The following is a 50,868-nucleotide window of genomic DNA, read 5'->3' as shown; positions in this document are numbered from 1 at the left end:
GCTAGCGGATATCACCTATGTGCGCACGTGGGAGGGCTGGGTGTATGTGGCGTTCGTCCTGGACGCCTACTCCCGCCGCATCGTGGGCTGGCAGCTGGCCGATCACTTGCGCACCGACCTGCCATTGGATGCGCTGGAGATGGCGATCTGGCAGCGCGACCGGGACCGGCCGCCCGGCCGGCAGCGGCCTGAGCCAGGCAGTCTGATCCACCATTCAGATCGCGGCTGCCAGTACGTCAGCTTCCGCTACGCCACCCACCTGGCCGATCTGGGCGTGATGGCCTCGGTCGGATCAGTCGCCGACTCCTATGACAACGCCATGGCCGAAGCTCTCAACGGCACGTTCAAAGCCGAGCTGATCCACCGGCAAACCTGGCGGACCCGTGACCAGGTCGAATACGCCATCGTCGAATGGATCGGCTGGTACAACAACCGGCGACTGCACTCCGCGATCGGCCACATGCCACCTGCCGAATACGAGGCAACCTACTACCGTTCAATCACCACACCAGCGCCAACCAGCGCCAGGTAGACCGGACGTCACGAAACCCGGGGCACCTCACGGGTGATCTGGGCGGACAGTGCCTCATGTCGCATCCCGTCGGGATAGCCGGCGAGCACGCGAGCCTTGCGGAACGCCGCCCGGTCAGTGGCGTTGAGTCCGGACTTGGCCAGGAGGGCGCGCTCTGGGGTGCGGGCCACGGCGCGTGGTGGGCTGTGATGCAACATCGCTTGGAATCGGGGATCGCGTTTGCCCTCGTCGTGCCAGAGCGCCGCGGCTTTGACGCTGGCTACGATGTCGGGCGCGAGCCCGAGGTTGGTCGCGAACTGGGCGGCCCGTCCGGCGACTGCCAGCTGGTGGGCGTACAGCTCGATGGGTTTCTGGACGTTAAGCGCAGAGGATCCGAGAGGGCCGACATCGCCGGTCCACCCGCCGCCTTTGCGGGTGAGCATGACTGTGGACTGTGCCACGGTGACCTCGCAGTTGGCCGCAAGCGCGGTCAGCGCCTGTATCAACGGCAGGTCGGCCTCGTTGGCGGGGCGCTGCTTCATCAGGTGCCGCAGCGAGCTCCGGTACTGGGTTGTCATAGGCCGGTCTTCGCTGGCGGCGTCACCGTGTGCTTGCCGCACGAGTTCAGCGAGGCTCTCGGTGAGCCAGTCGTGGCGCTTGTGCGCGATCTGTACCAGCTCGGGCCGTAGCCTCACCGCCGGCCGGCCACGGCGGAACGCCAGGTCACCCAGATCGGTGACCGGCCTTGTCGAGGTGGGGTTCCATCCGTAGTCGTCGCATCCGCCCCACGATGCGGGGACGACGATGAGGTCCCCAGGCCGGACATCTTTGGGATGGACCGGTTCGGCGCTTGCGTTGCTTCGATAGCGCAGAACCCGCCGCTCGAGGTAGGCCAGGTCCTCGTCGGTGTTTGAGCGGTCGGCCTGGCCCTCGATGTCGCCGACCACATCGGCGGACTCGAGACCTGCCAGCCACCGCCGCATCGCGGGCAACGGAACCTCGATACTCTCATCGGCTGCCGGAGGCAAGGGTTCGACAAGTTCCGCCCACTCTCCCGGTTGATCTGCGGGTAGCCCGGACCGCCACACGATGGACACGTCCGGGGCTCCGTGGTCCAGGCCATGCAGGTAAGGGGCGATGGGCGGGTCCGGGTGCGGGATCGGGGAGGTCCGTGTCCACGCGGCGAGAGTCTGGGGGAACAGCACTGGCACGTACGGCGCCGGCTCGCGCATCTGCTCTTTGCGTTCGGGTTCGAGCGAGCGGAGATGCCTGCTGAGCGCCGAGGGGGATACCAGCAGCCCGTCGCTGAGTGGTTCGGGAGCGGGGCTGCGGGCTACGCGGGGGGCAAGTGGATGGATCAGCTCGGTCAGCCACTGCCAGGTGGCCTCGCGTGCCGCCCCGTACACCGGATCGTCTTCACCGACGGTCGGGTCGTGGATCACAAGAACGGGCGCGCCGTCCAGTTGGGCGAAGCGGTTGAGGCGGCCGAAGCGCTGCACCAGCGCGGCCAGCGAGGCCGACTCGGTCACCAGGCCATCGGCGTCGATATTGGCCCCGACCTCGATCGTCTGAGTCGCGCAGACGATCAGTGGCTTCCCGGGCTGCCGGGTTCGACCGGCGCGGATCCGCGGATAGTACTCGTGCAGCAGGTATTCGCGGTCGATGGCCCTGCTCCGGCCGGTGAGCAACACCGTGTCAGCGCCACCGTCTTCGAGCAGGGTGTGGACCGCACGGGCCCGGCCCACCGTATTGCAGACAGCCAGGATGACCTTCCCCGAGTCCTCCTCGCCGGCCAGGGCGGTAGCCCAGTCCGCGAGCAGCCGCGGCATCACCGAGTGGACGTTTTTGCGGGTGGCGGTCGCTTTGAGCAGGTTCAGCGTGCGGGGTGCACGCAGTCGTGGCCCGGCGTGCTCGTCCAGCAGGTCGTCGGCGTCCGTCCTGAATACGGTCTCGTCTGCTCCCGGCGGCACCGTGGCCGACATGGTCAACACAATCGGTGTGCGCACCATCCCGCCCGGCTGGAGCGGGAGGGCGGCTTTGAGGGTGGTTCGCAGGGGTTCGGCCAGGTGTGCCTCATCGATCACGATCAGGCTGTCGGCGCCGGTGAGGGCGGCGTCGATCGGCCGCAGGAATTCGCCGACTCCGTAGCCGCGGAAAAGCAGGCGGCTGCCGATCTGGTCGACGGTGCCGACGACCACGGCGTGCCGGTCGGGTCGTTCCAGCCACCGCCACGACCAGGTGGTCCCGCCCCGCATCCGGGTGACCTCAAGGGGAGGCCCGTCGTCTCCGTTCTGTCGCAGCCGGTTCGCCAAGCTGGTGGTGACCGGACCAGGAGGCTCCCTGAGAGCCGTCGCCAGCGTCTCCGCATGTTCATGGGCTTCGTCGACGACCAGCCGCCGGTCGACGACGAAGAACACCCGCCGCCTGGCGATCTCCGGCCTCGCGGCCGCCACGAACACCGCGATATCGATGACCGTGGTCTTGCCCAGCCCGGTCGGTACGTCCAGCACATCGGGCCACGCACCCTTGTCCAGGATGTCCCTGACCAGCCTGGTCTGCCACGGATACGGGTCCCGGCCGTGGACCTCAGCCAAGAACGCCGCGAACTCCTGTACGCCAAGGCCGCTCATCGCGTTCTCCTCTCCGGTGCGAACAGGCCCAGGCCGAGGTACCGCATCGACCCGACGATCACCGGGCCGACCACGGGCTGCTCGAACTCCACCCGGGCGTGCATCAGCTTGCGCCGCGGCCGGCCCTCGGGGATGGTGCCGGGGCGTGGCCCTTTCACCGCGCCCTGCACTATCGGGGCTGGGGAAAATTCGACGTCCTTCGGGCGGGGGTATCCGGCGGTCTGCAGCGACTCGGCGATCAGCTCGAAGGGGGTGTCGCGCCGGGTCGGGTAGCGGTCCAGCATCAGTGGCGTCGCGGTGACCCACCGGCGGGCGCCTTCCGGTGCCGCGCTCCACCACTCTGGGTTCAGGCGTGCGGGATGGGTGCGGTACGGGTCATGTTCTAGCCTCAGGGGCCGCCCACGCTCGATGGTCAGTTCGGTCAGCGGGTCGTCCACGACGGCGCCCAGCAACCGGTCCACCTCCTCCGACTGCATGCCCCTGGGCACCGCCAGGGCGACACCCAGGACATGGCCGTCGGCGTTCGGGTGATCCACGTCGACCAGCGCCAGATAGCCGACGTGGTAGCGGCCGTCCGTGTCATGCCCGTGCACCTCCCCGGGCACGTCCGTTCCGAGCCGCTGGATGACCGCCTTGCGCAGCGTGGAGGTGAGTGTCAGCAGCGAGTCACCGGCTGGCCGCACCGTCCTGGACGCACACCCGAACACGATCAGATCCGAGAACGGGCCGACCGGAACCGGCACTTGCTCGGTTCGCTGACGCACGTACGGCAGTGTCCGCGCCACCTCCCACGCCCGGTCGCCGTCCTGGTAGGCGCGATCCAGCTGGTCGGTGTAGCCGGGGTAGGGGATACGTAGACTCGCCACGGCCCGTTCACCGCTCAACGTCGGGACGTACACCGTCCACCCTTCCCGCCGCTCGGGCAGTTCGGCGGACACCGTCAAGGTGACCGGCGACGTGGCACGACCCAGATATGGGACCCGGCGAGCGAGCCGCGCCAAACGCGCCAACGTGTCGCCATCGGGTGTGGCCTGATGCCACACCACCGCGAACTCCGACTCCTCCGGCACCGCCGTCGCACGGGCACGCACCCCGTTGGTGCGCCCAGGCCAGGTCTGGCTGCCGCCAGTTCGGCTGAGCGCGTTGGTGACCACGTAACCTTCCCGCGACTCGTGCACCACTCTTTCCGAGGCCCACACCTCAGGTGCGCCGGCCGCCTCCAGCCACCGCAGCACCCCTTGGTCGGCGCCATCGGACACCGACGCGACCAGAGCACAGAACAACCGGGCGGGGTGCGGCGGCCATTCGCCCTCCTGCGGCCGCATCCCGGCGGCCTCATACCGGCCATCGCTCAACGAGACCGTAATGATCACAGGCATCGCGCCTACTCCTCCGCCGCGGCCTTGGTGACCGAGAACTCAACGGCAGCAGAAAGCGCCGGCGTCGGCTCCAATGCCACGGTGTCGGCCGCCATCACAACGCCCGCTTTCGCGGCCCGATCCCGCAGCTCGTGGAAGACCTCGATCGCCTCGGCCGCCGTCAACGTGAACTCCTCGCGTTGCCCGCCGTCGCCATCGAACGCGAGGACCTCGGTCTCCCGGACCAGATCGCAGTCCGACCGCAACCACACCGACGGACGCCCGAACGCCAGCCGGTCGCCCGCCAACGCCAGCGCAGCCAGCGTCGCGCGCGCCAGACACGACGCCTCCGCCGAGGCGTCCCCGAACCTCACCCGCTCCAGCCCCGCCAGCGAGATCCAGGCACCGCGCATCGCCCACGCGATCGCCACACCGCCATGTGCGTCTCCGGGAGCGATGTTGCCGTGGCCGATCTCGCTCAGCTTCTGCCCCTTGGTCTTCTCCCCCGTGGCCACGTGCTGCCAGTCCCCCTTGGCTTTGGCCTTGTCATCGATACCGCCCTGCAGATTCAGCGGATCCATCCGGGTCGCCTTACGCACCCCGTCCTGCGGATCCACCCCCACCACCGAGGAGGAGTAGACCCGCGCGAACTTCGCCCCACGCCCCTCACGACGCGAATCCCACACCCCGAACAGCAACGACCCCGGATCACGCTCGAACAACGGCGTGGCATCCGCAGCGGTCACCCCCCGCAACCGCCGGCCGATCTCGCTGCGGTCGTAACGCTCCCCGCCGATCAGGCTGTCCCGCAGGTAGGCGTCCGCAGACCGATGAGGGAACTGCAGCGAGGTCAGCCGCAGCGGCCCACGGCTCGTGCCGACGTTGAGCTCGAACAGCGGAAGCTCGATCCGGCCCGCGTCACGAGCCGCCAGCAACGCCTCCTCGATGCGGTTGGCCTGCGACGGCACCTGATCGAGGACCACAACCTTGCACCACTGCCCGTCGACCCGCCGCTTCTCGTACAAGTACGGTCCCTCGGGAAACGACGGCGGCATTACCTTGCCGCCCCCGGCCGGGCGATACTCCGCGCAGACCGCGATCCCCGCGTCCACCCGATCCTCACCCACCGCGCCAACCAGGCGCTCGATGATCCGCTCACCATTCACTACGACCCTCCACCTTCCACGCATGGACCTTGGCGATCACGTTGTTGACCCGGCCGAACGCGACACCGGCCATCGGTCCGGCATGCCGAAACCGCAGTCAGACGCGCTGGCGCCACAGCGCGACGCTTTCTCCTCAAAGCGAGTGGTGCGTCGGCTGTTGGGCAAGACGAGACCGTACGCCCTCCCACCGACAATTCTTCTTAGAAGATCAGAATTGCGAAACGACAACGCCGCATTGGTGGAGAAAAGTGGGGATTGGGTCGAGGTAGCCGATTTAAGAAACCTTGTCCTAATTGTCAGATAAGAGTACTTATTTGGCCTGCGCCGGCCAAACGCAGAGGTAGTGCCCAGACGCACGCCTTCACGTGTGCACCTGCCGCTGGTGTCTCTCTGCTCACTGCACCAGCAGTCGTGACCGTAATGGAAGCGATATCGGTGTTGGTGTGAAGGGGACGCGGGACCGCGGTGCCGCCTGGGAGGGTAGCGAAACGCCTTTCCCCGGCTGTCCAGTCGGTGATGGCCGACCGGTCCGTTGCCGTCGGATCGACCTTCAAGGAGAGGCCTGATGGTCCCCGATCACCTTCAGCTCGGTACCAGCGACGTCCAGACCTGGCGGGCGGTGCCCGCCGAGGACAACCCCACTGGAGAGGAGCACGGAGCGTGGGCGGTCGTCGCGCGACGGCCAGGACGCTGACGTCTACCTGACCGTTACCGCCGAGTACCCCAAGGGGGTAGCCACCGCGACGGTCGGCTGGATGGAAGCCCTGCTCGTCCATGACCGCATCTACCAGGACAGAGCAGGAAAGCTGAGCGGGCCCGGGCACGCGTCGACCGGCAAAGAGCAGCAGCTGCAGGTTACCTGGCGCAGTTCAAGTGCTGGCCTCCGGGGAGTGCCCGGTCAGCCCGTTGACCACCATCGCCAGATGGTGGGACGTCCCGAACGCCCGCCAGAGGGTCCCGGTGCCGGGGCCGCCGATCCGCTACGTCCGCTGGGCGATCTGCTCATCACCCCACGAGTAGCTCTTCCCGGACCACCACAACGTGCCGACGAGGTCGGCGCACAGGTCGTAGAAGGTCGAGGCGTATGGATCCCGTCGATGAGGGACGGTCAGGTAAGCCATCGCTAGACGCTGCTTTGCGGAGGTCTCCGCTACAGCAGCCGCTCGCGGCAAATTCTTAGGCCAGGGCCCTAATCGGATATTCGAACGGGCAAGTTAACCTGGATGCCTATCTCGGCGGCATAGACTTCCCGGTCCCGTATTCGGTCTTTGTCCGGCTGATCGGCTGGCTCGTGCTCCAAGCGAGAGCGAGGCTTCTCCAGGGGCTAGCGGCCACGATTACGTTTTACGCGAGCGACCCGATCGATATTAGGAAGCTGCTGATCTTTGTCAAGGGCGACTTCCAGACTGGGCAGATTTTCCAAAGGAAGCATATCAGTCGAAGAGGGGATCCCACTGAGGTTTAGATGTCTCAACTGGGTCAGCCGAGCAAGCGGAGTCAAGCTCTTAACTTCCGGACATTCGGTCAGGTCTAGATGCTTCAGTTGGGTCAGAGCAGCCAGCGGGTCAAGCTCCGAGACACTAGTCTTGCTGAGATCAAGGCTATGAAGACCACGAAGTAGGGCAAGCGATGCAAAAGCAGGAGAGAGATCAGTGTGAAACAAAGAGAGGGTACGCAAATTCTCATTGATTGAGCGGTCAGCGCGGTCAGCGCGGTCGGCCTTTAGAAGACGACAGCGCTTCAAAGATAGCTTCTCAAGGTACTGATATCTCTGAAGTATCTCCTCAAGATTGGTATTTATTGAAGTATATTCAATATCCAGCTGTCGTAGCGACTGACTGGCTGCCAGGTGCAAGATCTCGCGTTTATGTATAGTCAACAGCGCCAAGTAGCGCAGATTTGACAATTTCTCGATACCGCTCAGGCTGTGTAGTCCGCAGTCGATCAGCGTCAGGACCTTAAGTTCCTTGAGGGAGGCGAAGGCCGTCAGATCCTGTCCCACATGACTGTCACGGATCGTGAGGTGCCGAAGACCAACGAGTCCATTCAAGAGCCTCGCGTGGAAAGATGCCGAGGGAGCACTTACTTCCAACTCCTTGACGGTCGCATCAAGCTTCTGCAACGCACTGACGTCGGGAGAAGACTCAAGGTCGACGCGGAGTCTCGCCGGTTGTCGAACCCGAGCGACGGCATCGAGTTGTGCCGGCGTCTTCACTAGAATTGGCTGTTCCGGAAAACGTTCGATGAGTGGGTCTAGCACGCGTTGGGCATATTCAAAGGGATCGAAGTAGTCCCAAGCGATGAAAAAGGATCCAAGATGTGTCTGATGGGTCTTCACTGCATATCGAGATAGCAAGTCGAGCGCCCCTGAGCCATTGATCATCCAGATGGTCCGGATAGTGGCCAGCGCCGTCGATTCACTCAGCCCCTTTAGTGAGGCAGGGAGTTTTCGCAACACGAGTTCGCCGACGGAAGCCAACGATTTTGCACCGACCTCGTTCCGCGGCGGAACCAACTCATCGAGATAACCGTTGATAACTTCAGTCAGGCCATCCGGGATCGATGGCACGGTTTCCAGACAGGAGATCACTACAAGCTTTAGGTGATTCACAGTGGCTGGGTTACGGGCCCGTTGGACCCTGCGGATCATGCCTGCCAGCAATTCTCGGCGCATAGGGGCATTGGCATGCCCTGCCGTCATAACGATTGTGTCGCGCCATTGATCAAGATGAGCTTTAGAGACCAAATGCTGCATGTCACCAAGCTCGGCAGCCTCCTGCGCCGCCAAGTATTCCTGGACACTACGGTGGACGAAATCGATCCTTCCAGGGACCGGTTCGCGGAGCACACCGCTGCGCTGGAGCAGAAAGTCTAGTACGTCCTCGGTTCTTCCCTCGAATTGGGGCATCGCAGCGAGCCTACTCGCGACTAGATTCTCAACCACACTTCGCTTCATCTCGATCTGATCGCGAACCGACAAATTCCATGCAAGATGCTGGAGAAGTCGAATCTTTTGTTCTCGGGACAAACCAACAAGCTGGGAGATACCACGTCTAGCGTCGCGGGTATCTACGAGCATACCAAGGGTGGCCTGATAGACGCCCATCCGGTCTCGGGGAAGTGTCTCTTGATCAAGGTTTAGCGCACACAGGACCGCAGCGATCAACGGATTCGTGGCGAGGGCACGCAGCGATGGAATGGCTTCAAGTCGAGCTAGCAGATTAGCTTGCAGCTTCGGTAGTTGTTCTGGTCGACAAGGCAGGTCATCTGTGGCACGTATCGCGGTGTGCCAATGCTCGATGAGGGCGCGAACGTCGGCTCGACTTAGCGGCTCGATGAAGCCATGTGAGAAATTCTCCCGATTCAACCAGCGAGCTTCCGCGGCTGCCGGGCGAGACGTCACAATGACATTTATATTCGGGAAGGCTCGGAGCAGGTTGCTGAGCCAATTCCGAACCGCAGGTCGATGCGATTCGGGCACCTCATCCACTCCGTCAACCAGAACGATCGCCTTGCCCGATTCCAAGACGCGGTGGGCCCAGCCGCGCGGCATCAGGCTCGCGAGGTTACGCCCCACATAGTCAAGGAACTCTTCAGGGGCCGGAAACCGGCCGTCTGTATAGCTGCGCAATTTAATTAGGAACGGCACCGTACCGTTCATAGCTCGCATTTCTGCGGAGAACTTTCCCCGTGCGGCAGTCACTGCGACCCAGCGCAGAATAGTACTCTTGCCAGCCCCTGCCTCGCCGCGTAGCAGGGTGCGCTGGCTCTGTGCCAACGCTGCTTCCACCCGGGCAGACTGGCTATACATACCAGAAGTCCCGTATTCAGGCCGTGGCCTGACGCTATGTGTGACCGTTAAGCTAACGTAGGCGACGCTCAACGAAGTGGTCGGACGATCAATGCGCTCAAATCGGACCCCAAAAAGTTCCAAGGTGTCCAGTTCAGTGCTTACGACATGTAGATATCGTCGCGTGAAATCCTCATCATTGTCAGTACCGTCCGGGGCTGTCACCGTACGCCTCGGGAGCCGGGCCAGCACGGCGCCGATTTCCATGGAAAGGGAGGAGACGCGACCGAGTATCTCCACGGAAGCGCGAGCCTGAAACTGGGGCAAGTTGATGAGGATATGCACAAGTGATTCGCAACACTCGGCTAGTACGGTCTCATAGTAAGGGATGAGCCTCCTATCAAATTGTTTTTCCAGATTCGGCATTAGAGCGCGAACCTGGCGGGTTAGTTTTACCGGATCCAGGTCCGAGTCGAACAATCCTCGGTCTGTGAGATCAGCGCGCTGAAGGGTGAGACCAGCCTCAGCGATCGCCGCCCGCCGATCACTGTCGGAGAGTCCAGAAAATTCGGCTACGCGCAGGGCTTCTAGCCGGGACTCGACCTGAAGAGCGATCGTCTGGAACTGGAGATCCACTTCACGGGCCTTCAGTTGGTCAGTGAAGCGGGTGCGAATCAGGGCGATCAAGGGCTGATCGCGAGTGGCCTGGTCAGAGCGGCTGGCCAGCCACAAACGGCAAGCCACTTGGGCAACCGCGCGGGCGGCGGCTGCGGCGGTGGGATCCAATCTGCTCCTCGATAGGGAGATCCTGAGAGGCCATCTTGCCGGTTGTGTCCGTAAGCCGCTGAGACTAGGGCCACAGTCAAATATTGGCACATATAACGGAACTTCGACAGCACTCTTCACCTTGTAGGGCTTGAGAACTCAGCTCCCGTCGTGAGCTGGGCTTTTGCTGCGGGATCTCGATCGGGGCTGCACCACGGCCCTGACGACAGACATGCACGAGGGCACCGATCTCCTGATCGCGAACCGAAGCCTTCATGCCACCTTGTCCGCTGTACCCTGATGATGCTTGCGCGGTCACGCCGGGGGACTGTAACCAATGGCTCTGTCACGTAATCGGTGGTGGCGTTGAGTGATCCTCACTGCAGCAGGATGCGGTGGCGCAGGAGGTCGAACCCGGCACGGCCGTGCATCTGTCGCATGGTCCTCTTCGTGTGGGTGTTGACGCCTTCGGTTTGGTCGTTGGGGTGGGACGTACCTGTATCGACATCATCACCCCCGCCCCTCGACCGGGACATCCGTGACCGTCCGGCCGCACAAGCCGTGCACCCGGCCGGCCAGCGCCCCGTACACCGGGCACGGCAACCGACTCGCCCCAAGTACTGGCCACGACCCGAACGAGGTCGTTCTCGTCCTCCACACCCTTGATGACCAGGGCAGACAGCCCCGAAAACACCCCACCCATAAGATCGTCGATCTCCAGCACGCCTCAGCCTGGCAGTGATCACTCACCGCCACCGCCGATTACGGGACAGAGCCGTTAAATGGGCTCTGGCACGAATCCGGTGGTGACGCTGAGTTCCTCTATGGTCTACGAGAGCAAGATTCTCTGCCGGAGCAGAGGGAAGCCGGCTCGGCCGTACATCTGTCGTTTCAGGAGTTTGACCTTGGTGTTTGTGCCTTCCGTGGAAGGTCAGCCCGGCGATGACGGCTTGTTCGTGTTGTGGAGGCCGTGAACGAAGGAATGCTCGTCCAGGTGACGGCGTCGGTGTACGGGGAGATCTTTTGGTCGGGTCATGAGCCAGGACACCATCTGGCGGGGTGAGGGGCTGAGTGTGCTCGGGGTCAGCGCGGCCTTGGCTGAGGTAGCGCACCAGCAGGTTCGCGCCGCAGGGATAGCCGAGTCGCGGATCTCGGCCAGCAGACGGGGCACCGGCGCGGCGGGCTCGTGGGTGAGGCGTCTGCGCGGGTGGTCGCGGTAGGGGTCGACCAACTCCTGGCGGTATTGCGGTGGGCGCAGCAGGTCGTCGGCCGATGCGGCGCGGGCGGAGCGTTTGACGGTGTTCATGCCCCAGCCCAGATGGTGAGCGCATGCGCCCAGCCCGAGCCCTCCGCCCAGTAGGGCATGGACAGTGGCGTGCCGCTGCCGGGTGCGTTCGGCGAGCGCACCAGTGCGGCGGACCGCACAGGCCGGGGCTGTCGGCATCTCCGCGGAGCGGCTGCGATTCTCCGGACTTCGGCGACAAGGACCAGGGCGTGAAGCTCTTGGCCTGGAACTCGCTGCCAGTGCCTCCCGGGCGAAGACGCACGGCTGATGCCAGGCCAGCTGATACCGCTCTGGCCAGAGTCCCGGGAGACGTGGAACTCAGAGGCCGCGCCCCGGTCGAGCATCTGCGGGAGCCGCTTCGCGCCGCGGCATCAGAGGAACCGGCGATGCCACTGATGCCCCGGTCCAACACGAAGATCTTGAATCCGCAGACAGCCGACATGCCCGCACTACATGCTTGAGCAGAGAGTAGCCATGAATGGGCTCTACGTGATCTGATGGAGCGTAGTTAACTTCAAACCAACTGAGAGGCGTGCACATGACTCCATAGAACTAGGCCGCACAGCCAGGTCCTTCGCAGCGAGAAGGCTCTGCGGCAGCCGAAAGAGGTAGAACATGATCTTGCAGAACGACCGAACCCCCAGCCCACGTGAAGCCGCAGAGTGGCATCACCGCAGTCAGGGCGGCCGAACCCACCAAGGCGAGCGGCGCCGATGACGGGACTTCGGCTGTACACCCCGGCCGAGGCCGCGCAGATGTTGCAGGTGCGCGAGTCCTGGCTGCGCAAGAAGGCCAGTGCCCGCGCGATCGCGTGCACCTTCATCGGCAAGCACTTGCGATTCAGCGACGAGGACATCGCCGCGATCATCGGAGCCGGTGCCAAACGACCGTCCGTGCGTCATCGACCGCGTGGACGGGTCTGAGCAGGGCCCGGGGTTCACGATCAACTCAGTTCAACTCACCAACACGTAGGAGGTACCCATGGCGAACGTGGAGAAGCGAGGCAAGGTGTGGCGGGCGCGATTCCAGCGGCCGGACGGCACCCGGGGATCGGAGTCGGGGTTCGAGACCAAGCAGGCTGCGCTGGACTGGGCCAACGACCAGGAGGCGCGGGTGCGGCGAAGAGAGTGGCACGACCCCCGTGACGGGGCGGCGTTACTCGCGGACTGGATCGAGCTGTGGTGGTCGGGACAGGACATCGAGCCGACCACCGAGCTCAAATACCGGTACCTGATCGATCATCACATCGTGCCGGTGTTCGGCGATCGGCCCGTGAACACCTTCACCAGCCCCGAGGAGATCATCGCCTGGGAGAAACGGACCCGGACGAAAGGGTTCTCCCATCGCACGGCCTCCGATGCCCGCTCCATGCTGGGCACCATCCTGGGCGATGCCAAGGACCGCGGGCTGGTCCCCGTCAACGCCGCCGAGAAACGCAAAGGCCGCGGCCGCAAACGCACCCGGCGAGCCCACGCCCACCGGGGCCCGGAGAAGGCCTGGGCGACGCCCCTGCAGGTGCTGCACCTCGCCGAACGATGCGGACTGCTGTCAGGTCAGGAGGACGACTTCATCCTGATCATCCTCACCGCCTACACCGGGATGCGCTGGGGCGAGGTCATGGGCCTGGAGCGGCCGTACTGCCGACTCGGGGCAGATCCAGATCGACTGGCAACTCCGCGAGTTCGCCGGCCGACTCGAAAAGTCGCCGCCCAAGGACGAGTCCTACCGGGCCGTCGACCTGCCACCCTTCCTCGCCGGACTCGTCTCACGACAGGTCAAGCGCGCCGGACGGTGCGCATGCGGCGACCTGGACCCCGCATGCGGGGGGATGGGCCAGTACCTGTTCCTCGGCCCCGACTCCGGCCACCACCGGCGCAGCAACTACTCGCGGCGGATCTTCCACCCCGCCACCCACGGCCGCTTCCCGCAGCAGAGCCAGCGACCGGACCGGCCCGTCCTGGTGGACATCACGCAATGGCCGGGAACGCCACTACCACCCTGGCCGGCCGCCGAACCCGGCAAACCCTTCCACCCACCCCACGGACGCGGACACAAGCCCGTCCCGGCCGAGACGCCACTGGCGTCATGGCTGCCGACCCTGCAGCGGCTGACCCCGCACGGGCTACGCCACGGCCACAAGACCTGGATGGCCGAAGATGGCATCCCCGAGGTCCTCCAGGCCGACCGCCTCGGACACATCGTCCCGGGCATCCGCGGCGTCTACACCCACGTCTCCGACACCATGCGCAACGAACTCAAGACCAAACTCCAGCACCGCTGGGAGGCCGCACTCGACGAACGAGCGAACCTGTCCCCCACCTCACCGCTCCCCCTGATGGCCGAGCTCCTCGCCGCGAGGCAGGACACCAGCAAAGAGGTGATCTCCATCAAGACCGCCTGACACCCAGCAACGAAGGGGCGCGGTGAACCGGCACGACCGGACCACCGCGCCCCTTCCGGCACCAGGCCACACCGAGTGACCAACGGAGGCCGGTTCTGCTGAACACATTTGGAGGTGGGGCAAGATCATGCCCCAAATCTGCCCCAACAACGAACGAAGGCCCTCCTCCGAAGATCGGAGAGGGCCCTCTTACAGGTCTGTGACCTGGCGAAACTCCCGGGTGGGCGATACTGGGATCGAACCAGTGACCTCTTCGGTGTGAACGAAGCGCTCTCCCCCTGAGCTAATCGCCCGGGACGACCCGCCGTGCGGCGTTCCGTTGCTCGCCAAGATTAGCGTATCCGGAGGGGTCCTCGCGCGCTCACCGCCACCGGACACCGGCCGACGGAGTGGCGATCATGCGTTCCAGGGCAGGTTGAAGCCGAGGACGGCCAGGTAGACGACGATCGCGATTCCGGCCAGCACTCCGAGGACCACGGCGATGATCGTGTTGCGGCGCCGGACGGCGGGGTCCAGGGTCTTGTCCTTGGCCCGCTGGGCCGCCTGCTTGGCCTTGTGGAGGGCGCTCTGGGCCCAGGCGAACTCGGTGGCCAGGATCGCGAACCCGAGGAAGATGGCGACCCAGCCCGGTCCGGGCAGCACGAGCATGGCGATGCCGGCGGCGAGCACGGTCACCCCGACGGCGAAGACGCCGATCTGCCAGGTCGTGTTGAGAACCGGGTGGCGGCGCACCCACTCCCGGAACCGGATCAGTTGACCGCGCAGGCCTGAAGCCTCGGCCTGTCTTTCGCCGCTCAACGACGTCCCCCCGCTCTAGACCAAAGAATGGCCAGTTTGCGCCTACCAGCATGGTTATGCAACTAAACGTCTACCTCATACGTCCCATACCCAAGGGCTGCGGCCGTAGCCACCGGCGCGGGCCAGGTGCCCGCCCAGGCACCCGGAACGCCCGTGTTTGACCAGGTCAACACCCATATCTCAGATGGTGAGATGGGTCACATCGAGGGGCGGCGAGGGAATGTTCCCACAAGTTTTCTCAGTTACGCGTCATATATCGCGGGGAGACCCGTGGGAGGGAGCGATGTTCCCATCGGAGCGCCCTGCGCGTAGCGGGACCCACGTCTGAAGGAATGGCGATGAACAGCAGCAGCATCACAGTCTCCGCGGAGCTTGGCCTTCGGCTCGTGGTTCCCGACCGCACGACGGTCCCCCTGCTGGCCACCTTGGAGTACGCGGCGGACGATCCCTACGCCATCAGCATGGCCTTCTACGTCGGCAACGACGAGCCCGTGGAGTGGATCTTTGCTCGGGAGTTGCTGACGGTCGGCATCGTGCGCAGGGTCGGCGAGGGCGACGTCCAGGTCTGGCCGGCCAGCCACGACTCGGATCGCACGCTCAACCTGTCGCTCTCCTCCCCCTTCGGCAACGCGCTGTTCGAGGCCCCGTTGGCGCCGCTGGCCGACTTCCTGCACCGGACGTACGACATCGTCCCCGCGGGGCACGAGTCGGAGTTCGTCGACCTCGTGACCGAGCTCGAGAACCTGCTCTGGCCCTCCTGAGCCCCCGTTCGGCCCATGGTGGCCTGGCACCAGCCGGAGCGAGCCGTACGGCGCCGGGTCACTCGCTGAGCCGGGCGATCTGCCGCATCTTGTTCATGGCGTCGAGCGCCGCGACCTTGTACGACTCCGCGAGCGTCGGGTAGTTGAAGACCGCGTCCACCAGGTAGTCGATCGTGCCACCGCAGCCCATCACCGTCTGCCCGATATGCACCAGCTCAGTGGCCCCTGTACCGAAAACGTGGACACCCAGTAGTGACCGGTCGTCCGGGGACACCAGCAGCTTGAGCATTCCGTACGAATCGCCGATGATCTGCCCCCTGGCGAGCTCGCGGTAGCGGGAGACCCCGACCTCGAAGGGCACCTTGGTGGCGGTGAGATCGTCCTCCGTCCTGCCGACGAAGCTGATCTCGGGGATCGTGTAGATCCCGATCGGCTGGAGCTGGTGGACGCTGCGGACCGGTTCGCCACAGGCGTGCTGGGCCGCCAGCCGGCCCTGCTCCATGGAGGTGGCGGCCAGCGAGGGGAAGCCGATGACGTCCCCCACCGCGTAGACGTGCGGCACCTCGGTGCGGAAGTACTCGTCGACCGTGATCCGGCCCCGGTTGTCGGCGGCCAGCCCCGCGGCGGTCAGATCGAGGTTGTCGGTCACCCCCTGGCGGCCTGCGGAGTACATCACCGTGTCCGCGGGGATCTTCTTGCCGCTCTCCAGCACCGTGATCGTGCCTCGCGGGCGCTTCTCGACCGCGGCCACGCTCTCGCCGAACCGGAAGGTGACCGCCAGGTCCCGCAGGTGGTATTTCAGGGCCTCCACGATCTCCAGATCGCAGAACTCCAGCATCCGCTCCCGCCGCTCGACGACGGTCACCTTGGTCCCGAGGGCCGCGAACATCGAGGCGTACTCGATCCCGATCACCCCGGCTCCGACGACCACCATGGTGTCCGGGACGTGATCCATGTGGAAGACGGCGTCCGAGTCGATGATCGTGGCGTCGTCGAACTCCACCGTGGAAGGCCGGGCCGGGCTGGTGCCGGTCGCGATGACGATCTTCTCGGCCGTGACCTTCTGCTCCCGGTCACCCGTGGCGTCCTCGATGCCGATCGTGTGCGGATCGAGAAAGCGCGCGGTGCCGTTGAAGAGCGTGACGCGGTTGCGGGCGAGCTGGCTGCGGATCACGTCGATCTCCCGACCGATGACATGCTGGGTGCGCATGCCGAGGTCGGCGACGGTGATCTCGTCCTTCACCCGGTAACTCTGCCCGTACAGCTCCCGCTGGTTGAGCCCGGTGAGGTAGAGCACGGCCTCGCGGAGGGTCTTGGAGGGGATCGTTCCGGTGTTGATGCAGACGCCTCCCATCATGTGGCGTCGTTCCACGATGGCGACCCGCCGCTCCAGTTTGGCGGCCGCGATCGCCGCCTTCTGGCCGCCGGGGCCCGATCCGATCACAAGGAGGTCGAAGTCGTACACGTGCTCAGTCTGGACACCCGCGCCCGATCATTGAAGACCTATTGCGTTACAAAGTTCCAACCTGCGGCGTGACGCAACCCGCGGACGGCGCCGCGCCCCTCCCCCGCGTCCCCGCGCCGGCCCCCTCCCCACGGGCCCGCCAGAGGGCGCCCAGGACTGTCACCACCCTTGGTTAATCTCTGTGACTCGACGTAGTCACGGGGAGGTCGATCATCATGGACCGCACGAGGCAAGGGACGGCGTACGCCTGCGCCACCGCGGCGGCACTGCTCCTGCTGCTGCTGACGGCGGGGACCGCCGTCGCCACCCCGGCGGGGCCGGCCCGCCACCAGGCGATCTGGCATCCCGCTCTGCGCAGCCGGTGGCAGTACCAGTTGTCGGGCGACCCGGCGTACCCCGCGACCGGCGGCGTCAACGTCGGCATCTGCCGGCGGCCCTACCAGGGTGGCGCCTGCGTCCGGCCCGAGGTGTTCGACATCGACCTGTACGCCGACGCGGCCGTCACCGGCGACAACGGCACGCTCAACACGGCCGCGGTGCGGGCGATCCACGCCGGCGGAGCCCGGGCGATCTGCTACGTCGACGCGGGCGGGATCGAGAAGGGGCGGCCCGACTACCGGAGGTTCGTCGAGTGGGACGACGCCCACGGGCACTCACTGATCGGGAAGCCCTATCCGGGTTTCCCGGACGAGAGGTATGCCAACATCAACAACGACCGGGGCCAGCGCGACTTCCTGCTGGCCGCCCAGGGTGCCCGCGTCCGCGCCTGCGCCCGGGCCGGCTTCGACGGAGTCGAGTTCGACGTCGTCAACGCCTACGAGGACGGCCGGGCCGTCACCGGCTGGGACATCAGCGCCGCCACCCAGCTCGAGTACAACCGGGCCCTCGCCGGCCTGGCGCACCGTCACGGCCTGTCCGTCGCGCTGAAGAACGATCTCAGCCAGATCCCCCAGCTGGTCTCCTCGTTCGACTACGCCGTCAACGAGCAGTGCTTCCAGTACGCCGAATGCGGCAACCTCGCGCTGTTCATCAGCGCGGGCAAGCCCGTCTTCCAGGTGGAGTACAGCCGGCCGCCCTCGCGCTTCTGCCCCCAGGCCACCGCCACCTGGCACTTCAACTCCATCAAGAAGGGCGGCGACGCCCGGCTGACGGACCAGCCGTACACCCCGTGCCGCTGACCGGCCCCAGCGATGATCGGCCGGCGTCGCCAGGCCCGCCGGCCCCCTCCGCCCAGGAGAGGATCAGGAGAGGATCAGGGGTCGACGAACTCGGCGCCACGCGCGGCGAAGACCTCCATGGCCTTGGTGGTGATCGGGCCCGGCGCCACGGGGAGCTCCGTGGAGTCGACCATCTTGATCGGCTGTACGTCCCGGGTGGTCGAGGTCAGGAACGCCTCCTCCGCGCTGTAGAACTCCTCCAGCGGCAGGTCGGCCTCCTCGCCGCCGAACCACTCCAGCACGAGCGCCCGGGTGACCCCGGCCAGGCAGCCGGACGCCAGCGTCGGTGTGATCAAGCGTCCGTCCCGTACGACGAAGACATTGGACCCGGTGCCCTCGCACAGGTCACCGGCCAGATTGCCGAAGATCGCCTCCTGGCCGCCGCGCTCCTTGGCGTAGGCCAGCGCTTTGGCGTTGTCGCCGTACGAGGTCGTCTTGAGACCGGTGAGGGCCCCTCGCTCGTTACGCGGCCAGGGCACGACCGTCACGTCCCCGGTGGCCGGGAACGGCTGCTGCTCCTGGGCGATGACGACCGCGGTGGGGCCGTCCGGCCCGCGGTCGGAGCCGAGCGGGCCCGGGCCGCTGGTGTAGGTGATGCGGATCCGGCCGAGCGGCCATTTGGGCGCCGAGGCGAGCACGTCCAGGGTGCCCTGCCGGATGGCGTCCAGGTCGGGCGCCACCAGCCCCAGGCCCTTGGCGGAGGCCGCCAGCCGGTCCAGGTGGCGGGTGAGCGCGAACGGCTCCCCGCGCACGGCCTTGATCGTTTCGAAGATTCCGTCGCCCACCAGCATCCCGTGGTCGAAGACGGACACCCGTGCCTGCTCAGGGTCGTACAGGACCCCGTTCAACCAGACCTTCACCTGCCACCTCCAGAAGCCGTGCCGCTTTGAGTTCGGTCTCGCGCCATTCCAGCCGCGGATCGGATCCCCAGGTGATGCCGGCGCCGGTACCGAACTTCAACAGGCCTTCCTCGGCCCAGAAGGTACGGATGCCGACCGCGAGGGCACCGCGCCTGGAGTCCGCATCGACCCATCCGATGGCCCCACAGTACGGGCCCCGGGGGACCGGCTCGAACTCATTCAGCAGCGTCAGAGCCGTGGATTTCGGTGTCCCGGTCACCGAACCGGGAGGAAACGTGGCGTGCAGCAACTCCGGCCACCCCTGTGACGGGGCCAGCCTGGCCCGTACCGTCGAGACGAGATGGACCAGCCCCGGGTGCTCCTCGATCCGGCAGAGCTCCGGCACGGTGACGGATCCGGTCTCCGCGACCCTGCCAAGGTCGTTGCGCACCAGGTCGACGATCATGACGTTCTCGGCCTGGTCCTTGGGGAGCAGGTCGGCGGCGGTGCGCCCGGTGCCCTTGATCGGCCGCGACTCGACCGTCCGCCCGTCCCGGGACAGGTAAAGCTCCGGGGACGCGCTCGCCAGCTGGATTCCGGGCAGCCGCATGGCCGCCGCGTAGGGCGCCGGGTTGCCGCGGGCGAGCCGTACCGCCAGGCCGGTCAGATCCGCGCCGCGCGGCAGCGGCGCACTCAGGATGCGGCACAGGTTGGCCTGGTAGACGATGCCGTCGGCGATCGCCTCCCGGATCTTCGCCACCCCGCTGACGTAGGCGTTCTCGTCCAGCGAGGTGGTCCAGCCGGTCACCCCGGCCCACGGCGCGGCCGGCAGCGGCGCGGACCGTACGGTGTCGAAACGGGCGCAAGTGATCTTGCCTTCGTAGGTGACGACCACGGCCCACCAGCCGCGCGAGTCCAGCGCGGCAGGATCACTGGTCAGGTCCGCGAGGCCGGTGGCCAGCACTCCCCCGACGTGGGCGAAGGCGTCTTCCATGATTCCAGTGTGACGGGTGCGCCGATGGAACAGCCGAAAACCTCCCGCAAACCGGCCTCGCCCTCGGCGGTCAGGGTGAGCGCGCGCGGCACAGCGGCCCGGCGGAACCAGCCCAGCTCGACCACCCGGCCGGTGATCGCGGCCCCGAGCGCGCCGTTCAGGTGGGGGCGGCGCTCGGTCCAGTCCAGGCAGGGCCCCGCGAGACGGCGCCTGGTGCCGCGCAGCACGGCCGCGTCCAGCCCGATCGCGGCCAGCCGCCGCTCCCCCTCGCCGGTCGGATGGCAGGTCTCCGGGTGGATGAGAGCGTTGCCCCGCAGGGCGGCGAACAGCTCGACGCCCGCCCGGCCGGCGAGATGGTCGTAGCACGTGCGCGCCGCCTGGAGCGCCTGGGCGGCCCTGGACTGCCGCAGGCTGCGCACCTGGATGGGCGGCCCGATCCGGCCGAGCGCCTCGATCGCCTCGGCCACGTCGGGTCCGGTGAGCTCGTAGTAGCGGTGCCTGCCCTGCTTCAGCACCGTCACCAGGCCGCCGTCGAGGAGGCGGGCAAGGTGCGAGCTGGCGGTCTGGGCCGTCACACCGGCGGTACGGGCCAGCTCCCCCGCCGCCAGGGGCCGGCCGCCGAGCAGCGCGGTGAGCATGGCGGCCCTGGTGCGATCGGCCATGAGCGCCGCCACGGGGGCGATGTCGGAGTCGTACGCAGGCATGTTTCGACACTAGGCGAAGCATTGTTCACCCACGATCGAAGCATGTCGTCACCGCTCACCGCCCCCGGCGCCCTGGTCTCCGCCGCCGTCACCCGCTCGCTGGACCTGGCCTCGGCCTGGCTCGCCTGGGACGGCCGGCCGCTGGTCACCGACGGCGGCAACGTCTGGACCCCGCACAAGGCCCTCCGCCGCATCACCGACCACCTCATCGATCACCTGGCCGAGGTGGAGGCGCTGCTGGCCGGTGCCCCCACGATCCCGGACGGCTGGCATGGGCGGATGGTCACGCTCGACGGTGACTGGGCCCGCTTCACCGAGCTCGACCTGGCCGAGGCCCGTCAGCGCCTGACCCGCCTCGGGCAGTGCTACGAGCTGCGTTACGCGTCCTGCCCGGACGAATGGGACACCCCTCGCGCGCCGAACTGGACCCTGCGGGAGATCGCCGTCCACGTGGCCGGGGTGGTCTGGTACGCCGAGCAGGTGGGACGGCCCTGATGGCCCCCTGCGCCCCTGCCGGGGGCCTTCTGCTGGAGGGCGCCCCGGACCGCCGGACGGCGGCATACGGGGAATCCGGTTTGGGGATCCGGCCAGGATTGGCTAAGGTTTTCCTCGTCGCCTCACGGGAGACCCCCGGGGGAGCGCACGCGGAAGTGGCTCAGTGGTAGAGCATCACCTTGCCAAGGTGAGGGTCGCGGGTTCGAATCCCGTCTTCCGCTCTGAGGGGCCACCCAGGTCGGCCTCACGGTGGAGTGGCCGAGAGGCGAGGCAACGGCCTGCAAAGCCGTGTACACGGGTTCAAATCCCGTCTCCACCTCGAGCAGGTTCCCGGGCGATTAGCTCAGCGGGAGAGCGCTTCCCTGACACGGAAGAGGTCACTGGTTCAATCCCAGTATCGCCCACCACATCACCCAGCTCAGACCACGTGTCCGAGCTGGGTTCTCTGGTTTCGCAGCCGTCGATGCCGTGCGGGCGGGTTCAGAACACTCCGTTGTCGTGCGGCAGTTCGGCGGGCAACTCGGTGACCACGTCCCAGTGCTCGACGATCTTTCCGTCGGCGACCCGGAACATGTCATAGAGCACATACGTGCTGCCGTCCTTGATCCCTTCGGAGAGGGTGAACACAAAGTTCCCCTCGGCGATGATCCGGTGCAGCATCACATAGGCCACCGGGTCGTCCGACAGGGCATCGCGCAACGCCGGTACCCCGTCAGGGAGGTGCGGGTTGTGCTGAATGAGCGCGTCACCGTCGAAGTGGTCCGCCAGCGCCGAACGGTCGCCGCCGATGTAGACGTTCTCGATCAGCCCGCGCACCAGCTCGCGGTTGTCCTCGGTACGGTCCAGATCGGTGATCTCGGTGGCCCCGTCGACCATCGTCCGGCCGCCCACCATCTCGGCGGGCTCCGACTGGATCGCCTCCCAGTGTTCGGCGACCTTGCCGTCCGCGACGCGGTAGATGTTGAACAGGACGAGCGCACTCTGCGTCAGGCCGGTCTTCCGCGCGTGGATCACGGCCCAGTCGCCGTCGCCGAGGACGCGCAGCGCGGTGTAGCTCCCCCCGATCGCCCGGGCGTACTGCACCGTCGCCCGTAGGCCGTCCAGCCCGACCGGGCAGATCGGGCTGTGCTGCACGAAGTCAGGCGCGAAGTGCCGCTCAATGGCACCGCCGATGTCGTTGCCGGCGGTCATGTCGGTGATCGCGTGAACGACGAATTCCTTGGTGGTCATGGCCTTGGTGCTCATTACATGGGTTCTCATTTCCTGGCATAGGCAGGCCGGAGACGACATGCCTGAAGAATGGTTTGATTCAGTCGGAGCGGAAGGCTGTCCCAGCTGCGCAAGGGATGACCCTTGACTTCCCGCGGCGTGACACTCCGCGGCACGATTTCAGTAACAGCTCGACTACGCTCCCGGCCACCCTCGGGGGCCAGATTTTAAATCAGCGGAATAATAAGATTCTAACCGGCCGGCCGATCAATTCCCAATGGCAGACTAATGGCATGCCTCAGCCTGACGGTGCGTGATCACGGAGGGGGTGAGGGGCAGGGCCTGGGACAATCGTCGGCATGAGAACGCCGCAGCCGCCGGTGGCTGTCGCGATCAGCTTCGTGGACCGCATCAACCGCGCGGACACCGCTGGCCTGTCGACCCTGATGAGCGCCGACCACGAGCTCAGGGTCTTCGATGAGGAGCCGGTGATCGGACGCGCGGCCAACGCCGAGGCGTGGGCCGCGTACTTCGCCGACTTTCCGGACTATGTCCTCTATCCGCGCACCCTCGCGGCCGACGGCCAGATGGTCGCCATCCTCGGGCACACGACGGGCTCGCACCTCGGTCTCGATGATGACGCCGAAGCCCGGCTGACCCTGATCTGGCTCGTGCGAGCCCGTGACGGCGAGGTGCTCAGCTGGACGCCGCTCGAAGACACCCCGGCTCACCGTTCGGCCTACGGGCTGGGTCGGTGACCGCCACGGCCCCCTCCAGAACAGATCACCAGTCCTCCGGGGGGCCGCACTCGAATCCCGGTCGGCCGCGCTGGAGAGGTCAGCCCAGCGCGGCCGCCTTGCGCAGCAGCACTGAGCGTTCGCGCTGGTTGGCGCACAGCCCAGCCGCCAGCTCCAGCTCGGCGCGCGCTTCCGCTCGCCGGCCGAGGCGGGCCAGCAGCTCACCGCGTACGGTCGGAACCAAATGCGACCCGGGGAGCCGGTCCAAGGCGATCAGCTCGTCCACCATGGCCAGGGCTTCCGCCGGACCCGAGGCCATGGACACGGCGACGGCCCGGTTGAGCTCGACCACCGGCGAGGGCGCGACCCGGCCGAGCGCCTCGTAGAGCACCACGATCCGGTCCCAGTCGGTCGCCTCCACCGACGGCGCCGACGCGTGGGCGGCGGCGATCGCAGCCTGCAGGCCGTAGGGGCCGAGCCCGCGAGCCGATGCCTTGGCCAGCGCGGCCAGCCCACGGCGGACCGCCGAGAAGTCCCACCGCCGCCGGTCCTGGTCCGCCAGCAGGATCGGCGAACCATCCGGGCCGGTCCGGGCCGGGAAGCGCGCGGCCGTCAGCTCGCACAGCGCGAGCAGACCGTGCACCTCCGGCTCGTCCGGCTGCAGCGCGGCCAGCGTACGGGCCAGCCGGATCGCCTCGTACGCGACGCCGGGGCGTAGCAGCCGGTCGCCCGACGTGGCCGTCGACCCCTCGGTGAAGATCACGTAGACGACACTGAGCACGCCGCCCAGCCGTTCCCGGCGCTCACCGGCCGGCGGCAGCTCGAACGGCACCCCGGCCGCCGCGATCGTCTTCTTCGCCCGGGTGATGCGAGCCTGCACGGTCGGCACGGGTACCAGGAACGCGCGGGCGATCTGTTCGGTGGACAGTCCGCCGACCACGCGCAAGGTCAGCGCCACCCGGGCCTCGGGAGAGAGCACCGGGTGGCAGCTGACGAACATCAGCGCCAGGAGGTCGTCGTCGATGCGGTCGGGGTCGATGTCCTCGTCGACCACCGGGCCGGTCGCCAGCAGGGCGTATCGGTCCTGCAGGGCGGTCCGGCGGCGGATCGCGTCGATCGCCCGCCGCCGGGCCGTGGCCATCAGCCAGCCGGCCGGATTGGCCGGAGAGGTGAGCGGCCACGACACCAGCGCCTCGGCCACCGCCTCCTGGGCGGCATCCTCGGCCAGCCCGAAATCGCCGGTGAACCGGGTCAGCGCGGCGACGATCCGCGCCGACTCGATCCGCCAGACGGCCTCGACGTCGACCGTCCCCATCAGATCCGGCCGGTGCTCTCGCTCCCGGCCCGTTCCTCGACGGACCCCTCGGCGTCCTGCGGCATCTCGTCGTCCCCGGCCACCCGCCGGACCTCGATCTTGGACCCGGTGACCGACGGGACCCGCTTGGCCCACTCGACCGCCTCCTGCTTCGAGGCGACATCGAGCAGGAAGTAGCCCCCGAACAGTTCCTTGGTCTCCCCGTACGGCCCGTCCGTGACCACCGGGGCCTCGCCGCTGAAGTCGACCACGACGCCCTTGCCCGCATCGTCCAGCCCTTCGGCTGCGACGAACACGCCGGCCTTGACCAGCTCCTCGATGTAGCGGTACGTCGTGGCCGCCAACTCTTCGAACCCGGCCCTCAGGGCCGCGTTCGACTCATCGGTGCCCCGCATGATCAGCATGTACTTCGGCATCGCGTTCTCCTCGTCCGATGGGGGGCCGCCTCTCGGCCCTCGCACTCGCACCCACACGTCGAACGAGCGGCCCGCGGATCGACACGGCCCCGGAGAAATCTCTCGCAGCGACGCAGCCGAATCCGTCCGACCCGCGTTGCTCCCGGCAGACCTGGCCCTGAGCGCTGACCTGTCGCTGATGTTGTCCGGGTCGGAGCTCATGGGCCGCTCGGCGTTGAGGGGGTCGTTCGGTGGGTCGTTCCGGGCTCGCGGGTGCGGGCCCCTATCATTCGGCCGGTGACCGCCTACGACGAAGATGACCTGTTCGAGCAGTTGGACACCTCCAGTCTGCCGGCGCGGCAGCAGCGTATCCTGCTCGTGATCCGGGACTGGGTTGTCCGGTACGGGTACTCGCCGAGCGTTCGGCAGATCGGTGACGCGGTGGGGCTGCGGTCGTCGTCCTCGGTGTCGAAGCACCTGGCAAGCCTGGAGGAGAAGGGCTTTCTGCGGCGCGGTGCGACCGTCTCCCGGCCGATCGACGTGCGGGCCTTCCTGCCGGGGTCCCGGCCGACGGAGCCGGGTGGCGACTCGGTGGCCGTACCGGTAATTGGCGAGATCGCCGCGGGGATCCCGATCCTGGCGGAGGAACACGTCGACGACCTGCTGCAACTGCCCCGCGGGCTCACCGGCCGGGGCACGGTGTTCGCGCTGCGGGTCCGCGGGGACTCGATGATCGAGGCCGCGATCTGTGATGGTGACATCGTCGTGCTGCGCCAGCAGCAGGAGGCCCACTCGGGACAGATCGTGGCCGCGATGATCGATGGGGAGGCCACGGTCAAGGTGTACCGGCGCCGCGCCGGCCACGTCCTGCTCGAGCCGCGCAACCCGGCCTATGAGGTCATCGACGGCGACCACGCCACCGTGCTGGGCGTCGTCGTCTCGGTGCTGCGCAGCGTCTGACGCTCGTTCGGCCGACGAGTCACGTACCGACGGACGACAGATCCCACACCAGGCCGCCGAGCAGGCCGGTGAGAGCGACTGAACATTCATCGGCCCATCAGTGCCCGGGTCACCGTTTCCTTTGCCGAACTGGCAACGCGGGTTGGCAGTGAGCGCGCGGCGCGGGCACGCTGTGCGAGGTATCCGGCCGCCGACGGTGGCGGCCACGAGCCGATCGGGGGACGAGGCATGACGGCGACCGACGAGGCGGAGCGGTTCTGGGAGGAACGGTACCGCCAGAGGAACCGAATCTGGAGCGGCAGGGTCAACCCGGTCATGGCCGAGATAGTCGAGCCGCTGAAGCCCGGCCGGGCGCTGGACCTCGGCTGCGGCGAGGGCGGTGACGCCGTCTGGCTGGCGCGGCAGGGCTGGCTGGTGCTCGGCGTGGACATCTCGGCCACCGCCCTGGAGCGCGCCGCCGCCCACGTGGCCGAGGCGGGCCTGGCAGACCGGGTGACCTTCGAGCGCCACGACCTGGCCCATGGGTTTCCCGAGGGCGAGTTCGACCTGGTCTCGGCCCAGTTCCTGCAGTCGCCGATCGACTTCCCGCGCGACCAGGTGCTGCGCCGGGCGGCCGGTGCGGTGACGCCCGGGGGCCTGCTGCTGATCGTCGAGCACGGAGCGGCCCCGCCCTGGAGTGAGCACGCGGACGCCGAGTTCCCCACAAGTCACGAGACCCTCGGGTCCCTGGGCCTGGACCTGGGAAAGTGGACCGTGGAGCGCGTCGACTCCCCGGAGCGTGAGGCCACCGGCCCCGACGGCACTGCGGGCATCCTGATCGACAACGTCATCGCCGCCCGCCGCTCGTAGCAGAGAGCCGCGGTGCCCGCCGGCTTACACGCCTGCGCCAGCTACCTTGGCGCCTCCGGCTGTTCCACGACCTCGGTCAGATGGAGGAAGTCGGTGACGGCGGCCAGCCCGAGGAACTGGCGTACGCCGAGCGGCATGTCGGCGCGGTCCGGATCGCGTACGACCTTGGGCTCCCGTGTCCGGATGGTCTTCCCCCTGAACTCCAGCTCACATCCTCCGCCCGCGATGACGTTCTTGACCCAGTCGCGCTCGGGACCATACGTAAGAGCCACGACGTACCCGCCAGGTCGCACGAAAAGACTGACGGGAGTCTCGTAGGGGCGGCCGGACCTGCGGCCCTTGTGGTGAACCACGGCGAGACCGGGAAGACGTTTCGCGAACGGCCTCGCGACACGGTTGGTGACCCTCCGGTTGAAACGCGCCAGGGCATCTGGGAATGGCATCGGTGGGAAAGCCCCCTTTCGGGTCTGGTCGAACTCCTGACGGCTCCGGTCTCCTCCGCCGTCAGAGACCCCGCCCGGTTCGTGCGTGAAGGTCACCTGGCGGCCCTGGTCGCACGGGCGTACGTCCTGGCTGAAAGAGCTGCCTTCGAGATCGACCGTACCGTCCGGCTGGATTTGCCGGGAGGCCGTCGGCTGCGGGATGCCCGAGGCCGGGGTGGTCCCCACCGCAATAGGTGGTGGTGGACAGCATTCGGTTCCAACCCTGCCGGGCCGGCCGTGCCTCAAGTGAACAAGTAGCCGATGAGAGTGCGTTCAGGTGGCTGTTTCTACATGGACCGCGGTTCCGGGACTGATCAGACCGAGAACGGACCGCGTACCGTAACGCCGCCGTCGACCACCAGACTCTGACCGGTCACGTAGGACGAGAACGGTGAAGCCAGGTAAACGGCGGCTGCGGCGGCATCGTTCGGTACGCCGAGGCGGCCCATCGGAATCTCGGGCACCTCGTCGTCGGGATGTGCGGAATTCGCCGTCGCCGTTGAGATGGCGCCGCACGCCACGATGTTCATGCGGATTCCGTCACCGGCGTACTCCGCGGCGACGGTCCTCGCGAGACTGGCGAGGCCGGCCTTGGCAGCGCCGTAACCGGCTTGCATGGGCGCGGCCATGATGCCGGTGACCGAACCGACGCTGACGATCGATCCGCCGCTCCCCTGGGCCAGAAACGCACGGATCGCGGCGCGGGCCGCCCGTGCCACATAGCGAAGGTTCATTTCGTACGCCAGATCCCAGTCGTCGTCGCTCATCTCGTGCAGCCGCACCGCGGGAACGAACGCGACCTGGCCTCCGACGACGGTGACGAGCGTATCGAGTCGGCCGAACTCGGCGATGGTATGTGCGACGAAGCCGTCCACAGCGGACCCGGACCGGACATCGCCGGTGAGCGCTACAGCCCGGGCGCCGAACTCCGTCAACTCCTGGACGGCATCGCGGGCTCGCTCCGGATCGATGTCCGCGACGGCGACGGCTGCGCCCGCCATGGTGAACGCCCGCGAGATCGCGCGTCCGATGCCTTCGCCCCCGCCTCCGATGACCAGCGCATTCATGCCGTTGAGTGGTTGCGCGAGGTCATGCATGGCCGAATCCTTGCATAGTGCCGGCGGTCCGGCGTCACCGCACTCAACCGCCGTGAGTCGCGCACCCGCGCGGCGCTCCACTCGGCAAAGCGCCGATGTATCGTCTGCCAGGACGCACCGGAGATCGGCGGGAGTTGTCGCCGGCGTTCGGGCCGGCGTCCGGGTCCTCGGCCGACGGGAAGTCGGGTCCGCGCCGGACGAGGACACCGATCACCGCGGGTACGAGCTCCCGCGGCAGCGACTCGTTCACTCGGTGACCGTGGGCGCCTCGGTGAGGAACGGCCGTACCTCGAGCCACTCGTGGTTCGGCTCGCCGCGGGGTCCGGGAGCGGCGGACAGCTCGCCGGCCAGCTCGACCGCGCGATCCCAGGAGGCCACGTCGATCACCATCCATCCCGCGATGAGGTCTTTTGTCTCGGCGAAAGGGCCGTCGGTCACCGGTGGGCGCCCCTCGCCGTCGTACCGCACGAACGTCCCCTCGGGCGTCAGGGCCTGGCTGTCGACGAACTCACCCCTCTCCTTCAGGTGGGCGGCGAAGTCGCGCATGAACCGCACGTGCGCGTCGACCTCCTCCGGCGTCCACTGGTCCATCGACCCGTAGTCCACGACGGGGGCCGGGCCACCTCGGTAGTGCTTCAGGAGGAGGTACTTCATCGTGGTTCTCCTTCTTCGTCGCGCGGCCCGTCGTGGCCGCTCGTGCCCCTGGGACGGAGCCGGCACCACATTCTCGACACCCGACCGCCACCCCGACCACATACCGGCCGCCTACGTGGCTCCGGCACCGCCGCCCCGCAGGGCGTGCCCACCGGCGAGGCGTCCGAACGGCAACGACTGCAGCTCTGGTCGACTGCGGTGTACGGCGCACAACACCTCACGGGCCTGCAGAGCTTTTATGAGGAGACGGCACAACGCGGTCTGGGACTGACGCACCGTCAGGGCGTGGTCCTCGGTTCCCATCGGGCATCCGCTCGTGCCGCCAGCCGGACGAGGACTCCATCCGGCGGTGGCCCGTCCTCTGTCAGGCGGGCACGCTGGCGTGGTCGACCGCATCGGCCTTGGGTCGGCCTGCTCGCTCTACCAACTGGCTGGAAGGTAGTAGCGGGGGATGTAGTCGGGTGAGCGTTCCAGTTGTTCGGAGATGGCTATGGGAAGGCGGTCGGACGGTCCGAGCACTCTGGTGCCGTCCGCCAGGAGGCGCTCGAACAGCTCTTTCGCATTCTCGTGGTCACCGGTCATTCCGGTCCACAAGGCCTCCTGGTAGCGGGCGTAGAGCGTCAGCTCGTGGTCGTCGCCGAGGACGCGGGCGATGTCCAGGCGCGCGATCGCCTCCAGGGCGTCGGTGGGGTGGCCGTCCGTGCCGATGTCGCCGGCCAGCTGCAGGTGTCCTTCCAGGGTACGAGGGTGTTCGGCACCGTAGATGGTGGCGCGGTCGGACACGACCGTCTCCAGCAGGCGGACGGCCTCCTCTGCGTTGCCGCACCGCCGCAGGCAGCCGGCCAGGTTCCAGCGCGTGTCGTTGGTGAGCGGATCGAGGGCGCCCAGCACGCGGGTGGTGTCGATGTCGAGTCTCCGCCACTCTTCGGCTCTGTCCGTCATGGCTGCGCGGTTCCAGCAGGCGGCCTCGAAGCGAGCACTGAGCGTGACCCTATGGTCGGGACCGAGAACTCTGGCGGCGTGATCCCGTAGTCCGGCCGCGGTCTGATGTCCCCCCTCGACGTCACCGTCCCAGCCGGTCCAGCGCGCCACCAACAATCCGGCCTCGATCGAGCTGGAATCGTCCTCGCCGAAGAGCGTGCGGCATTCGCGCCAGACGTCCCGGGCGGCGGCCAATGCCTCGGAGGAGTCGCCGGATGCGCCGGTCCACCAGGCCAGGGAGTAGCGCAGCGCCAGGAGATGCGCCGGATCGGTCTCCGCGGGCGCGGTGGCCAGCGTCGACTCGATGAGCTCGACCGCCGCGTGGGTGTCCTCCCGGGAGCCTCGGTCGCCGAGCAGCATGGCCAGGCCTCCCACGGCCAGCGGAACGCCGTGGTCCAGCGCTTTGCGGAACGCACGCTCGGCGACCTCGAGCTCGTGGCGCCGGCGGGCCACCCAGCCGATCTCCAGGCAGGCCGGACCATCCGCGGCGTCGATCAGCAGCGCCCAGGTACGGGACGGTATCTGTTCGGCGTTCGGGTCTGCGTCTCTGGCGTCGGCGAGGTAGTCGAACGCCGAGTAGTGCCCTTCGCGGGCCTCGTCGGGGACGAGCAGGCTGCTGGTCGCGAACAGCGGTGAGGTCGCCCAGCTCAGCGCCTCCTCCCACGGCTCCGGCCGGAGCCGGATGCCGCCATGGGATGTCAGGTAGTGCTCATGCAGGTCCCGCAGCAGCCCCGTGGGGACGGCCCCGGGCCATCCCGCGCACCAGGCGTCGACCGCGGCCGCGACCAGGGCCGCGGCCCGGGTGTGGCCCAGCTCGGGATCCCAGGCGTCTTTGGCCGCTTGCTGCAACCGGGGGGCGGCGGTCAGATATTCACCCACGCCGAACCGGTCGGCGTGTTCGAGGGCGTCGAGGATCTGCTCGTCGCCGGAGTGGCGGCCTCGCTCCCGCTCTGCGGTGCTCCATCGGCGGTCGAAGTGGATCTCGTGCGCGAGCTCCAGGACGCCGCGTCCCAGGCGATCGTCGTCACTGTCGTAGCGGGCCCGTGCCACGGTACGGATCGTCGCGACCACGACCGATCGGGGGCTCTCGATCGCCAGCTGGCGAAGGTCGTGCGCGGTCAGGCCCCCGGCCCCCAGATACCGCTCGAGGTCGTCCAGCCAGATCACGCACGCGCCGTACACCGAAGCCGCCCGGCGGGCCGACCGTACCGAGGACCGGTCACTGGGGTCCGGCAGCACGAACCGGTGATCGGGCAGGCAGGTCCGGATCGCCTCCAGGGCCGCTCGGGACTTCCCCGCGGTCGACTCGCCGGTCACCATCACGAACCGGTGCTCGCATAGCGCCGCCTCCAGGGCGTCGCTGCCGTCGCGGCGTACGAAGCTCGTGACGCCGGCGTCCCCGCTGGGGTGGACCCCGCCGATGCGCTCCAGGTCCGTGACCTCCCGCACCCGGGGCGGCGCGCCCCTCGTACGGCTGTGCAGCTTCTCCCGCATCTCCAGCCGGGCACGCCGGGCCTCGTCCAGCTCCTCGGTCCCGCGCTTGACCATGACGCCCGCGACCAGGGCCACCAGCGCCGCCACCACCGCGCCGGCCGCAGCGGGCAGGGAACGGGTGAGGACGGCGACCGACGCGGTGACGGCCGTACCAGCCGCGAGTAACCACCAACCGCGAACCCAGGGCCGCATTCAGGAATTCGACCACCCGGCGGCCAGAACTGTCCAGTGCCTTCGAATATGCGCGCCCGGTCGCAGTCGGCCGTCTTCGGCTGAGCCGCCGAGGTACTCCTTGCTCTCCGGATACGGGCCGTCGGTGACCGTCCCGTCGGTCGCCACGACGCTCGCCTTTCTGGCTTTTCACTTGGAACGATCCATATGCGAGTCTCGCCGAAGGGTGCGAACATCGCCGGGCGACCTGGAAGGTGAATGACTTGAGTGATGGCTTGAGTGAGCCCGCGGTTCTGCCGAACGAGACGACGGTGCCGTTGATGCCGTGCGCGTCAGTGGAGGAGAGCTCGGCGTTCTATGAGGCGCTGGGGTTCGAGGCGACCTACAAACAGAGCAAGCCCTATGTCTATCTGGCGCTGCAGTGGAGCGGATTCCAGCTGCATTTCGGCCCGGCGCCCAAGGGCCTGGATCCGGTCCGGGAGGAGTCCGGAGGCTGCCTGGTCATGGTCGACGCCGTGGCGCCGTATCACGCGGCGTTCGTCGCGGCGATGCGCCGGGTCTACGGGAAGGTGCTGAGTTCCGGCCTTCCGCGGATCACCCGCTACCGGCCCGGCGCGTCCCGGTTCACGCTGATCGATCCGTCCGGGAACTCGATCATATTCATCCAGCGCGACGAGCCCGCCGAACTGGAGTACGGCGGCTCCAAGAAGCTGACGGGCCTGGCCAAGGCGCTCGACAACGCCCGGATTCTGCGCGAGTTCAAAAACGATGACCTGCAGGCCTTCCGTGCGCTCAAGTCCGCGGTGCGCAGGCACGGCGCGGACGCCTCGCCGGCCGAGCGGGCCATCGCCCTGTGCCACGTCGTCGACCTGGCCATGGTCCTCGGTGAGCCCACCGATCCCTGGCTCGCCGACCTGCGTGGTCTGGAGCTCACCACAGACGACAGGCAGCGCATCGAGTCGGAACTCGGGTATCTCGCCGGACTTCAGGAGTGGCTCCCCTCAAGGTGAAGCGGTTCCTTCCTTCCGGCCTGACCTTCCGACCTGATCGAAATCGGCTCGGCAAACCGCCGGCTCCTCCATCACTAGCCTCGGAGTCGCTTGCAAAGCCTCCTCAGCAGAGGGCGTCATGCTCCGCTTGGCGTGAGTTGTGCGGCGCGGGATTCGAGGTAGCGCTGCTCGGGTCGGCTGAGCGTGCGGCGTGCGGCCAGGAGGTAGGTGACGCGTGCCGCGTCCCGTTCGCCTGCCATCTCGAGCAGGTGTGCGCGGACGGCGTCGACGCGGTGGTGCTCGGCGAGCGCGGGGTCGGCCTCCTCGTCGGCGAGCTGCTGCAGTCCGGTCTGCGGGCCGTGGACCATGGCGGTGGCGATGACGCGGTTGAGTGTGACCATCGGCCCGGGCGCGATGCGCTCCAGCAGTTCGTACAGCCCGAGGATCTGCGGCCAGTCGGTGTCTTGGTAGCGGGCCGCCTCGTCGTGCACGGCGCCGATCGCGGCCTGCAGTTGGTAGGGACCGATGGGTGCTGTGGCCAGCGTCTTGGTGATCAGGGCGACCCCTTCGGCGATGGCGCGGGTGTTCCACCGGCTGCGATCCTGATCGGCCAGGGGAACCAGCGTGCCGTCCTGGCCGGTGCGCGCTGGGCGGCGGGCGTCGGTGAGCAGCATCAGCGCGAGCAGCCCGGCGACCTCGCCATCGTCGGGCAGCTGATCGCGAAGCTGTCGCGTCAAGCGGATCGCCTCGGCGGTGAGCTCGACGCGATACAGCGCGGACCCTGAACTGGCCGTGTACCCCTCGTTGAAGATCAGATACAGCACGTGCAGAACTGCCGCCATCCGCTCGGCGCGTTCCGCCTCCGGGGGCATCCGGAATTCGGCGCCGCTGGCCTTGATCCGCTGTTTGGCTCGGCTGATGCGTTGGCCGATGGTGGTGTTCGGGACCAAGAACGCGCGGGCGATCTCCGCGGTGCTGAGCCCGCCGACCGCGCGCAGGGTGAGCGCGACCTGGGAAGAGGGGGTGAGCGAGGGGTGACAACAGAGCAGCAGCAAGCTGAGCGTGTCGTCCACCGCTGGTATCGACACGGGGTCAATGGGCGGCAGCGCGGCGACCGCCTCCTCCCGGCGCAGGCGAGCCGTGTCGTTGCGCAACAGCTCGATCCACCGCCGGGACGCGACCCTGATCAGCCAGGCCGGCGGGTTGGCGGGCACGCCGTCGGCCGGCCACTGGACCGCGGCTGCCAGCAGGGCCTCCTGCACCGCGTCCTCGCAGGTGTCGAAGCCGCCGTAGCGCCGGATCAGCACGGCGAGGACCTGTGGCGCTGCGTCCCGCAGTAGGTCCTCGACCTGCGTAGCGGTGCTCACATGTCCGGCCCGTTGGGAGTCAGCACCGGCCGCACCTCGACCATGCCCAGGGCGGCCTCCGGTATCCGCGCCGCGTGCTCGACAGCCCGGTCGATGCTCTCGCACTCCACTAGGTAGAAACCGGCCAGATGCTCCTTCATCTCGGGGAACGGCCCGTCGCTGGTCGTCGTCCGGCCCCCGCCCACCAGCACCCGTTTGGCCTGCGACGGATCGGCCAGCGCCTCCGACACGACCATCTCCCCCGATTCGGTGAGATCCTCGACGAGGTCGGCATGGGCCCCTATGCCCTCGGCGCGCTCGTCGTCGGACAGCCTCGCCCACACCTCCTGCGACTTGTGGTTGTGGTGGATCAGGATCAGGTACTTCACGGGTGCCTCCACACGGTCTCGAAATCCTCTCACTCGATATGTCGAAACCAGCCGCTCGGTATCGACATCTCCACGTGAGGCGCTCGCAAGGGGTGCCGAAGCCCTAACCGGAGATCACGATGAATCTGCCCCAGACCGTGCGCGAACCGGGCGGCGAGAGGATCGTGCACGCCAACGGCGTCGAGCTGTGCGTGCAGACGTTCGGTGAACGAGGTGATCCAGCGATCCTGCTGCTCGGCGGAGCGAGTAGCTCGATGGAATGGTGGGAGGAGGAGTTCTGCCTGAGCTTGGCGGGTGGCGGCCGGTTCGTCATCCGGTACGACCACCGTGACACCGGGCGTTCGACGAGCTACGAGCCCGGTTCGCCGCTGTACGGGTTCGAGGACCTGGCGGCAGACGCAGTAGGTCTGCTCGACTGTCTCGGGGTAGAGCGGGTGCACCTCGTGGGCATCTCGATGGGAGGGGGGATCGGGCAACGCCTGGCCCTCGACCACGGCCCGCGGGTCGCGTCGCTGACCTTGATTTCCACGAGCCCGGGGTTGCGTCCCGGAGCGCCTCCCGGCTTCGAGTTGCCGCCTCCCTCCGCAGCCCTGCGTGCCCACTTCGCCGCGCCGGCCGCGGCACCGGACTGGACGGACCGTGCAGCGGTGATCGACTCCATCGTCGCCGGCAGGCAACTCTTCGCCGGCTCCACCGGCTCCACCGGCTCCGAGCAGGCTCGCTTCCGCCAGCTCGCCGCTCGTGTCGTCGACCGCACCACCGACATTGCGGCGAGCATGACCAACCACTGGATGATCGACCCCGGCGCCCCCTACGGATCGCGGCTGGGCCAGATCACTGCGGCCACCCTGGTGATTCACGGCACCGAGGATCCGCTGTTCCCCTACGAGCACGCCGAAGCGTCGGCGCGTGAAATCGCCGGCGCCCAGCTGCTCGCCCTGGACGGGGTCGGTCATCAGATGCCGCCGGCGCGGACATGGGAGGTGGTCATACCGGCCCTGCTGCGCCACACCGGCGGCAGCCGGGACGCCCAGAGCCGGCCGGCAGCCGCCGAATGACCACCCACCACAGACCAGTCCGCGCCGTCACGGAATCCCGTGTGAGGGCGGCTTGCACCCCGCAGAGCTGCGAGGGCGGCTTTGAACTCATCGGCACGGCACGGGAGACCGAAGTAACCGGACAGCCCACCGCCTCGGCGGGCGGTACTCGCTGGTGGCGTGACGCAGTCATATACCAGGTCTACGTACGGAGCTTCGCCGACGCCGACGGGGACGGCATCGGCGATCTGCCCGGTATCCGCAGTCGGCTGCCGTATCTGGCCGAACTCGGTGTGGACGCACTGTGGATCACGCCGTTCTACGACTCGCCGATGGTCGACGGCGGCTACGACGTCGTGGACTACCGCTCGGTGGATCCGACGCTGGGCACTCTCCACGATGCCACCGAGTTGATCGGTGACGCGCACGACCTGGGGTTGCGGGTCATCGTCGACATCGTGCCCAACCACACCTCCGACCAGCACATCTGGTTCCAGGAGGCGCTGGCCTCCGGGATCTCCAGTCCGGCCCGGGACCGCTACATCTTCCGGCCCGGGAGAGGCGCCGACGGCGAGCTGCCGCCCAACGACTGGGAGTCGATCTTCGGCGGCCGCGCCTGGACCCGGCTGCCCGACGGGCACTGGTACCTGCACTTGTTCTCTCCCCAGCAACCCGACCTGAACTGGGAGCACCCGGATGTGCACGTCGAGTTCGACGAAATCCTGCGATTCTGGCTCGATCTGGGAGCCGACGGGTTCCGCATCGACGTAGCGCACGGCATGGTCAAGGCGGTCGGACTCCCCGACGTCGGAGTCGCGCCGCAGTCGCGGCTGCTGGGCCGCGGCAAGGTGCCCTACTTCGACCAGGACGGGGTCCACGAGATCCATCGAGCCTGGCGGCGGCTGCTCGACGCCTACCCAGGAGAGCGGATAGCGGTGGCGGAGGCGTGGGCGCCCTCACTCGACCGGCTGACCAACTACGTCAGACCGGATGAGCTGCACCAGGTGTTCAACTTCGACTACCTGAGAACCGGCTGGGACACCAGTGCGCTGCGCGCGGTGATCGAGAGTTCCCTGGCCTCGGCCGGCTCGGTCGGCGCGCCCACCACCTGGGTGCTGTCCAACCACGACGTCCAACGGCATGTCACCCGCTACGGCGACGGTGAACTCGGATGGCGGCGGGCCCGTGCGGCGGCGCTGCTCACCCTCGCGCTGCCCGGCTCCGCATATGTGTACCAAGGCGAGGAGCTGGGTCTGCCCGAGGTGCTCGACATCCCGGCCGAACTGCTGACCGATCCGCAGCTCGGCAGTGTCAAGGGCGGCCGGGACGGTTGCCGGGTTCCCCTCCCCTGGTCCGGTGATGAGCCCCCGTACGGGTTCGGAACGGGCGGCGGATGGCTGCCGTCCCCGCCCGAATGGAAGTCGCTCACCGTGGACGCACAACGGGGCGACCACCTTTCGATGCTGAACCTCTACCGCCAGGCCCTCCGGATCCGGCGCGACCATCCGGCCCTGGGCGACGGTGAGCTGCGCTGGCTGGACGGGCCGCCCGGCTGTCTGGTGTTCGAGCGCAGCGGTCATTCCGACGGTCCTCGGGTGCTGTGCGCGGTGAACATCGGCGACCAGAGCGTCCAGATCCCGGCCCACGGCACGCTCCTGCTGGGCAGCGGCCCGATCCGTGCGGAAGGCGAGTGTGCGGTCCTCCTGCCCGACACGGCCGCCTGGTGGAGCACCGCGCCTGACGCCTGTCGGGCGACACGGGGGATGTGCATCGGGAAGTCGGTGGACGGCATTGGGTGTGAGCACGTCGAGGTCAGCGGGGTGTCGGGCTTGCCGGGGCCGGCGTTGGACGACGGCATGAGCATGTCCGTGTAAGGCGACGGTCCTCCCCGAGCCCTGCGCGGACGCAACCGACGAGCAGGATCGGGGTCCGCTGATCCATCCGCTTGCGGAGAGGCCGCCACCAGCGGTCGGGTGAACGTCGGCCCCAGGCCTCGGCGGGTGGTCCTCGCTATGGCCGGCCGAGGCGCGGTGCGGGCGCCTCAACGGTGAGCACCCGGCCCGTTCGCGGCCCGTCACCCGCCATGCTGATCGTGCCCGACTGCCGGGCACGTCCCGTACCAGACGGCGCCGTCGGCGTCGAGACAGATGCCGTCGGGAACGCCATCGCCGAGGTCGGCCCACACCCGCCGGTTCGCCAGACTCCCGTCGGCCGCGATGTCGAATGCTGTGGGCCTTTTCCAACCTGGCCTTGCTGATCACGGGCCGGTTGCAGCTGGCGGGTTGGATCATGAACGGGCGAAGCTCCCGGTAGATGAGTTGTCGACCAAGATCAACCCTCTGCACAGGAGCTTCTGTGCTGTTCTATCGTGCTGCGCTGGATCTGTCGCGCCGGTCGGTGAACTTCACCGCCGACCTGATCCGCCGTCATCTGGAAACGATCGGTTCACGCTGGCGCAAGCTGCCGCCCGGCAGCCAAGCACTGCTGGTGCTCGCGCATCTGCGCCGCAACCTCACCTGCACCGAGCTGGCCGCCGGGTTCGGGATCGGTGTCGCCACCGCTTACCGGTACGTTGCCGAGGTCGTCGACCTGCTCGCCGAGCTGGCTCCCGACCTGCGCGAAGCCGTGCGGGTCGCTGCCCGCAAGGCGTATGTGATCCTGGACGGCACCCTGGTGCCCACCGACCGGCTCGGCGGCCAGGACGACCGGCGGTACTACTCGGGAAAGCATCACCGGCACGGGGTGAACCTCCAGTTCCTGACCGACCCGCACGGCCGGCTGATCTGGGCCTCACCCGCCCTGCCCGGATCGACCCATGATCTGACCGCGGCCCGCACCCACGGGATCGTTGCGGCACTGACCGGCAGGGCCATCGCCTGTTTCGCAGACAAGGGCTACCTCGGCGTCGGCGGAGCGATCGGCACCCCGTACCGCAAACCCAAAGGTCGCAAGCTCGACAAACGAAAGAAGCTCTACAACCGGCATCACGCCAAGATCAGAGCTCTCGGCGAACGCGGCGCGGCCACCCTGAAGACCTGGCACATCCTGCGCAAAGCCCGCTGTTCACCGGGCCGCCTGACCGCCATCATCCAGGCCATCCTCACCCTCCACCACCAGACCAAATGAAGATGGCAAAGGCTCACTGCCTTCACAGCCAAGGAAGCCAAGTCACCACTCGCCAGACGGCCCTACGACCTCCGACACGCCGCCGGAGTCCCCGCCACCCAGGTCGCCACCTGGGCTGGCCACAGCGTGGCTGTTCCCCTCAAGGGGCAGGTCGAAGGCCTTCAGCAAGTGTTCAGAGTTTCGGATCCAGCCCCTCAGCGCCGACCACCACGTCACTCTCTGCTGTCATCACAGGCCGATGGCGCACCCTGAGGCTCCTCTGCTCGGAGGAGGGAACACTGACAATTTTCATTACCTTGACAAATTAGATATTCGGTGCAACCGTTCAGTCATGCCAAGCCGCTTGGCGGAAAACCATGGTCGATATGAGGAAGAAGCACCGACATGCGCACCCTGATCTACACCGCGTTCGTCTCGCTCGATGGCGTCGTCGAGTCCCCTGGAGGCGGAGCCGCTGAGACCCACCGCAGCGCCGGCTGGACATTCAAGGACATCGAGTTTGTGGAGGATGCCTACGAGATCAAGGGCCGGGAGCAGAAGGAGGCCTCGGCCATGATGCTGGGCCGGGTCAGCTACGAAGCCTTCAGCCCCGTCTGGCCGGGCATGGCCGAGTTCGCCGACTACAAGGTGATGCCGAAGTACGTCGTCTCTACCACACTCGGCGAAGCCGACCTCGTCGACAACTGGGGCGAAACCACGATCTTGCGCTCACTCGACGAGGTGGCGAAGCTCAAAGAGACCGACGGCGGTCCGATCCTCATCCACGGCAGCGCCGGTCTCGGTCGGAACCTCTCCGACGCGGGGCTGATCGACCGCTACCACCTGCTGATCTTCCCAGTCCTCCTCGGCGCCGGAAAGCGCATGTTCAGCGACACCGACAAGGGCCTGCAGAAACTCAAGGTCATCGAGAACGAGATCTACCGCAACGGCGTTCAGAAACTCGTCTACGACGTTGTCCGCTGAGGATGGCACCTAGCGAGCTGGTAGTGCCTGGACACTTGAGGGGCGAGGATGCGCTCACTGGCCCACGAGGGAGACCAGTGATCGCGATCGGGTCGCGATCGAGAGAGTCGAAAGTGGCCGCGTATTCGCCACAGACAGCAGCGTGCGGCGGATCGCAGCCGTAGACAGCCGGACACATGCGAAAGGCCCCCTCGACCCGAGATCGCAGGTCAGGGGGCCTTTCGGCTGGTGTGGCGGCTGATGGATTCGAACCATCGTAGGCTGAGCCGGTTTACAGACCGGCGGAGTAACTGGTCTGAGCTGGCTTTACTTCAGGCCCACGGCGGTTATCAGCGCACATTCGTCATGATCATGGTCTCGGCCGCTCCCCTCGATGGATGAGGGCTCTCTCTACGTCCTTCAAGGATGCCTCGCAGTAGGGTCGCCCTCCGGCGGCGGGTCGTGATCCTCCCCCGGGGGGCAGCTCCTGCGATGCCGGCTGTTCGCTCTATCCCACGCACTGACGGGACAGCACTCTCGCCAGGGCTTCTATCAAGCCACGCACGATCGCGCCGACACGCACCCTTCGGGGACGCCCTCCGAAACGAGGCGACAGATCATGCCAACGGCACCCGGAGCACCAGGGCCAGATAGAACATGGGTCAGCCTCACGAAAAGCATCTCCTGCCCCTGCAACGACATCCACAGCAGCAGGCGTTCCCGATGACCCCAGTCTCACTGATAGAACAACACGGAAGCTCCTGTGCAGATGGTTGATCTTGGTCGACAACTCATCTACCGGGAGCTTCACCCGTTCATGATCAAAACCCGCCAGCTGCAACCGGCCCGTGATCAGCAAGACCAGGTTGGAAAAGGCTCTGTGAGTTGATTGGCGTAGGACTCGGCGACGATAAGGGACGATGTCGTTCCACGGCTTGTCGGAGAGGTCGGCCAGATCGGCGTGGGTCACCAGTGACCCGTCGGGCTCCCTGCGGAGCAGGCGTCCTTCGCCGCCCGAGACGATGAGCAGCCGACCGTCGGGCAGAAGGTCGATGCAGAACGGAACGGTCGGGACACGGACCACGACCTCGCTCGTACCCTCGAGATCAACGGCGACGACCTCGTGCGCGCCCCAATCCGAGAGCCAAAGACGACCACCGTGCCACCGTGGCGACTCGCCGAACGCGAGACCGGTTAGCAGAGTGCGCGGTTCGGGCATGAGGACTCCCTGGCTCGAGCGCCAACTGCCGGCGCCTCGTAGGGATGTAGAAACCGCCGCGCTGATTTCGACATGCCGTCGGTCTTGTCCAAGTGTGAGGATGGGGCGACCGCTGGTGGAACGACGGTATGAGAATGCGAGGTCGAATCATGGCACGGACCTATCGGTCGACGTCCTTCTCGCGCCTTCGCGACCGCATCATGGCCTTCATGCTGCGCAAGGGCGTGGCGCCACCCGGGCTCTACCTGCTCACCGTCCCGGGTCGTAGGACGGGAATTCCCCGAACGACCCCGGTCGCACCCCTGGAGAACGCCGAAGGTCGCTGGCTGATCGCGCCGTACGGACCGGACGGCTGGGCGCGGAACGCGCGAGCCGCAGGACGTGTCACGCTACGCCGGGGACGTACGACCGAGTCATTCGCCGTGACCGAGTTGCAGGCGGCGGAGGCCGCGCCGATCCTCAAGCAGTACCTGGCCGAACACCCGTACACCGTCGGCCCCTACTTCGACGTGGACAAGGACGCCGCACTCGACGACTTCGCGGCTGAGGCCACCCGTCATCCCGTGTTCCGGCTCCAGGCTTCATGACCGCACTTGGCTCGTCGGCGCACGCACAGGTTCGTGTTCCGTAGATCAGGCTCTCGCGGGTCGGACTCCACCGCCGAGCACGTCGGACCCTTCGAGTTCGGCAGGTTCCCACCTGCTCATGTGAGGGATCGACGTGCGGATCAGGTGGCCGGTCCGTCGAGCTGGTCGAGCCGGCCGGTTTCCAGGTGGGAGATGTCGCCACCGGAGTCGAGGGCGGCGTCGAGGAGGAGTGCGAGTGAGGTGCCGTACACCGGGACGTCGGCGGGCTCGTCGACCAACCGGAATCGGCTGTTCGGTGTACCTGGGGGGCCGGGGGCGGCCTTCTCGATGCGGCAGAGGACCCAGTGGAAGATCTGTGCGGAGAATTCGATGGCCGCGCAGATGCTCCTGCCGTCGGCGAGGTCGATGACCGTTTCGATCTGACACTGGCCTTCGCCGCGCAATACCCTGCGGTGGTCGGCGACCGGCCGCAACCGCCACGCGCCGTCGAAGAGGGTCGCCGAGCCGACACGGCGGTAGACCGCCGCGAGGTCGGCGGACGCATAAAACAGGCGATGGGGTCGCGGAGGGTCGGTTTCGTGGTCGCGTACGATCCGGTCGATCACGTCGTCGATCTCGACCGTGGCCGGTGCCAGGTACCAGCCGGCGACCGGCCGTAGCGCGCCGTCGTCGTCCTGGGCGACGCCGACCAGCCCGGCGTGCAGGGCCACAGCCCGGTTCTCGGCGCCGGCTCGGTCGTTGACGTTGACGATCACCCGCGACAGGGTGGCCGGCACTCTGTCGCTGCGGATGCCTGGACCGCGGTAACCCATCTCATCGTCGGTGGTCACGTCGCGTGGCTCGTCGATCGGCAAATCCAGCAGCGGATTCGGCCTGCTGACCTCGCCCTGCCCGGTCAGGTACGGATACAGCCGCGCCGCCCAGCCGGTGATCACCCCACCGCCGTAGGCGTCGGCAGGGCTGTAGATGCGCCGCCAGAACGCGGTGTCCACCTCCCCCGCCGCGGCCCGGACGAACTGGTCGGTGATCGGGGTCAGCGAACGGCACCAGGTCTCCAGGCCGAACCCGGCGATCGCTTCCACCCGCCCGCGGACCTTCTGCCAGTCCTCGACCGTGCCGGTCAGGGTGATCGACGGGATGCCGCAGACGAAGACCATCCACAAAGCGAAGTACGGCGAGTACGCATCCAGCAGCACGATCCGCCCGGCCATCCGCTCGACGTCGGTGCTGGTGGAGAAGTCGCATTCGAATCCGGCGGCGTCATCGATCTCGGCGAGGAGCAGTTTGCCGAACGACTCGACGGCGTCCTGCCACGACTCGGCGTCCTGGGGCATCGGCCCGTCGACCACGACCGTGAGCCGCTTACGGCCGGAGTGGCTCACCAACCGCGGGCGCAGTTCCTCGGCGTGCAGGCGCACATGCTGGGCGAGGCCCTGCAAGATCGTCAGCCACACCGCGTCCGGGGAGAGCACGAGCGGGCGATGGTCGGCGAACGCGCGCCCCACGGCGCTGAGCAGCGGATGCACCCCATCGGATTTCAGGACCGACAGGGCCGGGTCGCCACCGGCCACCAGCGCTCCCGCGAACTGCTCGCCGAGCGGCACCGCGGGCAGCACCTCGGTGGCCGGCACGACATCATCGACCCGGAAGGTCACCATCACAGGACTCTAACCCGGCTGCCGCCCGGACCAGCCAGGCGATCAGGAAGGTGTGGGTCACCACCCGGTGGGACCTCTCCGGGATCCGGCACATAGGGAAGGTAGTCGTCAGCCGTTTCGCAGGGGTATAGCGGAACGCGGTCGAGCTGGGCCGAGATCAGCGCGGTGGTGGATTCCGGTGAGCGGGACATCGCGGAGCCGCCGCCCGAGCGGCACGCCCTACCGGTATCCCTCAGGTGTCGGCTCGCTTTCGTCCTGATCACGTCGGGGGATGATCGTTGAGCCAGGCCGCGGCTCGGCGGGCCGACGCGCGCGACAACCACGCGTCGGCGACTATCTCTGCCAGTTCGTCCCGGGAGAGCTCACCGATCCGGCAGGCCCGCAGCAGCACGGACAGGTGGCCGTTGAAATGCGCGGTGGTGAAGAACGGCGTCGTCTCGTCCCGCACCAATGCCTGCTTGTCCTCTTCGGACGCGACCCAGAAGACGATCACATCCCGGTAGCGCTCCCCCGTCTCGGGGTCGACCGCATCCGGCCGCGGATTGCGGAAGAAGACGAACGACTTCCCGCCCACCTGGTAGACCGGATTGTCGCCGGTCCCGGGGTAGACGGTGACATGCGGCATGGCCAGCGCGAGCTCGTGCACGTCCTCGACCCGGGCGGGCCGACTCTCGTCGTCCGGCATGGCCTCAGCGTAGGCGGGCCGCCGGCTCAGGGCGAGGTGATGACCTCGTCGAAGCCCAGTCCCGGTGACCGGCGCGGCCGTCCGGCGGTCTTGCGCCGTCCCACCCAGACCACGAAGCCACCGTCACCGGTGCGGGCCATCTGCCAGGTGCGCATGACGCTGACCCCGGTCGGCAGGATCTCCTCGTCGTGGATCGACAGTGGGCCACCGGCTTCCAGGATCGTTCCGATCGCGCCGCGGGTGGCGGCCTCGCCGCCGTCCACGGCCACCGCCAGCCGGCCGCGCCGCAGCGAGAGGCCACCGTCGGCACGGCGGACCGGAACGAGCGGGACGTAGTGGTCGGGGACGGGTGTTGCCAGCCGGTAACGCCACGCGTCTCCGGACGGGCCCGGCGTGGGCGGGAGGGCGGCGCGCGCCAAGGCGGCCCGGTCGACGACTCGCCCGGAGGCGCTCTCGACGCGGAGCTCGGCGGCCCAGCCGAGGTTGGCCGCCTCGTCGCGGAGCAGCGCGACCTCCTCGATCGGGCGGCTCTCGGTCCGCCCGGCCAGGACCGGCGGCAGGAAGAGCCACGGGCAGTGCGTCGCCGGTTCGCCGGGATCGGGAGCCGCCTCGTGCGGGCCGCGGAGAAGGTCGTCGCCGGCGACGGTATCGCCCGTCAGCTCGAAGAAGCGCCATACCCTGGCCGGCCCGTCCTGCTCGGCGCACGAGCGGATCGTGTGGGCCTCGCCGAACGTGTCGAGCACCCTGACCTGGCGGCCGCGAACCAGCACGCCGCTCGGGAGCCGGCACGGAGCCAGGAACCAGTCGTCGCCGGTGACGGTGCCGTAGGCCGCGACCGCCGCCCGGGCGAGATCCTCCGGCGCGGTGGTGATGTCGCCGAACCAGACGTCGCGGTTCTCGACCTGCCACCAGCGGGACGCGGCCTGCCCGGCGAAGCGCGCCGGGGTGGGCACGATCCGCAGCACGTGCTCCGTGAGCGCCCCGGAGGTGCCCATGGGCAGCCCGCCGGCGGCGACATCGAAGCTGTACCAGTCGAGGCTGCCGCCGGTGTACTCCGGCGCGACGAGCTGCACCTCGCGCTGGGACCCCACCCCGGCGGCGACCTGGAAGCCGTACTCCATCCGCTCCGGGTTCCACGCCCGCGGGCCGGGGCCCGGCTCGCTGAACAGCCCGCCGTACCAGGTCGCCCAGGCGCGCAGCGCCCGCCGGACGGCCGGGCTCGCATCGGCCGGGAGTCCCGGTACCGCGCCGTTGCCCGCCTCGGTCACGGCGACCAGCAGCGCCTCGGTGTCGACGGCACGCCGGGCGAGCAACTCGAGCTGGGCCCGGCCGACCGGGTCGATCCCGTCGTCGAGGGGCAGCGTGAGGGGGTAGGCGGCCCGCAGCCCTGCCGGGACGGCCGGTGGCGCTCCCGCGGAATCGAGCAGCCGCCAGAGCTGGAGCGCCGCCTCGGTGGCGATGCGGGCGGCGGCGGGGCCGTCGCGGACCAGCTCGCGCTCGACCGCCGTCTCCAGCGGCAGCCCGGCGTCCTCGCGCGTGATGACCGGTCCCACGGGCCCCGTGCCGATTCGCACGCGCGTCACGGGAGTGTGCTCGACGGTCGCCTCGACGACGATCGGGCTCGCGGCGTCCTCGCCGGTGAGCTCGCCGACCTGCCACTGCTTGCCGAGCAGCCACAGCGGGTCGGCGATGCGCGCCTCGAGCCCTTCGGTCAGGTCGGTGCCGACGGTCGTGGACTCCAGTCGCTGCCAGGTCATGACTCCACCGGTGCCGTGTCGGCGGCGAGGTAGGCGGCGGGGAGGAACTGGCCGAGCCCGGAGAGCGTCTCCGGCCCCACCATCCGCCTGCGGGCCAGGTCGAAGGTCTGTTTGACCATGTCGCGTACCACCTCGAACTCGAAACCGCCTGCCGGCCCGGCGGCGCACAGCAGGATGGCTTGCGGGGCGCGCGCCGAGGGTGCGTCGAAGTGCACGGCGAGGGCCGCGTCCTGGCCGCGGCGGGGAACCGCCTCGGTCCAGGTGCTGACCACGAGCCCGGCCACCGGGCCCGCGAAGGACGGTGGTCGTGTGCCGGTGGCCAGTAGGCACAGCCGCCCGCGCGCGTCGCCGGCCGGACGTTCGAGCGCCGCCCAGCCCTCGCCCTCGTGGTCGGGGAGCTGTCCGAGGCTGAAGCCGAAAACGACCGCGTTGCGCGCCGCCTCGGTCAGGTCGACGGCGATGCGCAGCCGCCGGGCGCCGGGGTCGACGCGGCCCGCGGCCGCGAGCCAGCCGGTGGCCGCCTCGCGCCCGGCGAGACGCCGGCGGGCGAAGGTGGCGTCCAGCGCGGCGGAATCGGCCGGCGTGAAGTGCGGTGCGACGGGCAGCGCGTGGCCGACCAGGAGGTGCAGGCGGCCGGTCAGCGCCGCGGTCCGGCCGACCTCGTCCAGGGCGTCCCATCCTGCGGCCTCGTCCGTGATCCGGGCGTCGAGCGCGGTGAGCCGGGTGTCGACCGCGGTCAGCACCGCGCCGCCCTGCGCGACCAGGTCGTCCGCCGCGGACCCCGGCGCGGGCACGGCGGCGGGCAGCTCGAAGCCGCCGAACCTCAGCAGGGCCGCCCGGACGTCGCCCCGGGCCGGCTCCCCGGCCGCCGCCGGCAGTGCCGCCGCCAGCCCGGCGCGGTGTGCCTCCAGTGCGGTGCGGACGGCCTTCACCCGGGCGTCCAGCTCGGCCACGTGCACGCCCGCGGGCACCTCGGTCGTACCCGGCGCCGCGAGGTCGCGGCCGTCGAGGTCGCGTGCCTCGGCGACCAGCCGCCGCAACGTTCGGGCGACCACGGCGAGATCGGCGAGTGAGCCTTCGCCCGTCCCCGGCTCCACGACGGCCACGGCGGCGGCAGGTACGCCCGCCGGCCGGCGGCCCTCGCCCCACGCCGCGAGCACCGCCTCCAGGCGGCCCAGGCCGGTCTGCTCCCCGACCGGCGCGAGGAAGACGGCGTCGATGGCCGCGAGCCCGACGTCGGCGAGGGTCGCCCGGACCACTCCGGGCACGCGTTCGCCGGTGTCGGGATGCGTGAAGCGGACCGCGAAGCGGTAGCCGGACGGGCTGCCGAGCAGGCGCGCCAGCCAGGCGTCGAGCGCGGGCGCGGCGAGCGCCCGACCGCCGGCGACCGCGACCGGCCAGCCGCTCCCCGCGCCCGGGTCCAGGAAGGCCAGCAGCCGGTGTGTCACCGTCAGCGCGGGCCGGGGCGTGTCGGCGATCCGCAGCGCGGGGAACGTCGCGTCGCCGGATCCGGCGGCGGTGAGCGCCGCGGCGCTCTCGGCCACGTTTCCCTGCGCGAGCGAGAACACGGTCTGGGCGACGGCGGCATCGGCGACGGCGTCGAGGTCGGCCGCCAGGGAGTCGAGCACGGCTTCCAGGCCCGGCCGCTCGCTGCCGGCGCCCGCGAGGAGCGTGGTGAGCGCCGCCGCGGCCGCCTCCTCCGCCTCGGACATGTCCTCGGGCGCCAGGCGTGCCCGCGCCAGCAGCAGCCCGTCGACGATCGCGGTCGGCGGCGACTGGTCTCCGGCCGCGGCGAGCGCCAGACTGCGGAGCTCGTCGGTCCTGTGGTCGAGCCCGGGCGTCGCGTCGTGCAGGCCGCGCTCGAGGCGCGCGCCGAGCAGCCGCCCGAGGTCCTGGCCCTGGCGGACGCCGTCGGCGAGCCAGCGGGCGCGGCGCATCCGATCCGAGGAGAGGTCCACGGCGAGCGCGCCGCTCCGGCCCTGGCCGCCGAACGCGGCCCAGCCGCTCCGGAGGACTGCCGCAGTGGTGGCGTGGGTGAGCGAGGGCGCCAGGACGTAGCCCTGGGACGCGCGGGCCGCCGCGCGCGGCTTCACGCCCTCCACGAAACCGTAGGCGCCGACCTGCACGCCCACCGGGGTGGCGGTGCGCTTGTTCTCGAGCCGCCATGCGGCCACGGCGGAGTACCAGGCGTCGAGGCGGTAGCCGTGCACGCCGAGCGTCTCGCGCAGGAGCCGCTCCAGCTCGCCGACCGGATCGCCGGCCGTCGCCGCCAGCGCCGACAGCGCCTGGAGCCCGGCCAGCACGACCGCCTGATCGCCGGGGTCGGCCGCCTGCTCGATGCTCCTGCGCAGGAGGGTGCGCAGCAGCGGCCGCGGCACCGTGTGATCGACCGGCACCCCGAACCTGCCGGGTGCCTCGGCGGCCAGCTCGCCGAGCCAGCGCCGCAGCTCGGCCAGGTCGTCCTCGGTGCGGCCGGGCGAGACCAGCGGGAGCGTCCAGTCGCGCGCCGTGCCTTCGGGGTGCAGGGTGAAGAAGGCGTTGGGTTCGTCGTCCTCGCCCATCTTGCCGGTGACGGCGGAGTCGGCGGCCAGGAGGCGCAGCAGCGGGTCGGCGCGCGCCGCCTGCTCGTTGACCAGGGAGCGCAGCGAGTCGTCGGCGAAGTCGGCCCAGGTCTCGCGGTATGCGCGCTGGGTCTCGGTTCCGCCCCCCGATCGCAGCGCGTTCACGAACGTCTGGAGGGCGATCACCTGGCCGACGGGGCCCGTGGCCGCCCCGAGCCCGTCCTGGAGATCCTCCAGCAACGGCCACAGTTCGCTGTCGTGGTAGTCCGGATAGGGCTGCCCGGTCGTCGAGGTGGGGTACATCCCGCAGGCCAGGCCGAGCAGGAGAAGCCGCGCGGACCAGGCGTCCTGGTAGTGCTCGCGCATCGCCTCGACCGGCTGCAGGTGCAACGCGGTCGGATGCGGGACCGCCGCCATCACCTGCGATGCCAGGGCGGCCAGGTCGCCGGCGGCCACGGTCCCGTCCTCGGCGACGTCGGAGGCGTCCGGGTCGAGCCGCGGGACGGCACCGAAGTCCCACGACGACCGGGCGTCGGCGAGCAGGCGCTCGACGCGTTCGATCATCGGCGCCTGGCCGGTCTCGGCCCGGTCCACGCGGCTGACCGGCAGCAGGCCGTAGGGCTGGGCGCCCACGAGCAGCGTGGGCAGCAGGCAGCCACCACGGGCGAAGTGCACGCTCCACTCGCGCAGCCAGCTGCGGTCGCCGTCGCCGAGCACCCCCTCCAGGACGTGGTCGAGGTAATGGCCCGCCAGCGCCGGCCACAGTGCGCGATTCATGGCCAAGGCGTGCGGCAGGTCGGCCAGCAGGGCGTTCGCCGACCGATCCAGCGGGTTCGCGCCGTCCAGCCCCAGGGCGATCGACGCGGCGTCGGCGGCGAGCCGGCGGTAGAGGTCCCCGTCCTCGGTCACCCGCGGGCGCCCGGTCGACGGGCGGGCGTCCAGCTCGGCGGCGCGCAGCGCGGCGAGATCGGGCGCGTCCAGGCTCATACCCGGCCCGGACGTCTCGGTCGTGTTCGTGGGCGTGCCCTGCGGGATGAAGTCCAGTCCGCTGGTGTAGCGATGGGCGCGCAGCAGGTCGCGGACCTGCTCGTGCTGGTCACCGGCCCGTACGCCGAACACGACCAGCTCCTCGAAGCCCTCCCTCCGCTCCTGCGCCGTGAACGCGGAGAGATCGATGCGGATGCCGAGCCCCGCGCTCTCCGCCTCGCCGAACTCATGGGCCCAGGCGAGCCCCTGCGCGCTGAGCCAGGCCCTGCCGTCCAGCCCGTCACCGGTGTCGGCCGCACCGGGAGCGAGGGCGATCTCCTCCCGTACGGGTGCGCTCCAGTACGGCCCGTAGGTCTGCTCGCGGGCGTACAGCACCGCGGCGAAACGCACCGGCAGCAGCCGTGCCCAGGTGGGGGCACCGGCGCCGAGCAGCTCGACCGGGGGGAACCGCGGCTCCTGGCCGGGGTGCTCCGCGTTGGTCGGCCGCAGCGCGGTCGCCACCCAGGCCGCCCGCCACGGCCCGAGCCGCCCGCACAGCCACGTGAACGCCGCGTCGCGGCCGGCGGTGTCCCCGGCCGCCCGCCAGGTGCGGCGCCAGAACGCCCGGCCGGCCTCCTGCTCCGAGCGCGTCAGCGCGTCGCGGTGCCCGTCGGCGTGGATCGCGTCCGGGAAGACACGCACCCGCAGCTCGGGCGGATCGTGGGCGAGGAAGAAGCGCGTCTCAAGCCGTACGGGCAGCAGCGCCAGCGGCAGCCGCTCGTCGAGCCCCGCGAACGTGGACATCGGATCGAGCGGCGGGATCGGCGGCACGGCGCCTCCTAGATGAGCGTGTCGGCGTGGATGTACATGCGGAAGGGGCGCTGCCAGCACGCACGGGCGAGGTGGGCGGAGTTGCGCCCCCACGTGATGCCCTCGAGCGGGCCCATGGCCGTCAGCCGCGCGCTGTCGGCCCGGGCGTGCGTGAGTTCTTCGAGCTCCTCCCGGCTCGCCACCAGATGCCCCCACGACAGCTGGTTCCAGCTCGCCGGCGGCTCGCTGAAGTGCCGGTCCCGCTCCACGTCAAGGCCCAGGCGGGGAGCGCCCGGCTGCTCCTCGATGGCCACCAGGTAGCCCGGGTCGCCGGCCGGCCGGTCGCCGCGCACCACGCGGGGTTCGAGATCGAAGCCGAAGAAGACCGTGTCCGGGCTCAGCGCGCCGAGGAAGACGGGCTCGACCGGCGCCGCGTCCGCGCGCGGGACGGGGCCGTGGTCGCCGAGCTCGGCCGCCTGGAGGAAGTAGTGGGCGCTGGGGTAACGCCGGACGAGGTCGCCGCGGACGACGATCACTGTCGCCACGGCGGCCTCGCCCGCGGTGTCCCCGGCCATGTTCTCCTGGACCGACAGCTCGCGCTCCCAGCCCGCCAGCTCCCCGATGTCGATGCGCGACGGGTCGTCGGTGTAGTTCCAGAAGCGGTGGAAGAACGTCGCCGCCGGCGCGACCGGATAGCCCCGCCACAGCAGCTCACGTTCCAGCTCGTGGTTGGCGCCGACGAGGAAGGCCCCGATGAAGCGGGGGTTGGCGGCCACGAGCCGTACCCGGTTACGGGCGATCGTCTCCGCGCCCGGCAGCATCCAGGCCGGCCCGAGCCTGGTCAGATCGTCCGAGAGCGGATCCTCGAACACCGGGCTCAGCGCGAGGCCGGTGGGGACGGGTCCGTCGCCGAGCCGGCCGTCGAGCGCGGGGATGCGGACGACGAGGGCGGCGCGCACCGCGCCCATCGGATCCAGCACCCGCCGCACGGTCGCGGCCATTCCGCTCACGTCGGGGGTGCTCGGCGGGTTCACCACCACGGGTGGCCTGGTCCGGGCGGGCGGGCGGCTCCTGGGGGGCAGGCGGCCGGGCGGCAGCCGCAGGAGGGAGGTGACCTCGTCCCGCAGCGTCTGGCTGGGTTCTCCGGCCAGCTCGGGGTCGCTGACATCGGTCAGCGCCGGATCGGTGCCCTGCGCGCCGTCCAGGCCGGCGTGGTCGGCGAAGTGGATCGCCGCGACGTCGCCGGGACGCGGCCGGGCGCTGGTGGCCGCGA

43 protein-coding genes, 4 tRNA genes and 1 pseudogene (1 of these 48 cut by a window edge) are annotated in these 50,868 nt (G+C 68.7%); 20 read left to right on the top strand and 28 right to left on the bottom strand.

Going from position 1 to position 50,868, the window contains the following annotated elements; genetic code table 11:
• Positions 1-532 (top strand): IS3 family transposase (locus tag ACRYCC_RS22620; protein WP_433815007.1); only part of this gene is annotated, 532 nt, incomplete at its 5' end.
• A gap of 8 nt (positions 533-540) precedes the next feature.
• Here ACRYCC_RS22620 and cas3g read toward each other — a convergent pair.
• Genes cas3g through cas7g form a run of 3 tightly spaced genes read right to left on the bottom strand, consistent with a single transcriptional unit; the run spans position 541 to position 5,665 of the window.
• On the bottom strand, positions 541-3,141 hold the full coding sequence (gene cas3g / locus ACRYCC_RS22615) for a type I-G CRISPR-associated helicase/endonuclease Cas3g (protein ID WP_433815005.1): 2,601 nt from the start codon (positions 3,139-3,141) through the stop codon (positions 541-543).
• Positions 3,138-4,520 (bottom strand): type I-G CRISPR-associated protein Csb2, encoded by a 1,383-nt coding sequence (gene csb2, locus ACRYCC_RS22610; RefSeq protein WP_433815004.1) that lies wholly within the window; start codon positions 4,518-4,520, stop codon positions 3,138-3,140. The genes cas3g and csb2 overlap by 4 nt, the downstream gene beginning before the upstream one ends.
• 5 nt (positions 4,521-4,525) lie before the next feature.
• The gene (cas7g, locus tag ACRYCC_RS22605; RefSeq protein WP_433815002.1) at positions 4,526-5,665 is read right to left on the bottom strand and encodes a type I-G CRISPR-associated RAMP protein Csb1/Cas7g; all 1,140 of its coding nucleotides are present in this window, start codon (positions 5,663-5,665) and stop codon (positions 4,526-4,528) included.
• A 565-nt stretch (positions 5,666-6,230) separates the two neighbouring features.
• Here cas7g and ACRYCC_RS22600 point away from each other — a divergent pair.
• Positions 6,231-6,359: a hypothetical protein gene (locus ACRYCC_RS22600; RefSeq protein WP_433815001.1), complete on the top strand. Its 129-nt coding sequence runs from the start codon at positions 6,231-6,233 to the stop codon at positions 6,357-6,359.
• A gap of 286 nt (positions 6,360-6,645) precedes the next feature.
• Here the strand turns inward: ACRYCC_RS22600 and ACRYCC_RS22595 are convergent, their stop codons facing one another.
• The 3 genes from ACRYCC_RS22595 to ACRYCC_RS22585 form a co-directional block, all read right to left on the bottom strand.
• On the bottom strand, positions 6,646-6,786 hold the full coding sequence (locus tag ACRYCC_RS22595; RefSeq protein WP_433814999.1) for a hypothetical protein: 141 nt from the start codon (positions 6,784-6,786) through the stop codon (positions 6,646-6,648).
• Between the two features lie 203 nt (positions 6,787-6,989).
• Positions 6,990-10,241: an NACHT N-terminal Helical domain 1-containing protein gene (locus ACRYCC_RS22590; protein ID WP_433814998.1), complete on the bottom strand. Its 3,252-nt coding sequence runs from the start codon at positions 10,239-10,241 to the stop codon at positions 6,990-6,992.
• Between the two features lie 910 nt (positions 10,242-11,151).
• Entirely contained in the window at positions 11,152-11,526 is a 375-nt protein-coding gene (locus ACRYCC_RS22585) for a hypothetical protein (protein ID WP_433814997.1), read from the bottom strand.
• Positions 11,527-12,218: 692 nt separating this feature from the next.
• On the opposite strand from ACRYCC_RS22585, the gene ACRYCC_RS22580 reads away from it, so the two are divergent.
• Together ACRYCC_RS22580 and ACRYCC_RS22575 are read left to right on the top strand one after the other, a co-directional pair.
• Positions 12,219-12,428: a helix-turn-helix domain-containing protein gene (locus ACRYCC_RS22580; protein WP_433814996.1), complete on the top strand. Its 210-nt coding sequence runs from the start codon at positions 12,219-12,221 to the stop codon at positions 12,426-12,428.
• Between the two features lie 58 nt (positions 12,429-12,486).
• Positions 12,487-12,756, top strand: a pseudogene (locus tag ACRYCC_RS22575) (hypothetical protein); the annotation flags it as partial.
• On the opposite strand, the gene ACRYCC_RS22570 reads toward ACRYCC_RS22575, so the two are convergent.
• Positions 12,747-12,875, bottom strand: coding sequence for a hypothetical protein (locus ACRYCC_RS22570; protein WP_433815055.1), 129 nt, complete (start codon positions 12,873-12,875; stop codon positions 12,747-12,749). The pseudogene ACRYCC_RS22575 and the gene ACRYCC_RS22570 sit on opposite strands and share 10 nt — an antisense overlap.
• 458 nt (positions 12,876-13,333) lie before the next feature.
• Between ACRYCC_RS22570 and ACRYCC_RS22565 the strand changes: the two genes are divergently transcribed.
• On the top strand, positions 13,334-13,906 hold the full coding sequence (locus ACRYCC_RS22565) for a site-specific integrase (protein WP_433815053.1): 573 nt from the start codon (positions 13,334-13,336) through the stop codon (positions 13,904-13,906).
• Between the two features lie 221 nt (positions 13,907-14,127).
• Here the strand turns inward: ACRYCC_RS22565 and ACRYCC_RS22560 are convergent.
• Positions 14,128-14,199, bottom strand: a tRNA-Val gene (locus tag ACRYCC_RS22560).
• Positions 14,200-14,302: 103 nt separating this feature from the next.
• The gene (locus tag ACRYCC_RS22555; RefSeq protein WP_433814994.1) at positions 14,303-14,704 is read right to left on the bottom strand and encodes a TIGR02611 family protein; all 402 of its coding nucleotides are present in this window, start codon (positions 14,702-14,704) and stop codon (positions 14,303-14,305) included.
• 338 nt (positions 14,705-15,042) lie between these two features.
• Here ACRYCC_RS22555 and ACRYCC_RS22550 point away from each other — a divergent pair, with 338 nt between their 5' ends.
• A complete protein-coding gene (locus tag ACRYCC_RS22550; protein WP_433814993.1) occupies positions 15,043-15,465 on the top strand; it encodes an SsgA family sporulation/cell division regulator in 423 nt (140 codons plus the stop codon).
• Between the two features lie 58 nt (positions 15,466-15,523).
• Here ACRYCC_RS22550 and sthA read toward each other — a convergent pair whose 3' ends face one another.
• A complete protein-coding gene (gene sthA, locus ACRYCC_RS22545; RefSeq protein WP_433814992.1) occupies positions 15,524-16,930 on the bottom strand; it encodes a Si-specific NAD(P)(+) transhydrogenase in 1,407 nt (468 codons plus the stop codon).
• A gap of 215 nt (positions 16,931-17,145) precedes the next feature.
• Between sthA and ACRYCC_RS22540 the strand changes: the two genes are divergently transcribed.
• On the top strand, positions 17,146-18,108 hold the full coding sequence (locus ACRYCC_RS22540; protein WP_433814991.1) for an endo alpha-1,4 polygalactosaminidase: 963 nt from the start codon (positions 17,146-17,148) through the stop codon (positions 18,106-18,108).
• A 74-nt stretch (positions 18,109-18,182) separates the two neighbouring features.
• Here the strand turns inward: ACRYCC_RS22540 and ACRYCC_RS22535 are convergent, their stop codons facing one another.
• The 3 genes from ACRYCC_RS22535 to ACRYCC_RS22525 are packed head-to-tail and all read right to left on the bottom strand — an operon-like array spanning position 18,183 to position 20,684.
• Positions 18,183-19,007 (bottom strand): aminotransferase class IV, encoded by an 825-nt coding sequence (locus tag ACRYCC_RS22535; RefSeq protein ID WP_433814989.1) that lies wholly within the window; start codon positions 19,005-19,007, stop codon positions 18,183-18,185.
• The gene (locus ACRYCC_RS22530; protein ID WP_433814987.1) at positions 18,970-19,980 is read right to left on the bottom strand and encodes a chorismate-binding protein; all 1,011 of its coding nucleotides are present in this window, start codon (positions 19,978-19,980) and stop codon (positions 18,970-18,972) included. The genes ACRYCC_RS22535 and ACRYCC_RS22530 overlap by 38 nt, the downstream gene beginning before the upstream one ends.
• The gene (locus ACRYCC_RS22525) at positions 19,923-20,684 is read right to left on the bottom strand and encodes an ArsR/SmtB family transcription factor (protein WP_433814985.1); all 762 of its coding nucleotides are present in this window, start codon (positions 20,682-20,684) and stop codon (positions 19,923-19,925) included. Before ACRYCC_RS22525 ends, ACRYCC_RS22530 begins: the two co-directional genes overlap by 58 nt.
• A gap of 42 nt (positions 20,685-20,726) precedes the next feature.
• On the opposite strand from ACRYCC_RS22525, the gene ACRYCC_RS22520 reads away from it, so the two are divergent.
• From ACRYCC_RS22520 to ACRYCC_RS22505, 4 genes are all read left to right on the top strand, one after another.
• Positions 20,727-21,179 carry a hypothetical protein gene (locus ACRYCC_RS22520; RefSeq protein WP_433814983.1) on the top strand — a complete coding sequence of 151 codons (453 nt, stop codon included), beginning with the start codon at positions 20,727-20,729 and terminating at the stop codon, positions 21,177-21,179.
• A 149-nt stretch (positions 21,180-21,328) separates the two neighbouring features.
• Positions 21,329-21,400, top strand: a tRNA-Gly gene (locus ACRYCC_RS22515).
• Between the two features lie 27 nt (positions 21,401-21,427).
• Positions 21,428-21,498, top strand: a tRNA-Cys gene (locus tag ACRYCC_RS22510).
• A gap of 13 nt (positions 21,499-21,511) precedes the next feature.
• Positions 21,512-21,586 (top strand) — tRNA-Val (locus ACRYCC_RS22505).
• Between the two features lie 73 nt (positions 21,587-21,659).
• Here the strand turns inward: ACRYCC_RS22505 and ACRYCC_RS22500 are convergent.
• The gene (locus ACRYCC_RS22500) at positions 21,660-22,409 is read right to left on the bottom strand and encodes a nuclear transport factor 2 family protein (protein ID WP_433814982.1); all 750 of its coding nucleotides are present in this window, start codon (positions 22,407-22,409) and stop codon (positions 21,660-21,662) included.
• Between the two features lie 338 nt (positions 22,410-22,747).
• Between ACRYCC_RS22500 and ACRYCC_RS22495 the strand changes: the two genes are divergently transcribed.
• A complete protein-coding gene (locus ACRYCC_RS22495) occupies positions 22,748-23,146 on the top strand; it encodes a nuclear transport factor 2 family protein (RefSeq protein ID WP_433814980.1) in 399 nt (132 codons plus the stop codon).
• A gap of 79 nt (positions 23,147-23,225) precedes the next feature.
• Here the strand turns inward: ACRYCC_RS22495 and ACRYCC_RS22490 are convergent, their stop codons facing one another.
• Both ACRYCC_RS22490 and ACRYCC_RS22485 read right to left on the bottom strand, forming a co-directional pair.
• Complete coding sequence (locus tag ACRYCC_RS22490) at positions 23,226-24,440, bottom strand: RNA polymerase sigma factor (protein WP_433814979.1); 1,215 nt, start codon at positions 24,438-24,440, stop codon at positions 23,226-23,228.
• Positions 24,440-24,856, bottom strand: coding sequence for a YciI family protein (locus ACRYCC_RS22485; protein WP_433814978.1), 417 nt, complete (start codon positions 24,854-24,856; stop codon positions 24,440-24,442). The genes ACRYCC_RS22490 and ACRYCC_RS22485 overlap by 1 nt, the downstream gene beginning before the upstream one ends.
• Before the next feature lie 276 nt (positions 24,857-25,132).
• Here ACRYCC_RS22485 and lexA point away from each other — a divergent pair, with 276 nt between their 5' ends.
• The gene (gene lexA, locus ACRYCC_RS22480; protein WP_433814976.1) at positions 25,133-25,795 is read left to right on the top strand and encodes a transcriptional repressor LexA; all 663 of its coding nucleotides are present in this window, start codon (positions 25,133-25,135) and stop codon (positions 25,793-25,795) included.
• Positions 25,796-26,023: 228 nt separating this feature from the next.
• Positions 26,024-26,644: an SAM-dependent methyltransferase gene (locus tag ACRYCC_RS22475; RefSeq protein WP_433814975.1), complete on the top strand. Its 621-nt coding sequence runs from the start codon at positions 26,024-26,026 to the stop codon at positions 26,642-26,644.
• A gap of 41 nt (positions 26,645-26,685) precedes the next feature.
• Here the strand turns inward: ACRYCC_RS22475 and ACRYCC_RS22470 are convergent, their stop codons facing one another.
• The 4 genes from ACRYCC_RS22470 to ACRYCC_RS22455 all read right to left on the bottom strand — a co-directional run bounded on the left by ACRYCC_RS22470 (position 26,686) and on the right by ACRYCC_RS22455 (position 31,544).
• A complete protein-coding gene (locus tag ACRYCC_RS22470; RefSeq protein WP_433814973.1) occupies positions 26,686-27,087 on the bottom strand; it encodes a nitroreductase family deazaflavin-dependent oxidoreductase in 402 nt (133 codons plus the stop codon).
• A gap of 353 nt (positions 27,088-27,440) precedes the next feature.
• Positions 27,441-28,223, bottom strand: coding sequence for an SDR family NAD(P)-dependent oxidoreductase (locus tag ACRYCC_RS22465; protein WP_433814971.1), 783 nt, complete (start codon positions 28,221-28,223; stop codon positions 27,441-27,443).
• 246 nt (positions 28,224-28,469) lie between these two features.
• Positions 28,470-28,877: a YciI family protein gene (locus ACRYCC_RS22460; protein ID WP_433814969.1), complete on the bottom strand. Its 408-nt coding sequence runs from the start codon at positions 28,875-28,877 to the stop codon at positions 28,470-28,472.
• Positions 28,878-29,297: 420 nt separating this feature from the next.
• Complete coding sequence (locus tag ACRYCC_RS22455) at positions 29,298-31,544, bottom strand: tetratricopeptide repeat protein (RefSeq protein ID WP_433814967.1); 2,247 nt, start codon at positions 31,542-31,544, stop codon at positions 29,298-29,300.
• Positions 31,545-31,777: 233 nt separating this feature from the next.
• On the opposite strand from ACRYCC_RS22455, the gene ACRYCC_RS22450 reads away from it, so the two are divergent.
• Positions 31,778-32,533, top strand: a complete 756-nt coding sequence (locus ACRYCC_RS22450) for a DUF8817 family protein (RefSeq protein ID WP_433814965.1) — start codon at positions 31,778-31,780, stop codon at positions 32,531-32,533.
• Positions 32,534-32,649: 116 nt separating this feature from the next.
• On the opposite strand, the gene ACRYCC_RS22445 is transcribed toward ACRYCC_RS22450, so the two are convergent.
• Both ACRYCC_RS22445 and ACRYCC_RS22440 read right to left on the bottom strand, forming a co-directional pair.
• Positions 32,650-33,879 (bottom strand): RNA polymerase sigma factor, encoded by a 1,230-nt coding sequence (locus ACRYCC_RS22445; RefSeq protein ID WP_433814963.1) that lies wholly within the window; start codon positions 33,877-33,879, stop codon positions 32,650-32,652.
• Positions 33,876-34,247: a YciI family protein gene (locus ACRYCC_RS22440; RefSeq protein ID WP_433814962.1), complete on the bottom strand. Its 372-nt coding sequence runs from the start codon at positions 34,245-34,247 to the stop codon at positions 33,876-33,878. The genes ACRYCC_RS22445 and ACRYCC_RS22440 overlap by 4 nt, the downstream gene beginning before the upstream one ends.
• 119 nt (positions 34,248-34,366) lie before the next feature.
• On the opposite strand from ACRYCC_RS22440, the gene ACRYCC_RS22435 reads away from it, so the two are divergent.
• Both ACRYCC_RS22435 and ACRYCC_RS22430 read left to right on the top strand, forming a co-directional pair.
• Positions 34,367-35,305, top strand: a complete 939-nt coding sequence (locus ACRYCC_RS22435) for an alpha/beta fold hydrolase (protein WP_433814961.1) — start codon at positions 34,367-34,369, stop codon at positions 35,303-35,305.
• An 89-nt stretch (positions 35,306-35,394) separates the two neighbouring features.
• On the top strand, positions 35,395-37,158 hold the full coding sequence (locus ACRYCC_RS22430; RefSeq protein ID WP_433815050.1) for a glycoside hydrolase family 13 protein: 1,764 nt from the start codon (positions 35,395-35,397) through the stop codon (positions 37,156-37,158).
• Positions 37,159-37,358: 200 nt separating this feature from the next.
• Here the strand turns inward: ACRYCC_RS22430 and ACRYCC_RS22425 are convergent, their stop codons facing one another.
• Entirely contained in the window at positions 37,359-37,502 is a 144-nt protein-coding gene (locus ACRYCC_RS22425) for an SMP-30/gluconolactonase/LRE family protein (RefSeq protein ID WP_433815048.1), read from the bottom strand.
• A gap of 137 nt (positions 37,503-37,639) precedes the next feature.
• Here ACRYCC_RS22425 and ACRYCC_RS22420 point away from each other — a divergent pair, with 137 nt between their 5' ends.
• The 3 genes from ACRYCC_RS22420 to ACRYCC_RS22410 all read left to right on the top strand — a co-directional run bounded on the left by ACRYCC_RS22420 (position 37,640) and on the right by ACRYCC_RS22410 (position 41,158).
• Positions 37,640-38,410 carry a transposase family protein gene (locus ACRYCC_RS22420; RefSeq protein WP_433814959.1) on the top strand — a complete coding sequence of 257 codons (771 nt, stop codon included), beginning with the start codon at positions 37,640-37,642 and terminating at the stop codon, positions 38,408-38,410.
• Positions 38,411-38,794: 384 nt separating this feature from the next.
• Positions 38,795-39,373, top strand: a complete 579-nt coding sequence (locus ACRYCC_RS22415; protein ID WP_433814958.1) for a dihydrofolate reductase family protein — start codon at positions 38,795-38,797, stop codon at positions 39,371-39,373.
• Positions 39,374-40,720: 1,347 nt separating this feature from the next.
• Entirely contained in the window at positions 40,721-41,158 is a 438-nt protein-coding gene (locus ACRYCC_RS22410) for a nitroreductase family deazaflavin-dependent oxidoreductase (protein ID WP_433814957.1), read from the top strand.
• Positions 41,159-41,298: 140 nt separating this feature from the next.
• On the opposite strand, the gene ACRYCC_RS22405 is transcribed toward ACRYCC_RS22410, so the two are convergent.
• The 5 genes from ACRYCC_RS22405 to ACRYCC_RS22385 all read right to left on the bottom strand — a co-directional run.
• A complete protein-coding gene (locus ACRYCC_RS22405; RefSeq protein WP_433814955.1) occupies positions 41,299-42,816 on the bottom strand; it encodes a DUF4419 domain-containing protein in 1,518 nt (505 codons plus the stop codon).
• 259 nt (positions 42,817-43,075) lie between these two features.
• Positions 43,076-43,501 (bottom strand): MmcQ/YjbR family DNA-binding protein, encoded by a 426-nt coding sequence (locus tag ACRYCC_RS22400; RefSeq protein ID WP_433814953.1) that lies wholly within the window; start codon positions 43,499-43,501, stop codon positions 43,076-43,078.
• Between the two features lie 26 nt (positions 43,502-43,527).
• Positions 43,528-45,258, bottom strand: coding sequence for a hypothetical protein (locus tag ACRYCC_RS22395; RefSeq protein WP_433814952.1), 1,731 nt, complete (start codon positions 45,256-45,258; stop codon positions 43,528-43,530).
• Positions 45,255-49,616 carry a hypothetical protein gene (locus ACRYCC_RS22390; RefSeq protein ID WP_433814950.1) on the bottom strand — a complete coding sequence of 1,454 codons (4,362 nt, stop codon included), beginning with the start codon at positions 49,614-49,616 and terminating at the stop codon, positions 45,255-45,257. Before ACRYCC_RS22390 ends, ACRYCC_RS22395 begins: the two co-directional genes overlap by 4 nt.
• Before the next feature lie 8 nt (positions 49,617-49,624).
• Positions 49,625-50,868: the 3' end of a hypothetical protein gene (locus ACRYCC_RS22385; RefSeq protein WP_433814948.1), read on the bottom strand. Its footprint extends 1,483 nt past the window's final position; only the last 1,244 of its 2,727 coding nucleotides appear in the window; its start codon lies beyond the right edge, outside the window — the gene reads right to left on this strand; it ends in the stop codon at positions 49,625-49,627.

It is taken from the genome of Actinomadura scrupuli, from assembly GCF_050971785.1.
Taxonomy (GTDB): Bacteria; Actinomycetota; Actinomycetes; order Streptosporangiales; family Streptosporangiaceae; genus Actinomadura_E; species Actinomadura_E scrupuli.
Note: the sequence above shows the minus strand (reverse complement) of the source record. Positions and strands in the feature narration are given on the sequence as shown.

Bases quoted from the DNA above. Each gene is read 5' to 3' on its own strand.
- cas3g (WP_433815005.1), bottom strand. From the start codon at position 3,141: ATGAGCGGCCTTGGCGTACAGGAGTTCGCGGCGTTCTTGGCTGAGGTC.
- csb2 (WP_433815004.1), bottom strand. From the start codon at position 4,520: ATGCCTGTGATCATTACGGTCTCGTTGAGCGATGGCCGGTATGAGGCC.
- ACRYCC_RS22600 (WP_433815001.1), top strand. From the start codon at position 6,231: ATGGTCCCCGATCACCTTCAGCTCGGTACCAGCGACGTCCAGACCTGG.
- ACRYCC_RS22595 (WP_433814999.1), bottom strand. From the start codon at position 6,786: ATGGCTTACCTGACCGTCCCTCATCGACGGGATCCATACGCCTCGACC.
- ACRYCC_RS22585 (WP_433814997.1), bottom strand. From the start codon at position 11,526: ATGAACACCGTCAAACGCTCCGCCCGCGCCGCATCGGCCGACGACCTG.
- ACRYCC_RS22580 (WP_433814996.1), top strand. From the start codon at position 12,219: ATGACGGGACTTCGGCTGTACACCCCGGCCGAGGCCGCGCAGATGTTG.
- ACRYCC_RS22570 (WP_433815055.1), bottom strand. From the start codon at position 12,875: ATGGAGCGGGCATCGGAGGCCGTGCGATGGGAGAACCCTTTCGTCCGG.
- ACRYCC_RS22565 (WP_433815053.1), top strand. From the start codon at position 13,334: ATGGGCCAGTACCTGTTCCTCGGCCCCGACTCCGGCCACCACCGGCGC.
- ACRYCC_RS22550 (WP_433814993.1), top strand. From the start codon at position 15,043: ATGAACAGCAGCAGCATCACAGTCTCCGCGGAGCTTGGCCTTCGGCTC.
- ACRYCC_RS22540 (WP_433814991.1), top strand. From the start codon at position 17,146: ATGGACCGCACGAGGCAAGGGACGGCGTACGCCTGCGCCACCGCGGCG.
- ACRYCC_RS22530 (WP_433814987.1), bottom strand. From the start codon at position 19,980: ATGGAAGACGCCTTCGCCCACGTCGGGGGAGTGCTGGCCACCGGCCTC.
- ACRYCC_RS22525 (WP_433814985.1), bottom strand. From the start codon at position 20,684: ATGCCTGCGTACGACTCCGACATCGCCCCCGTGGCGGCGCTCATGGCC.
- ACRYCC_RS22520 (WP_433814983.1), top strand. From the start codon at position 20,727: ATGTCGTCACCGCTCACCGCCCCCGGCGCCCTGGTCTCCGCCGCCGTC.
- ACRYCC_RS22500 (WP_433814982.1), bottom strand. From the start codon at position 22,409: ATGACCACCAAGGAATTCGTCGTTCACGCGATCACCGACATGACCGCC.
- ACRYCC_RS22495 (WP_433814980.1), top strand. From the start codon at position 22,748: ATGAGAACGCCGCAGCCGCCGGTGGCTGTCGCGATCAGCTTCGTGGAC.
- ACRYCC_RS22490 (WP_433814979.1), bottom strand. From the start codon at position 24,440: ATGGGGACGGTCGACGTCGAGGCCGTCTGGCGGATCGAGTCGGCGCGG.
- ACRYCC_RS22485 (WP_433814978.1), bottom strand. From the start codon at position 24,856: ATGCCGAAGTACATGCTGATCATGCGGGGCACCGATGAGTCGAACGCG.
- ACRYCC_RS22475 (WP_433814975.1), top strand. From the start codon at position 26,024: ATGACGGCGACCGACGAGGCGGAGCGGTTCTGGGAGGAACGGTACCGC.
- ACRYCC_RS22470 (WP_433814973.1), bottom strand. From the start codon at position 27,087: ATGCCATTCCCAGATGCCCTGGCGCGTTTCAACCGGAGGGTCACCAAC.
- ACRYCC_RS22465 (WP_433814971.1), bottom strand. From the start codon at position 28,223: ATGCATGACCTCGCGCAACCACTCAACGGCATGAATGCGCTGGTCATC.
- ACRYCC_RS22460 (WP_433814969.1), bottom strand. From the start codon at position 28,877: ATGAAGTACCTCCTCCTGAAGCACTACCGAGGTGGCCCGGCCCCCGTC.
- ACRYCC_RS22455 (WP_433814967.1), bottom strand. From the start codon at position 31,544: ATGCGGCCCTGGGTTCGCGGTTGGTGGTTACTCGCGGCTGGTACGGCC.
- ACRYCC_RS22435 (WP_433814961.1), top strand. From the start codon at position 34,367: ATGAATCTGCCCCAGACCGTGCGCGAACCGGGCGGCGAGAGGATCGTG.
- ACRYCC_RS22415 (WP_433814958.1), top strand. From the start codon at position 38,795: ATGCGCACCCTGATCTACACCGCGTTCGTCTCGCTCGATGGCGTCGTC.
- ACRYCC_RS22410 (WP_433814957.1), top strand. From the start codon at position 40,721: ATGGCACGGACCTATCGGTCGACGTCCTTCTCGCGCCTTCGCGACCGC.
- ACRYCC_RS22405 (WP_433814955.1), bottom strand. From the start codon at position 42,816: ATGGTGACCTTCCGGGTCGATGATGTCGTGCCGGCCACCGAGGTGCTG.
- ACRYCC_RS22400 (WP_433814953.1), bottom strand. From the start codon at position 43,501: ATGCCGGACGACGAGAGTCGGCCCGCCCGGGTCGAGGACGTGCACGAG.
- ACRYCC_RS22395 (WP_433814952.1), bottom strand. From the start codon at position 45,258: ATGACCTGGCAGCGACTGGAGTCCACGACCGTCGGCACCGACCTGACC.